61 protein-coding genes and 2 other annotated features (2 of these 63 running past the window's edge) are annotated in these 57671 nt (G+C 41.9%); of the genes, 46 read left to right on the top strand and 15 right to left on the bottom strand.

All coding sequences use genetic code 11. The annotated features are described in order from the left end of the window. The 3 genes in view from IGJ42_RS14150 to IGJ42_RS14140 are tightly spaced (at most 6 nt apart) and all read left to right on the top strand, a layout consistent with a single transcriptional unit that may run on beyond the window. Nucleotides 1-2531 carry the 3' portion of an alpha-mannosidase gene (locus IGJ42_RS14150; protein WP_429946809.1) on the top strand. Its footprint begins 517 nt before the window's first position, so the window shows 2531 of its 3048 coding nt (coding positions 518-3048); the start codon falls outside the window, past its left edge; its stop codon occupies nt 2529-2531. Nucleotides 2532-2537: 6 nt separating this feature from the next. Continuing rightward, entirely contained in the window at nt 2538-4793 is a 2256-nt protein-coding gene (locus IGJ42_RS14145; RefSeq protein WP_429946807.1) for a glycoside hydrolase family 3 N-terminal domain-containing protein, read from the top strand. Then, the gene (locus IGJ42_RS14140) at nt 4790-6175 is read left to right on the top strand and encodes a glycoside hydrolase family 1 protein (RefSeq protein WP_244732468.1); all 1386 of its coding nucleotides are present in this window, start codon (nt 4790-4792) and stop codon (nt 6173-6175) included. Before IGJ42_RS14145 ends, IGJ42_RS14140 begins: the two co-directional genes overlap by 4 nt. A 69-nt stretch (nt 6176-6244) precedes the next feature. Here the strand turns inward: IGJ42_RS14140 and IGJ42_RS14135 are convergent, their stop codons facing one another. Further along, nucleotides 6245-7105 (bottom strand): MurR/RpiR family transcriptional regulator, encoded by an 861-nt coding sequence (locus IGJ42_RS14135; protein WP_008379484.1) that lies wholly within the window; start codon nt 7103-7105, stop codon nt 6245-6247. 216 nt (nt 7106-7321) lie between these two features. Here IGJ42_RS14135 and rpsO point away from each other — a divergent pair, with 216 nt between their 5' ends. From rpsO to celB, 4 genes are all read left to right on the top strand, one after another. After that, nucleotides 7322-7591: a 30S ribosomal protein S15 gene (gene rpsO, locus IGJ42_RS14130; RefSeq protein ID WP_005228072.1), complete on the top strand. Its 270-nt coding sequence runs from the start codon at nt 7322-7324 to the stop codon at nt 7589-7591. A gap of 646 nt (nt 7592-8237) precedes the next feature. Continuing rightward, a complete protein-coding gene (gene pnp, locus IGJ42_RS14125) occupies nt 8238-10355 on the top strand; it encodes a polyribonucleotide nucleotidyltransferase (RefSeq protein WP_008379486.1) in 2118 nt (705 codons plus the stop codon). A 210-nt stretch (nt 10356-10565) separates the two neighbouring features. Beyond that, nucleotides 10566-11966, top strand: coding sequence for a glycoside hydrolase family 1 protein (locus tag IGJ42_RS14120; protein ID WP_429946806.1), 1401 nt, complete (start codon nt 10566-10568; stop codon nt 11964-11966). 2 nt (nt 11967-11968) lie between these two features. Then, nucleotides 11969-13309 carry a PTS cellobiose transporter subunit IIC gene (gene celB / locus IGJ42_RS14115; RefSeq protein WP_034872146.1) on the top strand — a complete coding sequence of 447 codons (1341 nt, stop codon included), beginning with the start codon at nt 11969-11971 and terminating at the stop codon, nt 13307-13309. A gap of 81 nt (nt 13310-13390) precedes the next feature. On the opposite strand, the gene IGJ42_RS14110 is transcribed toward celB, so the two are convergent. The 5 genes from IGJ42_RS14110 to mvk form a co-directional block, all read right to left on the bottom strand. Next, nucleotides 13391-15313: a heavy metal translocating P-type ATPase gene (locus tag IGJ42_RS14110; RefSeq protein ID WP_221928391.1), complete on the bottom strand. Its 1923-nt coding sequence runs from the start codon at nt 15311-15313 to the stop codon at nt 13391-13393. A gap of 294 nt (nt 15314-15607) precedes the next feature. Further along, nucleotides 15608-16648: a type 2 isopentenyl-diphosphate Delta-isomerase gene (fni, locus tag IGJ42_RS14105; RefSeq protein WP_430615768.1), complete on the bottom strand. Its 1041-nt coding sequence runs from the start codon at nt 16646-16648 to the stop codon at nt 15608-15610. Then, entirely contained in the window at nt 16645-17727 is a 1083-nt protein-coding gene (locus tag IGJ42_RS14100) for a phosphomevalonate kinase (protein WP_005233792.1), read from the bottom strand. The genes fni and IGJ42_RS14100 overlap by 4 nt, the downstream gene beginning before the upstream one ends. Before the next feature lie 36 nt (nt 17728-17763). After that, nucleotides 17764-18762, bottom strand: coding sequence for a diphosphomevalonate decarboxylase (gene mvaD / locus IGJ42_RS14095; RefSeq protein WP_087664590.1), 999 nt, complete (start codon nt 18760-18762; stop codon nt 17764-17766). Further along, a complete protein-coding gene (gene mvk / locus IGJ42_RS14090) occupies nt 18755-19687 on the bottom strand; it encodes a mevalonate kinase (RefSeq protein WP_176374300.1) in 933 nt (310 codons plus the stop codon). The genes mvaD and mvk overlap by 8 nt, the downstream gene beginning before the upstream one ends. A 305-nt stretch (nt 19688-19992) precedes the next feature. On the opposite strand from mvk, the gene IGJ42_RS14085 reads away from it, so the two are divergent. Continuing rightward, nucleotides 19993-20637, top strand: a complete 645-nt coding sequence (locus IGJ42_RS14085) for a deoxynucleoside kinase (RefSeq protein WP_429946803.1) — start codon at nt 19993-19995, stop codon at nt 20635-20637. A 90-nt stretch (nt 20638-20727) separates the two neighbouring features. Continuing rightward, nucleotides 20728-21633 carry a magnesium transporter CorA family protein gene (locus IGJ42_RS14080; protein WP_008379505.1) on the top strand — a complete coding sequence of 302 codons (906 nt, stop codon included), beginning with the start codon at nt 20728-20730 and terminating at the stop codon, nt 21631-21633. Here IGJ42_RS14080 and IGJ42_RS14075 read toward each other — a convergent pair. Continuing rightward, nucleotides 21630-22265 (bottom strand): pentapeptide repeat-containing protein, encoded by a 636-nt coding sequence (locus IGJ42_RS14075; RefSeq protein ID WP_429946801.1) that lies wholly within the window; start codon nt 22263-22265, stop codon nt 21630-21632. The genes IGJ42_RS14080 and IGJ42_RS14075 overlap by 4 nt on opposite strands. A 332-nt stretch (nt 22266-22597) precedes the next feature. Here IGJ42_RS14075 and nox point away from each other — a divergent pair, with 332 nt between their 5' ends. The 4 genes from nox to rplT all read left to right on the top strand — a co-directional run bounded on the left by nox (nt 22598) and on the right by rplT (nt 25408). After that, nucleotides 22598-23932 (top strand): H2O-forming NADH oxidase, encoded by a 1335-nt coding sequence (gene nox, locus IGJ42_RS14070; protein ID WP_061053308.1) that lies wholly within the window; start codon nt 22598-22600, stop codon nt 23930-23932. A 99-nt stretch (nt 23933-24031) separates the two neighbouring features. Then, nucleotides 24032-24155: a sequence feature (ribosomal protein L20 leader region), on the top strand. A 47-nt stretch (nt 24156-24202) separates the two neighbouring features. Then, nucleotides 24203-24724, top strand: coding sequence for a translation initiation factor IF-3 (gene infC / locus IGJ42_RS14065; RefSeq protein ID WP_005228103.1), 522 nt, complete (start codon nt 24203-24205; stop codon nt 24722-24724). Between the two features lie 60 nt (nt 24725-24784). Next, entirely contained in the window at nt 24785-24985 is a 201-nt protein-coding gene (gene rpmI / locus IGJ42_RS14060) for a 50S ribosomal protein L35 (protein ID WP_003128650.1), read from the top strand. Nucleotides 24986-25048: 63 nt separating this feature from the next. Then, the gene (gene rplT, locus IGJ42_RS14055) at nt 25049-25408 is read left to right on the top strand and encodes a 50S ribosomal protein L20 (protein ID WP_003128653.1); all 360 of its coding nucleotides are present in this window, start codon (nt 25049-25051) and stop codon (nt 25406-25408) included. A gap of 37 nt (nt 25409-25445) precedes the next feature. Here rplT and IGJ42_RS14050 read toward each other — a convergent pair whose 3' ends face one another. Beyond that, on the bottom strand, nt 25446-26672 hold the full coding sequence (locus IGJ42_RS14050; protein ID WP_428254617.1) for a site-specific integrase: 1227 nt from the start codon (nt 26670-26672) through the stop codon (nt 25446-25448). Nucleotides 26673-26718: 46 nt separating this feature from the next. Next, nucleotides 26719-27321 carry a helix-turn-helix domain-containing protein gene (locus IGJ42_RS14045; RefSeq protein WP_428254619.1) on the bottom strand — a complete coding sequence of 201 codons (603 nt, stop codon included), beginning with the start codon at nt 27319-27321 and terminating at the stop codon, nt 26719-26721. 169 nt (nt 27322-27490) lie between these two features. On the opposite strand from IGJ42_RS14045, the gene IGJ42_RS14040 reads away from it, so the two are divergent. The 22 genes from IGJ42_RS14040 (at nt 27491) to IGJ42_RS13935 (ending at nt 38956) form a co-directional block, all read left to right on the top strand. Continuing rightward, nucleotides 27491-27664 (top strand): hypothetical protein, encoded by a 174-nt coding sequence (locus IGJ42_RS14040; RefSeq protein WP_430615767.1) that lies wholly within the window; start codon nt 27491-27493, stop codon nt 27662-27664. A gap of 63 nt (nt 27665-27727) precedes the next feature. Beyond that, a complete protein-coding gene (locus tag IGJ42_RS14035; RefSeq protein WP_428254623.1) occupies nt 27728-28429 on the top strand; it encodes a BRO-N domain-containing protein in 702 nt (233 codons plus the stop codon). A gap of 12 nt (nt 28430-28441) precedes the next feature. Beyond that, nucleotides 28442-28741 (top strand): hypothetical protein, encoded by a 300-nt coding sequence (locus IGJ42_RS14030; protein ID WP_005233858.1) that lies wholly within the window; start codon nt 28442-28444, stop codon nt 28739-28741. An 81-nt stretch (nt 28742-28822) separates the two neighbouring features. Then, a complete protein-coding gene (locus tag IGJ42_RS14025) occupies nt 28823-29128 on the top strand; it encodes a hypothetical protein (RefSeq protein WP_428254625.1) in 306 nt (101 codons plus the stop codon). A 283-nt stretch (nt 29129-29411) separates the two neighbouring features. Continuing rightward, entirely contained in the window at nt 29412-29651 is a 240-nt protein-coding gene (locus IGJ42_RS14020) for a hypothetical protein (RefSeq protein WP_428254627.1), read from the top strand. Further along, the gene (locus tag IGJ42_RS14015; protein WP_231473440.1) at nt 29644-29892 is read left to right on the top strand and encodes a hypothetical protein; all 249 of its coding nucleotides are present in this window, start codon (nt 29644-29646) and stop codon (nt 29890-29892) included. The genes IGJ42_RS14020 and IGJ42_RS14015 overlap by 8 nt, the downstream gene beginning before the upstream one ends. Next, nucleotides 29882-30682: a replication initiator protein A gene (locus IGJ42_RS14010; protein WP_430615766.1), complete on the top strand. Its 801-nt coding sequence runs from the start codon at nt 29882-29884 to the stop codon at nt 30680-30682. Before IGJ42_RS14015 ends, IGJ42_RS14010 begins: the two co-directional genes overlap by 11 nt. 102 nt (nt 30683-30784) lie before the next feature. Then, entirely contained in the window at nt 30785-31045 is a 261-nt protein-coding gene (locus IGJ42_RS14005; RefSeq protein WP_266166606.1) for a hypothetical protein, read from the top strand. A gap of 21 nt (nt 31046-31066) precedes the next feature. After that, entirely contained in the window at nt 31067-31396 is a 330-nt protein-coding gene (locus IGJ42_RS14000; protein WP_428214840.1) for a hypothetical protein, read from the top strand. Between the two features lie 12 nt (nt 31397-31408). Then, nucleotides 31409-31549, top strand: a complete 141-nt coding sequence (locus IGJ42_RS13995) for a hypothetical protein (protein ID WP_086269381.1) — start codon at nt 31409-31411, stop codon at nt 31547-31549. A gap of 291 nt (nt 31550-31840) precedes the next feature. Next, nucleotides 31841-32299, top strand: coding sequence for a hypothetical protein (locus IGJ42_RS13990; RefSeq protein WP_430615765.1), 459 nt, complete (start codon nt 31841-31843; stop codon nt 32297-32299). Beyond that, a complete protein-coding gene (locus IGJ42_RS13985; RefSeq protein WP_311811497.1) occupies nt 32299-32898 on the top strand; it encodes a hypothetical protein in 600 nt (199 codons plus the stop codon). The genes IGJ42_RS13990 and IGJ42_RS13985 overlap by 1 nt, the downstream gene beginning before the upstream one ends. A 22-nt stretch (nt 32899-32920) precedes the next feature. Next, nucleotides 32921-33193, top strand: a complete 273-nt coding sequence (locus IGJ42_RS13980; RefSeq protein WP_142971708.1) for a hypothetical protein — start codon at nt 32921-32923, stop codon at nt 33191-33193. Then, nucleotides 33177-33461 carry a hypothetical protein gene (locus tag IGJ42_RS13975; RefSeq protein ID WP_430615764.1) on the top strand — a complete coding sequence of 95 codons (285 nt, stop codon included), beginning with the start codon at nt 33177-33179 and terminating at the stop codon, nt 33459-33461. The genes IGJ42_RS13980 and IGJ42_RS13975 overlap by 17 nt, the downstream gene beginning before the upstream one ends. Continuing rightward, nucleotides 33458-34087, top strand: coding sequence for a hypothetical protein (locus tag IGJ42_RS13970; RefSeq protein WP_430615763.1), 630 nt, complete (start codon nt 33458-33460; stop codon nt 34085-34087). The genes IGJ42_RS13975 and IGJ42_RS13970 overlap by 4 nt, the downstream gene beginning before the upstream one ends. A 125-nt stretch (nt 34088-34212) precedes the next feature. Continuing rightward, entirely contained in the window at nt 34213-34578 is a 366-nt protein-coding gene (locus tag IGJ42_RS13965; protein WP_430615762.1) for a hypothetical protein, read from the top strand. A 14-nt stretch (nt 34579-34592) separates the two neighbouring features. Further along, entirely contained in the window at nt 34593-34952 is a 360-nt protein-coding gene (locus tag IGJ42_RS13960; protein ID WP_430615761.1) for a hypothetical protein, read from the top strand. 9 nt (nt 34953-34961) lie between these two features. Further along, nucleotides 34962-37265: a phage tail tape measure protein gene (locus IGJ42_RS13955; protein ID WP_430615760.1), complete on the top strand. Its 2304-nt coding sequence runs from the start codon at nt 34962-34964 to the stop codon at nt 37263-37265. 119 nt (nt 37266-37384) lie between these two features. Beyond that, the gene (locus tag IGJ42_RS13950; protein WP_428254729.1) at nt 37385-37681 is read left to right on the top strand and encodes a hypothetical protein; all 297 of its coding nucleotides are present in this window, start codon (nt 37385-37387) and stop codon (nt 37679-37681) included. A gap of 37 nt (nt 37682-37718) precedes the next feature. Next, complete coding sequence (locus tag IGJ42_RS13945; RefSeq protein WP_430615758.1) at nt 37719-38057, top strand: DUF771 domain-containing protein; 339 nt, start codon at nt 37719-37721, stop codon at nt 38055-38057. Between the two features lie 37 nt (nt 38058-38094). Beyond that, entirely contained in the window at nt 38095-38733 is a 639-nt protein-coding gene (locus IGJ42_RS13940) for a hypothetical protein (RefSeq protein WP_430615757.1), read from the top strand. After that, nucleotides 38720-38956 (top strand): hypothetical protein, encoded by a 237-nt coding sequence (locus IGJ42_RS13935; protein ID WP_325815904.1) that lies wholly within the window; start codon nt 38720-38722, stop codon nt 38954-38956. The genes IGJ42_RS13940 and IGJ42_RS13935 overlap by 14 nt, the downstream gene beginning before the upstream one ends. Before the next feature lie 783 nt (nt 38957-39739). On the opposite strand, the gene IGJ42_RS13930 is transcribed toward IGJ42_RS13935, so the two are convergent. Beyond that, nucleotides 39740-39874 carry a hypothetical protein gene (locus IGJ42_RS13930; RefSeq protein ID WP_303047152.1) on the bottom strand — a complete coding sequence of 45 codons (135 nt, stop codon included), beginning with the start codon at nt 39872-39874 and terminating at the stop codon, nt 39740-39742. 102 nt (nt 39875-39976) lie between these two features. Between IGJ42_RS13930 and IGJ42_RS13925 the strand changes: the two genes are divergently transcribed. After that, complete coding sequence (locus IGJ42_RS13925; protein WP_429946800.1) at nt 39977-41596, top strand: ABC transporter ATP-binding protein; 1620 nt, start codon at nt 39977-39979, stop codon at nt 41594-41596. 24 nt (nt 41597-41620) lie between these two features. Here IGJ42_RS13925 and IGJ42_RS13920 read toward each other — a convergent pair whose 3' ends face one another. Next, complete coding sequence (locus tag IGJ42_RS13920; RefSeq protein ID WP_034872143.1) at nt 41621-42196, bottom strand: helix-turn-helix transcriptional regulator; 576 nt, start codon at nt 42194-42196, stop codon at nt 41621-41623. A 550-nt stretch (nt 42197-42746) separates the two neighbouring features. On the opposite strand from IGJ42_RS13920, the gene IGJ42_RS13915 reads away from it, so the two are divergent. The 6 genes from IGJ42_RS13915 to IGJ42_RS13890 all read left to right on the top strand — a co-directional run bounded on the left by IGJ42_RS13915 (nt 42747) and on the right by IGJ42_RS13890 (nt 48421). After that, the gene (locus IGJ42_RS13915; protein ID WP_005233871.1) at nt 42747-43346 is read left to right on the top strand and encodes an MptD family putative ECF transporter S component; all 600 of its coding nucleotides are present in this window, start codon (nt 42747-42749) and stop codon (nt 43344-43346) included. Further along, nucleotides 43343-44044: an energy-coupling factor transporter transmembrane component T gene (locus tag IGJ42_RS13910; RefSeq protein ID WP_429946798.1), complete on the top strand. Its 702-nt coding sequence runs from the start codon at nt 43343-43345 to the stop codon at nt 44042-44044. Before IGJ42_RS13915 ends, IGJ42_RS13910 begins: the two co-directional genes overlap by 4 nt. After that, nucleotides 44041-45477: an ABC transporter ATP-binding protein gene (locus tag IGJ42_RS13905; protein WP_429946797.1), complete on the top strand. Its 1437-nt coding sequence runs from the start codon at nt 44041-44043 to the stop codon at nt 45475-45477. The genes IGJ42_RS13910 and IGJ42_RS13905 overlap by 4 nt, the downstream gene beginning before the upstream one ends. A gap of 142 nt (nt 45478-45619) precedes the next feature. After that, complete coding sequence (locus tag IGJ42_RS13900) at nt 45620-46327, top strand: response regulator transcription factor (protein ID WP_042890652.1); 708 nt, start codon at nt 45620-45622, stop codon at nt 46325-46327. Beyond that, nucleotides 46317-47675, top strand: a complete 1359-nt coding sequence (locus tag IGJ42_RS13895; protein WP_005233878.1) for a sensor histidine kinase — start codon at nt 46317-46319, stop codon at nt 47673-47675. Before IGJ42_RS13900 ends, IGJ42_RS13895 begins: the two co-directional genes overlap by 11 nt. Nucleotides 47676-47782: 107 nt before the next feature. Then, a complete protein-coding gene (locus IGJ42_RS13890) occupies nt 47783-48421 on the top strand; it encodes a PepSY domain-containing protein (RefSeq protein ID WP_086316576.1) in 639 nt (212 codons plus the stop codon). Nucleotides 48422-48489: 68 nt separating this feature from the next. On the opposite strand, the gene IGJ42_RS13885 is transcribed toward IGJ42_RS13890, so the two are convergent. Beyond that, nucleotides 48490-48660, bottom strand: coding sequence for a hypothetical protein (locus tag IGJ42_RS13885; protein WP_008379536.1), 171 nt, complete (start codon nt 48658-48660; stop codon nt 48490-48492). A 90-nt stretch (nt 48661-48750) separates the two neighbouring features. After that, the gene (locus IGJ42_RS13880; protein WP_008379539.1) at nt 48751-49185 is read right to left on the bottom strand and encodes an acyl-CoA thioesterase; all 435 of its coding nucleotides are present in this window, start codon (nt 49183-49185) and stop codon (nt 48751-48753) included. 189 nt (nt 49186-49374) lie between these two features. Next, nucleotides 49375-49579, top strand: a binding site (T-box leader). A 317-nt stretch (nt 49580-49896) separates the two neighbouring features. On the opposite strand from IGJ42_RS13880, the gene hisS reads away from it, so the two are divergent. The 4 genes from hisS to IGJ42_RS13860 all read left to right on the top strand — a co-directional run bounded on the left by hisS (nt 49897) and on the right by IGJ42_RS13860 (nt 56081). Next, the gene (hisS, locus tag IGJ42_RS13875) at nt 49897-51195 is read left to right on the top strand and encodes a histidine--tRNA ligase (protein ID WP_034872142.1); all 1299 of its coding nucleotides are present in this window, start codon (nt 49897-49899) and stop codon (nt 51193-51195) included. 11 nt (nt 51196-51206) lie between these two features. Continuing rightward, entirely contained in the window at nt 51207-52982 is a 1776-nt protein-coding gene (gene aspS, locus IGJ42_RS13870) for an aspartate--tRNA ligase (RefSeq protein WP_008379543.1), read from the top strand. Nucleotides 52983-53138: 156 nt separating this feature from the next. Then, nucleotides 53139-54014, top strand: coding sequence for a YitT family protein (locus IGJ42_RS13865; protein WP_005233887.1), 876 nt, complete (start codon nt 53139-53141; stop codon nt 54012-54014). A gap of 198 nt (nt 54015-54212) precedes the next feature. After that, entirely contained in the window at nt 54213-56081 is a 1869-nt protein-coding gene (locus IGJ42_RS13860; protein ID WP_430615754.1) for an acyltransferase family protein, read from the top strand. Between the two features lie 78 nt (nt 56082-56159). Here IGJ42_RS13860 and dhaL read toward each other — a convergent pair whose 3' ends face one another. Further along, on the bottom strand, nt 56160-56765 hold the full coding sequence (gene dhaL, locus IGJ42_RS13855) for a dihydroxyacetone kinase subunit DhaL (RefSeq protein ID WP_005233893.1): 606 nt from the start codon (nt 56763-56765) through the stop codon (nt 56160-56162). A gap of 14 nt (nt 56766-56779) precedes the next feature. Beyond that, nucleotides 56780-57671 carry the 3' portion of a dihydroxyacetone kinase subunit DhaK gene (dhaK, locus tag IGJ42_RS13850; RefSeq protein WP_061053301.1) on the bottom strand. Its footprint extends 92 nt past the window's final position, so 892 of the gene's 984 nt are visible here — the last part of the coding sequence; its start codon lies off the right edge, out of view; it ends in the stop codon at nt 56780-56782.

Raw genomic sequence — 57671 nt, 5'->3', positions numbered from 1 at the left:
ACGAAGCATTTTATCAACAAGTCCTTGGTCAAGTCGCCAATGTCTTGGATTTTCGTACGCCCTACTCAGCGGCATTTTATGAAAGTCTCGCAAAAGCCAAGCAACTGCTTGCGTCATGTTACTTACCAGCGCATACACCAAAACAAAAAGTGACGGCTGTCGGCCATACCCACATCGATCTGGCGTGGCTTTGGACGGCACAGCAAGCAATTGAAAAAGGCGAGCGCAGTTTCCAAACGGTCCTGAAATTGATGGAGGAGTATCCAGATTATACGTTTTTTCAAAGCCAACCACAACTATACTATTCCATGAAAACCCACTATCCTGAACTGTACGCAGCAATGAAAGCAAAAATTCGAGAAGGAAGATGGGAAGTTGACGGGGCGATGTGGGTAGAAGCCGATTGCAATTTGACTTCAGGGGAATCACTGGTTCGTCAGATCCTTTATGGCAAACGGTTTATGAAGGAGGAATTTCAAGTCGATAGCCGCATCTTATGGCTACCGGATGTCTTTGGTTATTCAGCCGCCTTGCCGCAAATTTTACGCAAAACAAATACGCCCTACTTTATGACGACGAAGCTGTCATGGAACCAGTTCAATCAAATTCCTTATGATTCCTTCTATTGGCAAGGAATTGATGGCAGCCGCGTTTTGACGCATTTTATTACCACCATCAGTGAAGGATACAGTCCCAGAGATTATTACACGACGTATAATGGATTGCTAGATCCTTACACGATCAAAGGCAGTTTTGAACGTTATCAGCAAAAAGATCAGCACGACGAAATTTTGATTGCCTATGGGTACGGTGACGGTGGCGGAGGCCCGACGAAAGAGATGCTAGAAGTCCAGAAACGGCTGCAAAAGACACTGCCAGATATGCCGACGATTACTGGCAATCATGTGGGGGGCTTTTTTGATCGACTGGCAGATTCTTTTAAGGAAAAATCTGGCCCGGTCTGGTACGGCGAATTGTACTTTGAATACCATCGTGGAACACTGACTTCGATTGGCAAAAACAAGAAGGCCAATCGCCGAGGAGAATTTTTCTTACAGACGATTGAAAAACTTTATAGTATTTGTGCAATCAATCGTTATCCGCAAGCTGAATTAGAACAACTTTGGAAACAGCTGCTATTTAATCAATTCCATGACATTCTGCCGGGAAGCTCGATCAAAGAAGTTTATGATCAGACGGATCAAGAGTATCAACAGCTCTTTGATAAAGGCTGCAAGCTGATCGAAGCTTTGATTCCAGCAATGCAAGCAGCCGAAGCTACGTCATGGCATGTCTTTAATCCGCTGGGACAAGAGCGGACGGGTCTGGTCTATTTAGACGATCAGACAGGGATCAAAGAAGCTTACCTGACTCAGCGGACCTATGATGACCGGCTCTTAGTCAAAATTCCCGCCATGGCTGGATTGAGTAGCAAAAAATTGACCCCTGTCTCAGCTGTGCCTCAATCAAAGCAAGTGGCAATGCGGCTGGAGGAATCGTTTGAAACGGTTGATTTTAAAGTGATTTTTGACGAACACTTTGACATCATCTCTTTATTTGACAAACGGCAGCAGCGAGAGATCGTGCCAAAAGGAGAGCGGTTGAATCAGTTAGTGGCTTACGAAGATCTGCCAATGGATTATGATGCGTGGGACATTGATATTTATTACCAGAAGAAGCCTTATCCTGTGAAGCAAGTTCTCTCAGCTGAGGTTGTTGAGCAAGGGGAGATTCGCGATACCTTGAAGATCAAACGTCAGTTTGAAGATTCTTTTATTACGCAATGGCTGCATTTTTACCATGGCACGGGAAGAATCGATTTTGAAACAGCGGTTGATTGGCAGCAGCATCAATTGCTGCTGAAGGCATTGCTGCCGATTGATGTTAACACATTGGAAGCAACGTTTGATATTCAATTCGGGCAGGTAAAACGGCCTGTGCATCAAAACACGACATGGGACCAAGCACGTTTTGAGAGCTGTGGACAAAAATGGGTAGATCTCTCAGAAGGGAATTATGGGGTTAGTATTTTGACGGATTCGAAATATGGGTTCAATACGGATTATCAAAAAATCGGGCTTTCTTTGATCAAATCGCCGATCGATCCGTATCCTGAAGCGGATCAAGGCCTTCATGAGTTTACCTATTCCTTGTACGCCCACGAAGGAACTTGGCAAGAAGCGCAAACGATGGAAGAAGCATTGGCATTAAATGTTCCCGTTCTGACGGTTCCAAGGGTGTCACAACTATCAGGGGATGCTTTTCTAGCAGTCGACCAAAAGAATGTCTTACTGGATACGGTGAAAAAAGCCGAAGATGAAGAGGCACTGATCGTGCGGTTGTATGAATATCACAATCAAACCACCGCCTGTCAAATGCGCTGCCAGAAAAGAATCAAAAAAGCGGTTTTAACGAATCTTTTGGAAGAAACCGTCGCTGAACTGCCGGTCGAGCCGCTGGATGCCCGAAGCATCACAATCCATTTTCAGCCTTTTGAGATCCAGACCCTCATGCTTTATTTAGAAGACTAAATAGAAATGGAGAAGCATATGATTGAGACACTTTTACGGCAAATGACATTGAAAGAAAAAATCGGCCAGCTGAATCAGCGTCTGTATGGTTGGGAAGTTTACGAAAAAAACAATGGAAAAATTATTTTAACTGAAACCTTTAAAAAAGAAGTAGCTCGTTTTGGCAGTCTTGGCTGGATTTACGGCGTGTTTCGAGCTGATCCTTGGTCAGGTAGAAATCAGCAAACAGGCCTGACGACCACGGAGTCCTATGAGCTATCCCTTATGATTCAAACTTATTTGCAGGAGCACACTCGGCTGGGGATTCCGGCCCTTCTCAGTGAAGAGTGTCCTCACGGGCACCAAGGTTTAGAAGCGACGACGTTTCCGGTCAATTTTAGTGTTGGTTCTAGTTGGAATCCAGAGCTGTATCAAGCGGCCCAAACTATCACTGCTCAAGAGATTCGGGCAAAAGGAGCCCATGTTGGCTTGGTTTCCGCATTGGACATTGCTAGAGATCCGCGTTGGGGGCGAACTGAAGAATGTTTCAGTGAAGATCCGTTTTTAACCAGCAGCTTTACCAAAGCGGCCGTCAGAGGATTACAAGGATCAAAAACAACGATAGAAAAGCAGAACGTTTTAGCGGTATTGAAGCACTTTGCTGCCCAAGGTGCAGGAATTGGGGGACACAATGCAGGGCCAGTGGCAATCGGTGATCGGGAATTCCGCGAGATCCATCTGCCACCAATGAAAGCAGGGATTGCTGCTGGGGCCTTGGGGTGTATGGCTGCATACAATGATCTAGACGGTATCCCATGCCATGCCAATGCTTATTTGCTGCAAGATGTTTTACGAGAAGAAAGTGGCTTTACGGGAATTGTGATGGCCGATGGGTGTGGGCTGGATCGGATTGCTGACTGGCTGGGGAGCCACCCACAAGCGGCCGCCAAATCCTTGACCAGCGGTGTGGATGTTAGTTTATGGGATGAAGTTTTCCCAGTGTTAGAAGAAGCTGTCCTTGAGGGGCTACTTGCGGAAACGGCGATCGATGATGCAGTCCGTCGTGTGCTTCTTTTGAAAGAAAAACTTGGCTTGTTTAAAGAAGCAACGCCCCGTGTTTCATTGCCCCGTAAAGAAAAGGCGCAACAAGTTGCCTTGAAATTGGCGGAGGAATCGATTGTTTTACTAGAGAACAATGGTATTTTGCCTTTGAAGAAAACGCGACAAAAGATTGCCGTCATCGGTCCTCACGTTAAACAGCTCTATCATCAGCTAGGGGATTATACGCCATTCAAGGAAGAAACAACATGTACGACCCTTTGGGAAGGTTTGACCAGTTTAAGTACGCATCAAGCTAACTTCTTCTACGAGAAAGGCTGCGAAATCTCTAGTGGCACACTGGCTCAACGAAGGCAAGCCTGTCAGATTGCAGAAAAAGCGGATGTCGTCTTAGTGACGATCGGCGGCTCCAGTGCCCGTGATTTCACAACGGATTTTGACAAAAACGGTGCCGCCTTAAGGGGATCTCAGGAAATGACCAGTGGAGAAAATATCGACTTGGCTACCCTCGATTTGCCGCAATGCCAGTTGGATTTACTGTTTGCGTTGAAGAAGAGTAAAAAGCCGCTGATTGGGATCGTGATTTCCGGTCGACCGCATTGCTTAGCTCCTTTGCAAGACTTGTTCGATGGGGTGCTTTACGCTGGCTATCCCGGCCAATATGGAGGGGAAGCGATTGCTCGGATTCTTTTTGGTGAAACGGTACCTAGTGGGAAATTAGCAGTTTCTATTCCTGATACAGTTGGACAACTGCCTGTCTGTTATAATTATCGAAACACAGCGTTTCAAAAAGACTACCTCGATCAAAAAGGCGCACCAGTATATTCTTTTGGTTATGGTCTTAGTTATGCCTCTTTTATTTGCAGCTCGGTTTCGGCTGAATATGCAGGGGAAGGCATTATCGTCAGTGGCACACTTGAAAATCATTCTACTGTGTCTGGTAAAGAAGTGGTCCAATGCTATCTAAAAGAGTATACAAAAGCATATGTGCCGAGGAAAAAAGTCTTATGCGGCTTTCAAAAAGTATGGGTGCCTAGTCAAGGACAAGCAACTTTTCAACTCGTGATCGGTGAAGCATCATTGCAGCAGCTGGCAATTTCCTTGGAAGAAACAACATCGTTTTGTCTGGAAGTCGAAACAGCAGGTCAGCAGTATCGATTTGTATTTCAACGGTCCAACCCTGACCGCACGTGGCAGGTAATTCAGAAAGGAGCAAAAGAATGATTCAATTTCCAAAAAACTTTTTATGGGGAGCGGCCGCGTCAGCACCGCAAACCGAGGGGGCCGCAGTGGTTGACGGCAAAAGTCCCTCTACATGGGACAAATGGTTTGAGTTGGAGCCGTCACGCTTTTACGATGGTGTCGGACCAAGCGACACCTCAAATACCTACTATCAATACCGGGAAGACGTAGCAAACATGAAGGCCATGAACTTGAATTCCTATCGGACATCGATTGCATGGACCCGCTTATTACCAGATGGAAAAACATTGAATCAGACGGCAGTCCGGTTTTATCGGGCATATTTTCAGGAAATGCTGGATCAAGGCATCGAACCGATCATTAATTTGTTTCATTTTGACATGCCTTGGTGGCTGATGGAAAAAGGAGGTTGGGAGGCGCGGGAATCCGTGGACCATTTTGCATTTTATGCAAAAACTGCTTTTGAACAATTTGGCGATTTAGTGAAAAAATGGGCGACCTTTAATGAACCATTGGTGCATATTGAATGTGGGTATTACGGAGATGCTCATTGGCCGCAAGTGCGTGATTTCAAGCGGGCAATTCAAGTTGGTTATCATACCTTGTTAGCCCATGCGAAGGCAGTTGCTGAGTTTCGTAAAATCGCACTTCCTGATGGAGAAATCTGTATCATCTTGAATTTGTCACCTGTTTATCCAAAAAGTCAAGAAGCGGCTGATCGAGAAGCCGCTGAATGGGCAGATCTCTTGTATATTCGCAGTTTTTTGGACTGTGTCGTTTATGGACAATTTCCAGAAAAGCTAACGAGCTTATTCAAGGAGCATCAATTGTCCCCTGAATATGAAGCAACAGATGCGGAAATTTTTCGTGAAAATACCGTAGATTTTATTGGTTGCAATTATTATCAACCGTTGCGGATCCAAGCACCACTTCCGCAGAAGGCAGCATCCGGTCCCTTTGAGCCACGTCAGTTATTTCGTGGGTACGATTGGCCAGAGAAAAAAATCAATCCTCATCGCGGCTGGGAAATCTATCCAGAAGGGATTTACGATATCGCGATGCGTCTAAAGAATGACTATCAAAACATGCCATGGTTTGTTTCCGAAAATGGCATGGGGGTATCTGAGGAAGAACGGTTCATGGACGCCACGGGGCAGGTCAATGATACGTATCGGATCGCCTTTGTTGAAGACCATTTGCGTCAGCTGCATCATGCAATCGAAGACGGGTCTCCTTGTTTCGGTTACCATATGTGGACCTTTATGGATTGCTGGAGCTGGTTGAATGCATATAAAAACCGTTATGGGTTTTATCGAGTGGATTTGAAAAATGACTTCAAGCGTTATCCCAAAGCGTCCAGTTTTTGGTTGGCAGAAGTAGCTGCCAAGAATGCCCTTGATTGATCAAAGTGTCCTTAGAAGAAAAAATACCGCAGGAAAACTTTCCTGCGGACTTCTTTGGCTATGAATATTTTATAAATACTTCTCACGAAAATCGGCAATGGCTTGGCGTGAGGCATAGATATTGCGTGCCAGCTTTTCATTCTTGCTTAAAAAGACATAGAAAAGGACATCGACCGCCAATAGGTGGGCGATAATCGAATTCGTAGCAGCACTACGTTGGTTGGCTTCTTTGGAACGGGACACTTGCAGGGGAACATCCGCCAACTTTGTTAACGGATTACTGCCAAATCGGGTGAGTGACAGAATCGGGACGCCAAGATTTTTAACGATTTCTGCTAAGTGAACCATCTCAGGCGTGTGTCCACTGTTGGAAATGACCCAGAGGAGACTTTTTTTCTCGTTTTTGACGAGTTGCGGCAACAAGAGATTGTAGTCATTTTCAAACACGACGATTTTGCCTAAACGGGTCCATTTTTGTTGGATATCTTGTGCGATCAATGAAGAAGCACCGATCCCGCAGACAAAGATTCGCTCACGAGTCGCGATCAGTTCAGCGGCAGCCAACATCAGCTGTTCTTCTAACAATTGGGCCGTCTCATTCATAGTCACCTGTGCATTGTGGCTTAATTTAGATGTGATGGCATGAAAGGGCTCATTTAATTCAACATCGGCATAGCCCAAGTTTTCATTGGCATTTTGGCGCAAGCCGGATTCCGCAGATAATTGTATTTTTAAATCTGTCAAACTAGCAAAGCCGGTTTTTTTCGCAAAGCGTACGACAGTCGGCGCACTGATCCCAGTGGCTTCTGCTAATTGACTCGCAGTCATCGACGGCACTTTTTCAGGATTGGCCTCCATGAATGCGAAGAGTTTCTTCTCAGAAAGCGATAATTCATTTTTCATGCTCTCGATTCGGGAAAGAACGCTCATCCTTACACTTCCTTTAGATAGAGTAGTATCCTAAGTATAACATAAGTTTTGGAGGAGCTTTCAAAAGAAACGAAAAGAATAGGTAGATAAACTTGCTTTTTTCCTTAGAATCAAGTAAAGTAATTACGTGTGAAAAGCACAGTACCTGTTACTTGGTTTAACGAATCACCAACGTTTTACTCAGTCGCAGGGGAAAAAGAAAAAGAGGTGAAAAACATGGCAATTTCAAAAGAACGCAAAAACGAAATCATCAACAAATTTGCACGTCATGAAGGAGATACTGGTTCTCCAGAAGTTCAAATCGCTGTTTTAACAGAAGAAATCAACCATTTGAACGAACATGCACGTATGCACAAAAAAGACCACCATTCATACCGTGGGTTGATGAAAAAAGTTGGACATCGTCGTAACTTATTAGCTTACCTACGTCAAAAAGACGTACAACGTTACCGCGAATTAATCCAAGCTTTAGGATTACGTCGTTAATCAAACAAAGAAAAGTGAGGTTCAACCCGAATCTCACTTTTTTGCTATGAATCACTGCGACTGGGCGGCGCAAGCCGCACAGAGCAGATGATGAATAGTACTAGGCGAGGGAAACGAGCGTAGTGACCAAGCAGCGGAATCACTGCGACTGAGCGGCGCAAGCCGCACAGAGCAGATGATGAATAGTACTAGGCGAGGGAAACGAGCGTAGTGACCAAGCAGCGGAATCACTGCGACTGAGCGGCGCAAGCCGCACAGAGCAGATGATGAAACCTACTAGGCGAGAGCAGCGAGCGTAGTGACCAAGCAGCGGAATCACTGCGACTGGGCGGCGCAAGCTGTACAGAGCAGATGATGAAACCTACTAGGCGAGAGCAGCGAGCGTAGTGACCAAGCAGCGGAATCACTGCGACTGCAGTGTCGGCTAAAACAGCTGATGCAGTCTGACAGGTGATCTCGAGCCATCTAAAAAGTGAAACACCGAAAGAGCGGCCTTTTGACTGGTGAATCAAAAAGCGCAGCTAAAAAGAATTTTGGGTCCTTGTAAGCAGCATCCTACTAACCAAATGAAAGCAGCGGAACGACATTCCGATTTTTTCATTTGTTTAGTAGTGACTTGCTGGGATCCGATGAAAAGGAGCAGAACATGACAGAAAAACAAGTATTCAAAACAACTTGGGGCGGCCGCCCATTAGAAGTAGAAGTTGGCCAATTAGCCAAACAAGCAAACGGAGCTGTATTGGTTCGTTATGGCGATACGGTTGTCCTAAGTGCAGCGGTTGCATCTAAGGAAGCAAAAGATACCGACTTTTTCCCATTAACAATCAATTACGAAGAAAAAATGTATGCCGTAGGGAAAGTACCTGGTGGCTTTATCAAACGGGAAGGACGTCCAAGTACGGAAGCAACCTTGACTGCCCGCTTGATCGATCGTCCGATCCGTCCAATGTTTGCGGAAGGTTTCCGTAACGAAGTACAAGTAACAAACATCGTAATGAGTGTTGAGCAAGATTGTACGCCAGCAATGGCGGCAATGTTAGGTTCTTCTTTAGCATTGTCTATTTCAGATATCCCGTTTGACGGACCGATCGCTGGTGTTGATGTTGGTCGGGTCAATGGTGAGTACGTCTTGAATCCAACAGTAGAACAAGCAGAACAAACTGATATCGAATTGACAGTAGCTGGAACGAAAAAAGCCATCAACATGGTTGAATCAGGCGCGAAGGAAGTTTCTGAAGAAGACATGTTAGGTGCGTTATTATTCGGTTTTGATGCTATCCAAGAATTGGTTGCCTTCCAAGAAGAAGTTGTCGCAGCTGTGGGCAAACCAAAAATGGAAGTCAAATTGTTACAAGTAGATGCTGACTTGAAAAAAGAAATTTTCGACGGCTACTACCAAACAATGAAAACTGCTGTTATGACTGAAGAAAAATTGGCTCGTGAAGACGAGATCGATAAAGTCAAAGACACAGTGAAAGAAGTGTATGCAGAAAAATTTGCTGGACATGAAGAGGAAGCACAATTCTTGAAAGAAGTGAAACAAATCGCGGAAGATCTTGAAAAAGATGTGGTTCGCGAATTGATTACTATCGACAAGATTCGTCCGGATGGTCGTCAATTAGACGAAATCCGTCCACTGGCATCAGAAGTTGGCTTATTGCCACGTGTTCATGGTTCTGGTCTATTTACTCGGGGACAAACCCAAGCATTGTCCGCTTGTACGTTAGCACCTTTAGGAGAACACCAAATCATTGATGGATTAGGGGTTGAAGAATCAAAACGATTCATCCACCATTACAACTTCCCTCAATTTTCTGTTGGTTCGACTGGTCGTGCCGGCTCACCAGGACGTCGTGAAATCGGTCATGGTGCATTAGGCGAACGTGCCTTAGCACAAGTGATTCCTGATGAAACAGACTTCCCTTACACAATCCGTCTCGTTGCAGAAGTATTAGAATCAAATGGTTCTTCTTCTCAAGCAAGTATCTGTGCAGGAACCTTAGCATTGATGGATGCAGGGGTGCCAATCAAAGCACCAGTTGCAGGTATCGCAATGGGACTTGTATCTGATGGTGAAAACTACACGATCTTAACTGATATTCAAGGCTTAGAAGATCACCTTGGCGATATGGACTTTAAAGTTGCTGGAACCAAAGATGGGATCACTGCGTTACAAATGGATATCAAGATTCAAGGAATCACTGAACAAATCTTGACAGAAGCATTAGATCAAGCGAAAAAAGCACGGATGGAAATCTTAAATGAATTGACATCAACATTGGCTGCTCCTCGTGAAGAGTTAAGCCAATACGCACCGAAGATCGAAATGATCCAAATCGATCCTGCGAAGATCAAAGATGTAATCGGTAAAGGCGGCGACACCATCAATGGCATCATTGATGAAACTGGCGTGAAAATCGATATTGATCAAGACGGAAAAGTTTCGATTGCTTCTGCTGATGCAGAAATGATCCAAAAAGCTATCAAGATCATTGAAGAATTGACGAAAGAAGTAAAAGTTGGCGAAGTGTACCTTGGGAAAGTTGTCCGTGTTGAAAAATTCGGCGCGTTTGTCAACTTAATCAAAGGCAAAGACGGCTTAGTTCACATTTCACAACTTGCGAACGAACGGGTCAACAAAGTAGAAGACGTTGTCAAAGAAGGCGACGAAATCTTAGTGAAGGTCACAGAAATCGACAAACAAGGCCGTGTGAACCTTTCAAGAAAAGCACTATTGAACGAAGATAAAGCAGAGCAAAAATAAGCTGCTACTTCTAAATCATAAGCAAAGTCTAGGAAACTGGACTTTGCTTTTTTTGTGTCTAAGTAGCACATCTTCAAAAGGGTCTTACTTGACAGGAGTTATTTTTTGCGTTACCGCGAAAAATAAGAGATAATTCAGAATATTGTCTTTGCCATGCAAGCAATAATTCTAAGATGTTAAACGCATCTTATTTAGGATAAGGAGTACGATATGAAACAAACATTTCCAACTGATTTTTTATGGGGAGCATCGATTTCCGCTCACCAAACCGAAGGAGCGTATCAAACCGATGGCAAGGGACTGAGTGTCCAAGATACTCGTCCAAGAGACAACCACAAGATCGCGGATTTTACTGTGGCTGTCGACCATTACCACCAGTACAAAGAGGATATCGCCTTGTTAGCAGAAATGGGGATCAAAATTTTCCGCTTTTCGATCGCTTGGTCGCGAATTTTTCCAGAAGGGCGCGGTACTATTAATCAAAAAGGCTTGGATCATTACAGCGATGTCATTGATGAATTGCTGAAACACGGCATTCAGCCCTTTGTAACGTTGAACCATTTTGACTTGCCGCAAGCATTGGAAGACGAAGGCGGCTGGACAAAACGCAGCACCGTTGAGGCATTTGCCGCATACGCCAAAACGCTGTTTACAGCCTATGGGGATCGAGTGACGCACTGGCTGACGATCAATGAACCAAATATCATGCTGCTGGTGGATCAAAAAATATTAGGGAAAAAGATTCCATTATCAGAAAAATACCAGCAATTTCATCACCTGATGATCGCTGAAAAATATGCTTTCGAAGCGTGTCATGAAATCGTACCGAATGGCAAAATCGGACCGGCCCCAAATATTTCCTTGGTCTATGCGGCGACTAGTCGACCAGAAGACAACCAAGCAGCGTTGTATTTCAACAGTGTCCGGAACTGGGCGTACCTTGATTTCGCCTGCTTCGGTCGTTACAATACGGTCTTTCAAGATTATTTGAACCAAAATGGGCTCACGATTGACTTTGGTCCGGAGGATAAGGCGTTGATGGAACGGGTTAAGCCTGACTTTGTCGCGATGAACTTCTACACCACAGTGACAGTGGAGCAGCCGACGGAAGCTGGGGACATGAAGAACGGTATCAGCGATCAGCAAAGTGAAGACATTATGGAGCGTGGTTTTTACAAAGGGTTCACCAATACGTTCTTGAAGAAAAATGCCTTCAATTGGACCATCGATCCCTTGGGGCTGAAAACGACGTTGCAAACACTTTATGATCGTTACCACTTACCGATCATCATTACCGAAAACGGCTTAGGGGCCGAAGACCATCTAGAAGCAGATGGCACGGTTCATGATCCGTACCGCATCGACTATTTATCGCAGCATATCAGCCAATGCTTAGCCGCGATCAATGCTGGGGTGGATCTGATCGGATACAGTCCGTGGTCTGCCATTGATTTGATCAGTGTACATGAGGGGATTCGAAAACGGTATGGCTTCATTTACGTGGATCGCAATGATGCACAGGAAAAAGAACAAAAACGAGTGAGAAAAGACAGCTTTTATTGGTATCAAAAGCTGATTGAAGAAGGGGCGATCCCTTCGTTGGAGGAGTAACGATGACAAGTGTTTTTACCTTTTTAGAAACGCGTTTGATGCCGCCTTTGAATAAGTTGGCGAATTTACGCTTTATTCGCGCAATCATGCAAGCAGGGATCATTACGGTCCCTTTTACGATCGTCGGATCGATTTTTTTAATCATCAATAATTTACCACAAATCATTCCACCACTGGCTGGCTTTTTTGAACAAACGATTTTACGATTTTCACCACTTTATAGTGTCGTAACTACCATGTCTGTTGGCTCGATTGCTGTTTTTTATTGTTTAGCAACAGGGTATTATTTAACTGAGATTTATCATAAAGAAGAGCATTTGACTATGAGCAGTTTTGTAGGGGCGTTATTAAGTTTGTTTGCCTTTTTAATGACGATCGTCCAAGTCGATATCACAGATGGTGCGGCACAATTGCTGCAGTCAGAAAGCGAAACCGCCATTGTTTATAATGGGGTCGCTTTAGGCGGTTGGATCACTCGCTTCAGTGGAGTAGGGATCTTCATCGGGATTATCACTGCAGTACTTGCTACGTCAGTCTATCGTTTTTGTGTAAAAAGAAAGATCACCATCCAGATGCCTGAAGGAGTTCCCGATGGAGTCAGCAAAGCATTTGCGTCATTGATCCCAGCGATTTTGATTGCCTTTTTGATGGTGGCGATCAATGGAGTACTGGCGGTTTTCCACACGGATCTTCACGGATTGCTATCCAAACCATTTGAATTCGTGAAGGAGTTGACGGGTTCTTGGTTAGGAATCATCGTGATTATGCTCCTTATCCACCTCTTATGGGCAGTGGGGGTTCATGGGACGGCAGTTATTAAAAATAGTTTCATCAATCCCATCCTATTGGTGGCTCTAACTGAAAATATCGATGGTGCCAATAATATTTTTGCTGGGGATTTTGTGAACATGTATATTTTTATGGGCGGCGCAGGAAGTACACTTGGATTGGTTTTATTGATGCTGTTTGTGGCAAAATCACAACAGCTCAAAGTCTTAGGAAAAGCAGCGATCTTACCGGGGCTTTTTAACATCAATGAACCAGTGATCTTCGGGGCACCGATCGTCTACAATCCGTATTTGATCATCCCCTTTATCGTAACACCTTTGATCAACGTGACGATTGCTTACTTTGCTAGCTCGTTTGGCTTTGTCGATAAAGTCATTACGGGAATTCCCTGGATTTCACCGGTGGGCATAGGGGCGTTTTTAGGAACCGGCGGTGATTTCCGAGCCATCCTGATCGCTTTGATCAACTTAGGGGTTTCCATTCTCTGCTATTATCCATTCTTTAAGATGTACGATGGCAAACTCTACACGGAACAACTTGCCAATCAAGCATAAGTAGAAAAAACAGCAAAACGCCCGTTGATGGACTTCTAGTGAAGTGCCAACAATGGGCGTTTTTGCTAGTGCAGATAGTGGTCACGTATGCAAAGACTGTTGATACAAGACACAATCATCGCAATCTTTGCGGGTTGGTTTGGCTTGCTGAGGTGTTTCTTTGTGTAATGGCAAAAGCATACGCAATCCGTTTAAGATAACTAAGATCGTGCTTCCTTCATGACCCACGACCCCTAGAGGTAGCGTGAGAAATTCAAGGAAGTTTGAAGCGATCAGCAACAAGATGACACTGATAGAAAAGACGATGTTTTGTTTGATGATCCGCTGTAATTTCTTAGCCAAACGGTGACTGTCGACCAAGCGCAGCAAATCATTTTTCATCAAGACGATGTCCGCCACATCCATTGCGACGTCGGTTCCTTCGCCCATAGCGATCCCTACACTTGCGGTCGCTAAGGCGGGGGCATCATTGATCCCATCACCGACCATCGCATTGATTTGGTAGGTTTCTTTCATTTCTTTGATCCGAGTGGTTTTCTCATCAGGCAGGCAATCACTTTCGTAGTCAGACAAGCCGATTTCTGCGGCGATCACTTTAGCAGTACCTAAATGATCACCCGTCAGCATCGTCGTGTGAATTCCTTGCTTATTGAAGTAGGCAAGACTCTCACGAGCTTCAGGACGGGGCTGATCCAATAGTGCTAAATACCCTGCTAATACACGGTCTCGATTGATATAAATCAAGGTTTTTCCGGCTGCTTTCAATTCTTGGATGCGGGTTTGCTCACTGGCAGCAACAGAGGTTAAATCGACTTCTTTTCCAATCGTCCAATGGGCAGCTTGGTAAGTGGCGGCTAGACCGATCCCCGCTTGTTCTTCCACGGCTAATTCCAATGGCTTTTCATCGTGAAAATACGCCAAGATCGCTTCAGCCAATGGGTGATTTGATTGTTTTTCCATCCCGACGATCAGTTGGGGAATAAAGGGTTCATCCAGCAACAGATGAACATCAGTGACAGCAGGTTTGCCTCGAGTCAGCGTTCCGGTTTTGTCAAAAGCGATCGCTTTGACATTGGCAAAGGCATCCAAGGCTTGTCCGCCTTTGCATAAAACGCCCAAACGAGCAGCGTGAGAAATGGCTGCTAACGTCGCAGGAGTAGCAGAGGCGACTAAGGCACAAGGGGATGCCACTACTAGTAAGACCATGCCACGATAAAAACTTTCTTGGAACCCCCAATTCGTGAAAAACGTACACAAAACGATCATTAGTGGGACGGCGATCAGGACGATCGGCACATAGATCCGTTCGATTTTTTCGATCAGGGTCGCCGTTTGACTTGGCATTTGCTGCGCTTCTTCCACCAATTGAATGATTTTTGCAAAGCGGGTGTTTTCACTCGTTTGAGTAACTTCAATGTACAATGGCTGCCCAAGGTTGATGGTTCCCCCAAAGACTTCACTGCCTAAACGTTTCTCGACAGGAATGGATTCGCCACTGATGGCCGCCTCATCGACACTGCTGGTTCCTTGGATCACGATACCGTCGATCGGGATCGCACTGCCTTTTGCCACCATAATCGTATCTTTTAACTGAAGGGCTTCTACTGGTACTTCGACGAGCTCCCCAGATTCAATCATTTTTAAGGCAGTCGTTGGTTGCAGTGCCATTAATGAACTAATTTCTCGCGTACTTTTGTTGGTCGTATATTCCTCAAGGGCACCGCTCAAACAAAAGATAAAGGTCAGCATCGCCCCTTCAAACCAATGGCCAATGATACAGGCACCAATGGCGGCTAACGCCATCAGTAGATCGACGTTCAACCGTTTGTCGTGCACCAATTCTTGCGTGCCTTCCCAGGTTTGTTTCCAACCCCCGGCAAGAATCGCTAATAGATAAGGGACAAAGCTATAAGGAATGGAAAAAGATGCCATAAGAAAGCCAGTTGCCATCAATAGCAAACAAGCAATCGTTGAAAAAACAGCCGACGATTCGGATTTACTCATAAGAAACGCCTCCTTTTGAATGTAGTCTAGGAATGAAAAAACCGATCCTTTTCTCAAGAAACAATCGATTGTTCCTCCCTCAACTTGAGCATAGCACATTCGAAAACAAGATGGTAAAAAAACAACGTACCTGATAATGAAAGTGATTATCAAGTAGCGATTAAATAACGCTACTATCCAAATGATAAATGGAAACTCACTATTATAGAAAAAAGAACACAAAAAAAGCAGCACAATAAAAAACGAATTGTACTGCTTTTACTTATTTGATGTGGTAGTCAGCGATTGGATCTCTCAACGCAAACTATACTTTGCTAAGGGAATTTGACGTGCTTCACACCACTCTTTGACAGCGCCAGAAAAAATCAGCTGAACCTTGGTGAGGTCTTTAGTGCTTGTCTGTCCTGCCATTGTGTAGAGCATCTGCAGCTGTTCCTTCCATGATTGTAAGGTGACGATGGTTTCTTCTTTGCCTTTTGACAAAAGCAGCACGAGGATCGTGGCGGATAGTCCTACACTATCCGCACCAAGGCAAAGTGCTTTGAAGATATCGTAAGCATCCCGAACGCCGCCTGAAGCGATGCGGGTAAAGGGCTGTTGGATCTCATTTGCTTCCAGCAAGGAAATCACGGTGGATTGACCAAAGGTGTCTAAATACGCCAATTCACGTTTTTTTCGACGAGCATTTTCGATTTGAGTAAAACTTGTGCCGCCGCTGCCAGCAACATCAATCGTTTGTACGCCGATCGCCAGTAACTGCTGAATCGTTTCACGGGACATCCCAAAGCCGACTTCTTTGACGACAACAGGAACGGCAACGGAAGCAATCGTTTTTTCCAATAAGGACAGCCATTGGCTAAATTGACGATCGCCTTCGGGCATCACTAATTCTTGTGGTGCATTAAGATGGATCTGCAAGGCGTCGGCGCCAAACAGTTCTACTGCCCGTTGTGCATTTTCAATGGGACTGCCCGCACCAATATTGGCTAATAAGAAGCCGTCAGGATTGGCTTTGCGGACGATGCGGAAAGAATCGGCGACACTTGGGTCTTTTAAGGCAGCCGAAACGGAGCCGGTTGCCATCATCAAATCACAGGCTTGCGCGATCTCTGCTAACTCTTGATTGATTTTTAAGGTTTTTTCACTGCCGCCTGTCATGGCATTGATGAAAAAAGGGCTGGAAAATGAGCGGTCAAAGACAGTCGTCGTAATTGCCACATCAGCCACGTCAATTTGCGGAAAGGACTGGTGGACCAAGCGAACTGCATCAAAATCGTTGCTGTGTTCTTTATGGAACGCTTTTGCTAAGGAAACATGTTCATCTTTTCGATTCATGATAGGTCCTCCCGGTAATGGTAAACATGCAGCGGCAAGGGGGTGATCTCGGCTTTTTCCCACGCACTCATCAATGGTAAAATACCGGTTTTCTGGTCAACGATCACGATGCCGCAATCGCCACCGCCGGCACCGGAAGATTTGGCTGCACCACAATAATTTTCTGCTAGATCACAAAGCTTTTTAAGTGCGGGGGTTTCAATCGGTACACCAGTTAGTGCGGACAACTCCCGCAGGAGCTTTCGATTTTCCGTGATCATTTTTTTGATCGTGCGACTGTCTTCATTTAAGAAGCCGTCGATCAATCGATTGACGCAGTCTTTGCTGGCTGCTAAAAAGGCAGCATAGGCGTTTTCTTTTTCTTCTTTGGATTGATAGACTTGATCCACTAAATCAGAGGTGGAGGCAGGAGAGCCTGTCCAACCAATCAATAGTCGAAGCGATTTCGGAACCGTCAAGGGACGGATCGATAATCCTGGCCAATCGAAAGCGATCAATTCTGTTAAGGTATGGTCCTTTTGTTTGGCTAAGACCCAGTCGTGATCGAAGGTTGAAAAAGCGATCCAGCCGCCATAACAAGAGGCCGCAATATCACCGCACGACCCATTGCCTTGAACAGCGAGATGGGCAAGAGCCGCAATTTTGAATTGGGTCAACCGATCCATTTCCATTTGATAGTACAGATTCAATGCTTTGACCGTGGCAACAGTCACGGCACCGCTGGAACCGAGGCCATATTTGCGACCATTCGAGTTATCCAGTTCACTGGTCACTTTTAAATCGTAAAAGGAAAGGGGGATGCCTTTTTCTTGGGCATATTTTTCCGTCAGACGAATGGCTGCCAAAATATAGTGGAAAGGATTATCCCGATGGTCTAAGACTAATTCGCCTTTGCGACGCGTCCAGCGAATCGGCAGGTCGCTGTATTGGGCAGACTGGATGCTGCCGTTTTTACGGGCCTCTTCCACATTGACTGTAATAAATTGGTCAACGGCAACGATGATTGCAGGATGACCAGGTTCGACAACGGCGTATTCACCAGCAATAAATAGTTTTCCGGGAACGGATAGTTCAATCATTTCGACACTCCTAATCGATGGCTTCTTAATGGCTTCTTAGTTGATGGCAGAAGATTCTTCCACCGGTAAAAAGGCTAATCCTTTACCCGCGTGAGCAGTTACTAATTGTTCTGAGGCAAAGTGAGCACTTAATTCACGTAAAATCGTTTGTTCTTCTTGTTTTTGGCATAAAACTTTGACATTGGGACCAGCATCCATCGTGAAATAGCAAGCCAATCCTTTTTTTCGCAGCATTCGGACACATTCCATGGCTCGTAAAGATTCAGAAGACCAATAAGTAAAAGGTGGTTCGGCGGCTAAGGTCGTTCCATGCATTTTCAAGGCGTTGGCCTCGGTCGTTTCACCTAAAGCAGTAAAGTCTTTCTCGGCAATCGCTTGTTTCATTTTCACGAGATCAGTTGCGGTGGCAGTAAGCCAACCCGGATAAAAACTCGAGGTTTCAACGGTTCGACGCATCCCCTCACGACTGGAAACTTCTTTGGCTTGTGCGTTGATCAAAATAAAGATCATACTCAATTCTTCTTCCCAGCCATTCGACGGCACTTGCGTGGCAAAAGAAGTCTCATCGGTGCCTTGATGCCATTCAGCAAAGCCGCCGTAGATACTCCGACACGCCGAACCAGAACCGCGACGGGCCAAACGGGATAACTCTTGCTCCGACAAGTTTAAGTCCAGTGCTTCACTACAGGCACCCGCCAATGCCGCTAATCCACTGGCAGAAGAGGCAAGTCCGGCAGCGGTTGGAACAAAATTTTGACTTTCCACCGTGGCATACCACGGGCAGTCCGCTTTTTTTCGTACCAGATCCAAAAAGTCCGCAACTTTTTTTGTGGCAGCGTCTGTTTGAACCACGCCATCCAATGTAAAGCGATCTTGCGTAAAATCGGGTGAAAAAGCCACCGTTGTTTCTGTGTAAAAAGCATCGAGGGTCAGGGACAAACTATTGTTCATCGGTAAAATGAAAGTTTCATCTTGTTTTCCCCAATACTTGATCAATGCGATATTCGTGTAGGCGCGAGCCTTTCCCTTATACATGTTCATAAACTCCTAATCCTTGTATCCATGCCGCACGAGCGCCATTGGACAATAAAATACGGCTGATGTTCTCAGCCTGTTCCTTCGTTTTGGTTAGTGCGATCATACAGCCGCCCCGGCCCCCGCCGGTCAGCTTTGCCCCGTAAGCACCGTGTGCCAACGCTAAGGAAACCAACTGATCCAGTTGCTGATTGCTGACCCCTAGCTGCTGCAGGGCCTGATGGGCGTTGTTCATGCTTTCACCTAATACTTCTAATTGATTGGCTATGATGGCCTCTTTAGCTTTTTTGGTTTCGATCCCTAAACGCTGGATTGCTTGACTAGCCAGCTGCTTGCTGGTTTCAAAAAGATGGGCGACACTTTTGACTGCTTCTCTCGTTTGCCCTTTGATTCCAGTATCAGCGACGAGCAAATAACCGTCGATCGTGAGGGGAAACGAAGTGATGGGATGCCCTTTGATAAAGTAAATGGCATCTGTCCCACTGGCTGCCGCAGCATCGATCCCGCTAGGATTGCCATGAGCGATTTTTTCAGAAAAGTTGACATAGGTCATCAATTCTTCTTTTGTAAAGTCTTTTTTGATCCAATCAAAAAAAGCGCGAGTCAGTGCAACAGCGACCGCCGCGCTAGAACCCATTCCCCGTTCAGAAGGGATAGTGCTGACGATGGAGGTTGCAAAAGGACCCGTGTGGAAGTCTTGTTGCAGACGATGCAGCAAGTCTTTGACATTTTTTAAGTGGTTGGGGACTTCTTCAAGCAGACCGTGATAGTAACTTGAAATCAAGGTGTTTGTTTCATTTGCTGTGATCTCGACTTGTACTTTTGCTCCCGCAAAAGGGAAAGCAATTGCTGGTTCACCGTAAACAACTGAATGTTCACCCATTAAGATGATTTTTCCTGTAGCTATGCCAGTACCAATTGACATTATTTTCCTCATTTCTCTAGGGAGCTTACCCCACATGATTCATTTATCGTTTGTCAGTCAATTGTAACTATCTCCTGACAAAAACACAATTTAATTAAAGATCCTTTCCTATTTTACTAGAAGAAGGCTCTTTCGTTAAGCATTCCGTATGAGATTTCAAAAAAAAGCAAAAATCTTTAAACTTTTATTGAAAAAATTCTTGATCTGTGCTTCAAAAGTTTCAGTTGACGGCACAAGATATAGTGTTGTATAGTTGATATCGCAAATGCAACATACAATATTTAGTGATGAGTGAGTTGGGGGATATGAGCGTGATCGTATTAGCAGGAACGATTGGTGCCGGTAAATCAAGTTTGACCGCATTGATCGCCAATCATTTTGGCAGTCAAGCCTTTTATGAATCGATCGATGACAATGAAGTATTACCATTATTTTATGCAGATCCAAATAAATATGCGTTTTTACTGCAAATCTATTTCTTAAATAAACGATTTGAAAGTATCAAGCAAGCCATGAAAGACGACAATAACGTCCTGGACCGTTCCATTTATGAGGATTCACTGTTGTTCCATTTAAATGCGGACCTTGGGCGAGCGACCGATACCGAGGTCAAAGTCTATGATGAATTGTTAGCCAATATGTTAGAAGAGCTGCCGTATGCAGCTCACAAAAAGCATCCAGATCTTTTGGTGCATATTCGCGTTTCTTTTGAAACGATGCTCAAGCGTATTGAAAAACGTGGGCGGGAATATGAGCAGTTGACCTTTGATCCTTCGTTATACGACTATTACAAAGAGTTGAACAAACGCTACGATCAATGGTACGAAGAGTACAATGAGAGTCCAAAGATCCAGATCGATGGCGATCAATTCAATTTTGTCGAAGACCCGCAAGCGGCACAGGCCGTTTTAACGATGGTGGAAGAGGCCTTGAAAGACGCCCGTAAATAAGTAATAGCCGATACAGCCAGGAAAGTCCTTTGATTGGGCTTCTGGCTGTTTTCTTTTATAATAGAAGAAAGCAAGAGTGGAGGATGGATTGTGGAAAACAAACATGTCTTTTATGACGGAAACTATGAATGGATTCAAGTCGACCAACAAGACGCAAAAAGCGTGATGGCACTGCAAAAACAATATCATTTGTCTGACGAGATGCTTACGTACTCTTTAGATAAAAACGAACGCGCGCGGGTCGAATATGATGCCGAAGAGGAAGCATTGCTGCTGGTTTTCAATGTACCTCAGCAAGAAAAGCGTGAAAATCATTTTGAGACCAGCCCGATGACGTTTATTTTAAAAAGGAAGCAACTCTTTACTTTTGCATCCCACAATACCCGTTATGTGATTCCAATGATGGAGCGCTTGATCCTGCAAAACCCGCTGCAAACGCCCATTCATTTTTTGTTTCAAAGCTTGTTCTTGATTTCTGGCACGTTTTTTCCGTTAGTCGAAGAAGTCAATAGTGAGCGGATTCGCTTGAATCAGCGACTACGGGAAAAAACAACCAATAAAAACTTACTGCAAATGTCTGATTTGGAAGTTGGACTGGTTTTTTTAGTGTCTGCCACGAAACAAAATGCGGTCCTCTTGGAGCAAATCAAAGCATTATCCATTTATCGTTTGATGGATGATGATGAGCGGGAACAACTGGATGATGCCTTGATCGAAGCCAAACAGGCAGTGGAAATGACCCAACTGGCATTCCAAATTTTGGAACAATTATCTGGTACCTACAATAATCTTTTAAACAATAACTTGAATGATACCATGAAGTTTTTGACCGTTTGGTCCCTCTTATTGACTGTGCCTTCCATCGTCACCAGTTTCTTTGGCATGAATGTTCCGCTGCCTTTTACCAATAGTATTTTCGGTTGGGGTATTGCCTTGTTGATCAGTTTAGTGTTATCCGTCTGGATGTTGATTGCTTTATGGCGCAGAATTCGTTAGTCGATCACCAAACCTAGACCGGCGGCGATGACCAAGGCTTGTTCTTGATCGACTGTTAGTCCTCGCAAGTGTTCAAAGGACAACGCGATCTTTTGAAATTGATTGGTCCGAAAATCTAAAGTTGCTAATTTTGTGTGAAACCAGTTGCTATTGTTCAACTGGTTTTCTTGTAGCGTCAAGTGTTTCCAATCCATCTCATAAAACTCACTGTCGTTTAGTTGGCACTGACGAAACAGCATCGTCCGTAAATTGGTATTGCTAAAAGAAGCAAAGTTTGCCACGCAATCTTCAAAGGTACAGTCACGGAAATAGCTTTCCGCAAAATTCGTACCAGTCAATTTACACTGTTTAAAGTGAACGCGATGAAAGCTGGCACCAAAACATTCCAGATTAGAAAAATCGCAGTTCTCAAAGAGGACATTTTGACATTCCCATTGACTCAAGCGTGTTTTTTGCATCGTCACTTTCTTGAAATGACATTGCTTCAAGATAAGGTTTTTGCAAGTATCATAGCTATAATCACCGTCTTCGAACAACCCACCTTCGAAAAGCAGTTCTTCTTCTAAATAAAAATCCTGTGGCTCTAATGCCGACAATAAGGGCGGTAGTGGCAATACGATTTTTTTCTTCATCAAGATCCCATCCTGTATGTTTTTCTCTCAGTATAACACGGCGAATCGATGCCGCGATAGTTACGAAAAAGCGGTGGGGTATTGTGAAATTTATTCAATCGGTTTGCAGAATGCTTTTATAACAAGGAAAACCTTTGATTTTTAATACATATTTTTTCACAATCTTTTTACTTGCAAGACGAAAATAATTTTGATATAGAAACTTAATCCGCTGAAAGTGACGTATATCAACGAAAAACTGTCACAAATTTTTAAAATCGCGAAAAAGTTGATAGTTTTCAAATTCACAAGCGAGCTATAATGACAATGTAAACAAAAGGAGGAAATTTTCCATGACAAAAACAGTTATTATCGGTGCAAACCACGCGGGGATTGCTGCTGCCAATACACTATTAGATAACTACAAAGACCAAGAGGTCGTAATGATCGACCGTAATACAAACTTAAGCTACCTAGGTTGTGGGACTGCTTTATGGGTTGGACGTCAAATCGATTCATACGAAGGCTTGTTCTATACAAAACGTGAAGATTTTGAAGCAAAAGGTGCAAAAATTCATATGGAAACAGTGGTTGACCATATCGATTTTGAGAAAAAAGAAGTGCACGCTGTAACCAATGACGGTGAAACGATCGTTGAATCTTATGACAAAGTTGTCATCGCAACTGGTTCTGTGCCAATTTCACCAAAAGTACCTGGACGTGATTTGAAAAACATCCATTTCTTGAAAAAATTCCAAGATGGACAAACGGTTGATAAAGAGTTAGCCTCAGAAGACGTGAAAAACGTTGCCGTTATCGGTGCTGGTTACATCGGTGTTGAAATTGCTGAAGCAGCAAAACGCCGTGGTAAAAATGTGTTGCTTTTTGATGCAGCGACACGGGCATTGCCAAACTACTACGACAAATGGTTCACAGAAGATATGGACAAAAACTTAGCTGACAATGGTATTGAATTGCATTTCGGTGAATTAGCACGTGAATACAAAGGAACAGAGAAAGTAGAAGCAGTTGTAACAGACAACGGCGAATACCCAGTTGATCTAGTGATCAATGCGATCGGTTTCTTACCAAACAATGAGCTAGGCAAAGATCATTTGGAATTGTTTGCTAACGGCGCGTACTTAGTGGACCGCCATCAACGGACAAGCGATGCAGATGTTTACGCAGTCGGTGACTGTGCAACGGTGTACTCAAATGCTTTGCAACAAACCACTTATATCGCATTAGCAACGAATGCCGTACGTTCAGGGATCGTCGCTGCCCATAATATCGGCGGAACTTCTTTAGAATCAACAGGTGTTCAAGGATCAAACGGGATTTCGATCTTCGGCTACAACATGGTTTCAACTGGCTTGTCAGTCGAAGCTGCCGAACGTAATGGCATGAAAGTGAAATACTCTGATTACGAAGATACCCAAAAACCAGGCTTCATGAAAGAAAATGCGACGGTTAAAATCCGCATCGTCTATGAAGAAGAATCACGCCGCATCGTTGGTGCACAAATGGCATCACGAACATCTGAAATCGCAATGGGCATCCACATGTTCTCACTAGCGATCGAAGAAGGCGTAACGATCGACAAGATGAAGCTATTAGATATCTTCTTCTTGCCTCACTTCAATCAACCATACAACTACATCACGATGGCTGCGTTGAAAGCAGAATAAGAAACACGAAAGTCGGAGCGTATGCTCCGGCTTTTTTTTGAAACAATCATGAAAACTGTTGACAATAAGAGGAAAAAGCAGTATACTATAAAAGTTGAGAAATAAAAGCAGAAGCACCCGCTTCTCGCCTGAGTGAAGATATCGCTGGGCAGAATAGGATTCCTACCATTTATTTGTGTGGAGTACGTGCGGGTTCGTGAAGAACTCGTTTTTTTATTGTCTGATTTCGAATCGACAAGCTTTTCTTTCTCTCAAAAAACTCGGAGGTGAATGACCATAGCAAAGGATATGATGGTAAACGACGGCATTCGTGCACGTGAATTGCGTTTGATTGATCAAAACGGCGAACAACTTGGTGTAAAGAGTAAAGCTGAAGCATTGCAAATTGCAGAACGAGCAAACCTTGATGTGGTATTGGTGGCACCAAATGCTAAGCCGCCAGTAGCAAGAATTATGGATTACGGGAAATTCCGCTTTGAGCAACAGAAAAAAGACCGTGAAGCTCGTAAGAAACAAAAAGTAATCAACATTAAAGAGGTTCGTTTAAGTCCAACGATCGACGTCAATGATTTCAACACAAAATTGCGTAATGCACGTAAATTCCTTGAAAAAGGGGACAAAGTGAAAGCTTCGATCCGTTTCAAAGGCCGTGCCATTACCCATAAAGAAATTGGTCAGAAAGTGTTAGATCGTTTGGCGGAAGAAACTGCTGATTTGGCAACTGTTGAGCAAAAGCCAAAAATGGATGGCCGCAGTATGTTCTTAGTATTAGCACCAAAAAACGATAAATAATGACTAACTGAGTTTCAGTTTAAAGTCAGATAACGAAAGATTTTGAGGAGGAAATTAGTTATGCCAAAACAAAAAACACACCGCGGATTAGCAAAACGCGTAAAACGCACTGGCGGCGGCGGATTGAAACGCTTCCGTGCCTTTACCAGTCACCGTTTCCACGGCAAAACAAAAAAACAACGTCGTCAATTGCGTAAAGCTTCAATGGTTTCAGCTGGCGATTACAAACGTATCCGTCAACAACTAGCACGCATGAAATAATTGCGTAACCCAAGCTTCACGTATACAAACAATTATCGATTTTCATATTAGGAGGAATTATACATGGCACGTGTTAAAGGTGGAACAGTAACTCGTAAACGTCGTAAAAAAGTGCTTAAATTAGCAAAAGGTTACTACGGTTCTAAACACACTCTATTTAAAACAGCAAAAGAACAAGTAATGAATTCATACAACTACGCATACCGCGATCGTCGTCAAAAGAAACGCGACTTCCGCAAATTGTGGATCGCTCGTATCAACGCAGCGGCTCGTATGAATGGTTTAAGCTACTCAAAATTGATGCACGGCTTGAAATTAGCTGAAATCGACATCAACCGCAAAATGTTAGCTGACTTGGCTGTAAACGATGCAACAGCATTTACTGCATTAGCTGACCAAGCAAAAGACGCTTTAAACAAATAATCTAACTAACGTTGTTATGCCAACGTTTACCCCGCCTTTATTGAGCGGGGTTTTTATTTTGACCCAGAGATTGACCCAGACTTTTCCCATTCCTCATAAACTCACCAAAAATATCTGCAGTTTCTTCTTTGCCTTCTTTAGTGACATGAGTGTAAACATTCATAGTTGTTTTTATATTGCTATGCCCCAGACGTGCTTGCACTTGCTTCATACTTGCACCTGCTTCAAATAATAGCGATGCATGAGTATGACGGAATCCGTGCGGCGTTATCTGTTGCAGTGATTTGTTTTTACGATAAAGGGTATCGAGCCATGTTTGTGGTGTTCTTGGATTCATCAAGCCGTTATCCTCGTCTTTTGCAAATACTAGCTGTTCAACAGTTGGAATCAACGCCAGCATATTAATGTGTTCTTTCTGCTTTTTACGCCATTCTTTCAAGAGGCCAGCAGTATAGGAGTCTATACTAATCGTTCTAACCCCTGCTTTTGTCTTGGGTTTTTGGATTAAGGCAGTTCCATTTTTGCCAACAGCAAGCGTTTTGCTAACTGTGAGTGTCTGATGATTGAAGTCGATATCTCGCCATGTTAGAGACAATGCCTCGCCTTTACGTAACCCTGTATAAGCAAGGAGTGAGAAGAATACAAAACGTTTAAAAGGATAATTTTCCTTGAGTTCCTTTAGCAACGATAGCAGTTCTTGACGATTGCAAAAGTTAATCACGTCTGATTCATCACCTTCTATACTTTCTGCAGGAGTAGGGAGAATTATTTTTTGCATAGGGTTAGATGGGATTTCTCCTATTGATTCAGCATACTTAAAAATCATTCCTGCATAGTTGATATAGCGATCGTAGCGATTCGGATTATCTTTGCACCAAGCATTTGCCTGTTTTTGGCAAGCTGTTACAGTGATCGCTTTAATGTTGTAAGATCCTAATGCAGGCAGAATATGCTTGTCAAAGATGATCCTCGTGTTCCAATAGGTGCTCTCTTTGACTTTTGTTTTATACACCAGATTAAACCAATCCTCGAATACTTCCTTGTATGCTCGATTTGATGAGCGTTGTTTAATTCCATTCTCAGCCACATCGATGTCTAACCTAGCATAGGCTAGCTTGGCTTCCTTTAGTGATGTGAAGCCTCGCCTTGTTGTTTCTCTTTGTTTCCCAGTAACGGGATCAATTCCTAAATATTTTTTGAACATGTAGGCGGTTGAACCGTCTTTTTTTGTATACTTTTTAATTGGATTTGGCTTTGTTGCCATTATATTTTTCCTCCCAGTACCTAGCGTGGGGCGCTGGTATGTAGGATCACTCCTGATTAGATAGAAAATCTAGAAAATCATTGAGCTGCTTCTTTTTATCTTCTGGAAGTTTGCGATATTTTTCTAAGAGATTTGAATCTTCATTAGTGATTAATATAGACTTGTAAGCATCGTTAGTATTAATAGCAATTCTGTGGACAGAAGAACCAGAAGGATCATCCTGTGTACTACTCAAAGTTTTTTTAGATGGTACGTATACAATTTGAGGGCTGTCAACGTGTTCGCCTTCCTCACTGTCAAAAAAACCAGATAAAAATTGTGTGATTTTATTATCAATTGACTTCTGAGGAGCATCTTTTGTCAAACCAAAAAAATATAATAATTGCTTTAGTGGCTCGTACTGCACATCAACATCTGAAAAAGTTTTATCTGAGTCTCCATATAATAAAAAATTGATTGTTACGCCACCTATCGAAGCTATTTTTTTTAATCTAGTATTGTTAGGTAAATTCTTGCCCGTCTCCCAATTGCTAACAGTTCCACTTCTCGCTTTTGAATCAATTTTTGCAGCGAACTCACTCATGCTTAATCCTTGATTTTGTCTTATAGATTTAATTCTTTGACCTACTTCTTGGGGGTTTACTTTCATTCTTTTGCCTCCTTTCTTAAAAAATACTTTAACTTAGTATAGAATTTTTTGGAAAGAAATGCAAAGAAATGTTTGATTTTTTCTTGATAGTATGATATTTTTATTTTGCACTAAGAAATGCAAAGAAAAGGAGGAGCCTATGAAAAACAGAATCGCTGGATATCGTTGAATGCTAGGTTATACTCAAGCCTCTATTGCTAAAGAGTTTGGTATTTCTAAGCAAAGTTGGTTTTTAAAAGAGAAGGGGACAATCGCTTTTTCAGACGATGAAAAAATTAAATTTCAACAGATGTTGAAAGAAATTTTCCCTATTATAACAATTGACGAGATTTTTTTTAATTAAAACGCAAAGAAATGCAAAGATGCGGTCGGTACTTCATGAAAATTTATAAGGGAGGGTTAAGCGATGCAGGATTTAGTTTTAGCACAAGAGGAGTTATTTCAAGGTATTCAGTGCGATTTGTGGATGGATAAAGATAGAAATCCATTTATGACCATTCAGCAACTAGCAAATGCCTTAGGATACAAGAGCAAGTCTGGGATTGAAAATATAATCTCAAGAAATTCATATTTGAGAGAAAAGGAATTCTCAGGTACCCACAAATTGGGGGTACTTGGATCAGCTGGAGGAACTCAGGAAACAATCGTCTTCACAAAAGACGGCATTATGGAAATTGCCTTTCTCTCTAATAAACCAAAAGCTCGTGAATTCAGAGCGTGGGCACGGAAAATCCTCACTGCTTTTATGGATGGTCAAATCGTTTGGAAGGAAAAGAGAACAGTAGGAAAGCAAATCCGTTTGTCTATGACGGATGCAATCCGTGATGCAGGGTTTTCACCACATTTCTATAAGCATTTCACTAATCTGTGCTATAAGTCAGCAATTGGATTTAATGCTACTCAAATCCGCAAAGCTCGAGGAGTTGAGAAAGGCAACAATATTTTAGATTTTTTGACTATTGAAGAGCACGAGGCAGTTAATAAAAGAGAGCAACAAATCACCACTTTGATCGGGTTAGGAATGGATTATGAGCAGATAAAGGCGATTCTTGCTAATGGTGGGGTAATTTATCAAACAACGCTTAAAATGCCAGCAACGGCTCACTAGGGGGTGATTTACATGGCGAAGTTAAGTATTGATGAATTAGATCTATCACCTTCTTTACGTGAGGTTATACGCAAAACAGCAGCAGAAGAAGGGGAAAAACAAGCATTGTTATTCATAGAGGAATACAGAAAGAAACTAATGTTTCCTAGATTTATGAATTTCAAACAAGCAGCTAGTTATATGAACACGAGTTACAACACATTAAAATACAATTTTATTCTTAAAGCGGGTCTAAAGGTTATTTTAATAGATGGCTATGAAAAAATTGATCAACGAGATGCAGATGCATTTCTTGAGAAACACAAAAAATAATCCTAGCGTGGGGCGCAGGAAGTCGCAATGATACTTAGTCAAATGATCAGTCGCAAATGGTTTGATATAGGAGGAATAACAATGGAAATTACACAAAATCAAGCAATCGAGAAATTTTTAAGCGAGGTTATTTCAAAAGAAGCAGCAAAAGAGTTGGCAAATATCGAAGGGCAAAATTTAACTGATGTTTATAATTCCTTGCACGAACAAATGGAGTGTCAAGGATTGGTACCTGAAGAGCCAACGGTTACCTCTGTTGTGAAAAGTTTGAACGAACTTGCAACCGCAGAAATAGAGGGAAACCTAACCCTGAATGAGTATCAAGATATTTTATATCGTGAAATTGATTTGTTGGCTATGTTGTTAGGAATTGAATGGGATGCTTGAGGCAATAAATCAAATTGATACCTACCTGGTGAAACGCAAATTGAAAGAAGTGCATCAGATGCACAAATAGGGTCGTTCAATTAATGAACGAATTGGCGTTTTTCCATTTAATGGAAGAATTATGGTCATAAGAATGAGAGGTTTAATGAATAATTGGAGAAAAGAAAAAAAAGCCTTTGCTGTCAAAAATTCTTGGCGGAATTCAGCAAATGGCTATACGTAGGTACTATACCTATATTCTTTTCTCTAGTATATCACAATTAGAGAATGGAGCGCACTAAATATGGAAAATATTTTAGGAATTGAAAATTTAGCTACTGATGCATTTAATGTTGACTATGCTTTGAAGGGGTTGAAAGCTTTTTTTGACAATCAATTTTCGATGCGAGAATCTATTACCCCAGAAGATTTAAACATGGCAAATGCATTGCTAGTATCTATTTTAGAGCTATCAGGAAGACATGCGGCTGATGCGGAGGGTTACGCGATCAACTTGGAACAAGGAGGATCTAACAATGAATGAAAAGAAGTTACTGGCCAGTTCTAAGAACCTTGCAGCAAGAGTAAATGATTTAAAAATCATCGAGCGTCTTATCGAGAATATCGAATATTCACGAGTAACTGAAGATACATTTTCTTTAAACAAACAATTGGGAACTGGAGTGCTTGACGAAATAGGTGAGGCCTTAGAAAGTATCCGAGGGCAAATACAAGCTGTCTCTGATGCGCTCTATCCACACAAGGAGGGCGCAAATGAAGTATGAAAATGTCTATACAGTAGCGGAAGAAAACTCACACCGATTCTATCAATTGCCCAAAGAGCTTTTTGTTAACGAATCTTATAAAGAATTATCACTGAATGCTAAAGTCATCTATTCAATGTTGCTAGATCGAAAAGAGTTATCCAGAAAAAACAATTGGGTTGATGAATTCGGTCAAATATTTCTGCTATTTACAAGAGAAAATATCATGGAAATTCTTAATATATCAAAGCCTACTGCAGTGAAGGCCTTTAAAGAATTGGCTGAATTCAAACTTATCATCGAGGAGAGACAAGGGCTAAATAAACCGAACAAAATATTTGTATGTCGTATTAAATACGGAGGTTCAAATTTTGAACTTCAAGAAGTTGAAAGTTTTAACCCTAATGATACTGAGATTAATAATACTGAAAAAAACAATAACCTTGACGGCCACAAGGATAACTCTTTTTCCGAGAAAAAAGAGCCCACGACTACTTATTTCATTCATGATTATAAATCTATAATTAAAGGCTTGAACTTTAAAGATGAACAAGCCGAACAAGTCATTAATGTAATTGTTGGATATTCTGAAAAATATCGCGATACTCTACAGAAGTTCCATCCCAGAATAAGTTATAAACAACTTACGAAGATAGAAGTAATGATCAGATATATGGATTATTTAGAAACATGGGATTGGAGAGAATTAATCGATCGATATTTTGAAGAGGAAAACTATGGTGATGGAAATATTAATAGATTCTTTTCTGGCACCGAGGAAATGGGGGTAATAGCAGGAATGATACTTTAGAAAGGGGTGTATAGTACATTGTCCAGACAATATTAAGACAATGTCCAGACAAGTAACTCAGAAAAATTATTATTCAATAAAGAAACGAATGGAGTGAACTTTATGAGAACTAACAAGAGGGAAAGAACGTATCCAATTTTACTAGCTTATGAAAAAGGATCACAATATGCAGTTTGGTGTCCATATTGTTTTAAATGGCATTTTCATGGAAAAAAAGATGGACATAGGGTAGCCCATTGCACTAACCCACATTCACCGTTTAAAAAAACTGGTTATATTATCAAGCTGGCTACAAGAAACGATTTGGATTTCAAAAGTCATAATCTCTATCCAAATGACTATCCAATGTTTGAGGAAAATTAAAAAAATGAGTGGAGGCATGTAATGGAAGAACTTACGATTATTGAACAATCGGTACTTGAATTAATCCCAAGGGGGTTTGAAAGGAAAATCAAAGTACCAGATATATGCTCTATTATTGATCTGGACGAACGAGACGTAAAAGCAGTTATTCAAATGCTGCGAGCAAAAGGAGTGCCTATTGTTTCTGTCAGAGGATACGAAGGAGGCATGTTTATCGCTACCAACGAAGCTGAACGGACTATTGGCCTTAAAGCGTTCAGGAACCAATTTAAGAGTATGGAACAAACAATCACGAATATCGAACAAGCAGATCTAAATAACTGGCAAGAATCATTAAAAATTGCAAAATAAGGAGAATGAACAATGAGTATGGATAAAGTATATATTGATAAACAAACAAAAAAAGTGGGTGTCGAGTTACCTAAATATGGGGAAATCATCCTGATCGTAAAAGATGGTCAAGTAGTCAGATATGAGACGAAAACAACAAATAAATTAGAGTGAAAAAAGTGTTTTAAAAGCTGATATATCAACGTTTTATAAAGGTTTTATCGCTCAAATATGGTATAATAAAGACAACTTAATAATAATATCTGATTAGGAAGAACCAACGGATATGAGACGAAAAAAGCCAGTAATATGGCAGACGTCTCGTGTCCGTTTTTTATTATTAGTTGTCCTTTGAAAACTGTATACTGCGGTTGCTGAAAAAGCCGTCCTAGATGATGACAATCCCAAGCTAGACCAACGATCAAAACCGCAACATAATAGAATACTGTTTTTTAGGAGGGAAGCATGGATAGTGAATACAATTTAAACCGCTATTTGAACATAGAGGCTTATATCAGAAAGCTGGAAGAAGAAAAACGATTAATCAGGCAAGAGCTTTATTGCCAAAGCCTATGCACAGGAATTGCCTATGATGAAATTGCTATCCATGCAAAAGCTCCCAAGATTGATTATTTAGTAGCAGATAACGTAGAAGCGTGTATGCTCATTGACAAGCGGATAGAGCGGTGGAAGTTTAGGCACAAGCATTTTATGCACTTCTTAGATGAATTGCCTGTAGCTGAACGTGAGAGCCTTTTAAAAGGGGTTGAAAGCCCATCGTTGAAACAGAAAGCACTCGATGAAATATACGAGATAGAAACAGCTATGGCGTTCAGATATGAATGGGAAGTGCCGCAAGAAAAAGTTGAGCTAACAGACGATTTATTTTCGAATATTGCACTAATGGCGGAGGTGTTTGGATAGTGGTTTATGATTATGACATTCGCCCAAAATGGATACTCACTCAATGGAAGGCCTTTGTGGTAAATAGAAATCATTTGAAAGAGGGAAATACAGCAGGATATGCTCGTTTGCTATTTACTGCTTTAAAAGAGCTGCCAAAAGAAGATGTTTTAATTCTTTCTGAGAAGTATTACGAAACTGAACAAGGTGCCAACTTTAGTTATATGCATAACGGTTATCGAACTTATATACCTATAACAGATAAGGTATTGGCTGACCGAAGAGGAATATCTGTTCTTGAATATCGAAAAATCAGGAGCAAGTCAGAGGCGAAATTACAGACTATTATCAACCGATTGAGAAAAGAGTTTATCGAGATTGATGCTGACGAACTAGAGGAATACATTCTAGGCGTAGGAACTATTTATTTGAAAGATTATCAAATTATCGAGGGAAAGCGTGCGGATCCAGATTCTTATGTCTTCACGCAAGATAGATCCAAAGCGAAAAGATTCAAACAGGACTCTACACAGGGGAATCAGCTGAAGATGTACCTTCGATTAAAGAAAATGGAACCTCGAGACGAGTATATAAAGTTTATTGATATATGGTTTGACTGATTAAGCAGAAAGGAAAGTGTAAATGACTATTGTAGAGATTATGAAGACACGCAAAATCAAACAGAAGCATTTGTGTGAAGTCACAGGGCTAAGTCCTGAACAAGTGGAGAATGCTCTAAATGAGGATCGGGATGGAGTGTTAGCTGATAAGAAGAAGTTGGTTTTGCTTAAAGGCATTTGTACCGCTGAGTTTAAACGCAAAGCAATGCTCACCTTGGTAACAAAGAACACAAATGGGTTAGATCCTGATACTCGTAAGAAAGTAGAGGAGTTGGCAAATGAAAACAGAAGATGATTTCTTTAGCTATAGAGAATGGAAGAAATACCTTGAAGAACAACAAATGAAGCAAGAGTTGGAAGAAAACCCAGATGCTATTAAAAAGCTATCGTTAGTCGAATTAAATAAGCTGATCGAGGAAGACAGTACAAATGAAATTGCCATCGAGCGCCGCAGAGATTTGTTGGCTCAATATAAGAAAGAACGAGTAACACAGATCAAAGAACCTAAGAAAACAGTAGTAAGTAAACTCAAAGAAAAAATCAAAGGAGCGAATCAAGAATGACAGTAGAGTACACAGTAACCACACCAGAGGTAAAAGAATTAAAAGAGATCGATATCAATATCAATGAGTTGGAGAAAGAGCTAGATAGTCTGGTTGAAAAGAGAGACAAGAAAGCTTCAGCAAAAGGTAAGTATAGTCTAGAAACATTCAAGGCTAACAAAGAAGCAAATAAGGATATTGAGGATCTTGAGAAGGTGATTGCCGAGGCGTACCAAGAGCGCGGGGAGATTACCAATAGTATCTATCTGAATTATATCAATCAGTTGAAAAATGAAACAAACCGAAAAGAAGCAGCGCTATTGTCTGAAGCAAAAGAACTATTTGACAACAAAGGATTCGCTGAAGTAACTGCTTTATTGGGAACAGAAACTACTAGACTGTTTCAATTAAATGATCAGTTAATCAAATCGCATAACAGCTCAATGAAACAACTTGTAGATGTATTGGGCATTAAGAACAAAAACATATTGGATAATGTTAAACGAGAATACTACAAAGGAGGATGGGGCTACGCCTCAGTGGTGGGTTCTTATTTCCATGATGTTAAACGATCAGTGAGTGATTACTTAGATGAAATCATTAGACTGAATGGCATGCCAAATAATAAATTTGAAATTAAAAAATAAATTAAATGATTAACGGTGTGGGATTGATTTATCCCCCCGTTATTTTTATAAAAAATAAATCGGTTAGGAATCGGGGATGGAACTCCGAAAAACACACAGGACCATACACGGGAGGGGGGCAAACATTGAAAAAGAAAACAAAAGAAGCACGAATAGCGGCTGAGAAAGAAAGACTTACAACATTGATGGACGGAGTACCCAGTAGTAGCGCTGAAGTAGTCAAAGGTTTGATTGAGCGAGTTTCATTTATGAATGTTACTTTGTCAGAACTCGAAGAAGACATCAATAAAAATGGGTCCATTGAACTTTTCAAGAATGGCAGTCAAGAATTTTACAAAGAATCGGCTTCAGTCAAGACATATAACACGATGATCAATAGATATACTGCCGCAGTTAAAGAATTGCTTAGATTGGTAGTCGAGAATGATAAAACAAAAATAGGAAGTCCAGAAGTAGACGAATTTATGAACTTTCTAACAACCAGAGAATGATTGGGGGATGAAAAATGGATAGATTAGAATATTTGAGGGATAAGGCGGATAACATTTGGTATCAACACACAGTAAAAACAGACTTGGGAAACTCTTTTGATTCAATTTTAAATTACAAAGAATTACTTCGAAAGTTAAAAGCGATCGAGCGAGAATTAAGACTGATTCAGAAGAAGAACAGTTCTAATCGAGAGTATATTAAAAGCTATTTTTCTTTGCTTTCTAAAAGAATGGAAATTTGTGAGTTCCTAATAAATGAATTTCAGGAAAGCAATGAAGTAGATGGTGTGAAATACGATAAATTAATGCAAGAAATGAAGAATAGGCAAGACGAATTTCTTGCGATCAGAAGACAGAAAATGCAAAGGAGATGAGAGTAAAATATGGCAGGAAGTGTAAGAGAAACCGATGTTGTCTTGAATTTCAAGACAAATGGAGAAGTCAATTACTCTAAAACGATCAAGGGAATCAATCGTGAAATGAACTTAGCAGTAACTGAATTCAATAACCAGATGTCTGCTATGGATAAAAATGCGACTGCAACTGAGAAGTTGACAGTTACCAAAAAGAAATTAGAAACCCAGTTGACGCTTGCTGAAAAGCGTACTCAACTTTTGCGGGAACAATATGAAAAATCGGTTGAAGAAACCGGCAAGTACTCAGCAGAATCTGAAAAACTCTATAAGAAAATGCTTGAATCCGAAACTGGACAAAACAAATTAAAAGCCGCCTTGGATGAAACAAATGAAGCATTAAAAGAACAAGGTGATGTATCTATTGATACAGCCAAAAAGTTACAAAAAATCGAAGAAGCTGGCGAAAAGGTTGCGGGCGTTGGCAAGAAAATGACTGTAGGCGTTACAGCGCCGATTATGGCAGTTGGAGCAGCTGGTTTAGCCGCATTTTCAGAAGTTGATGAAGCTATGGACACTATTATACAAAAGACAGGCGCAACAGGCGATGTTGCTGATCGTTTGTCTACCTCGTTTGAAAACGTTGGCTCAAATACTCACTTAGAACTACAAACAGTCGGAGAAGCAATTGGTGAAGTCAATACTCAATTTGGATTCATGGACAAAAAACTTGAAGATTCAACAGACTACCTATTGAAATATGCCGATATCAATAATACGGATGTCTCGCAAGCAGCAATTTATGCTAGACAATCAATCGAAGCTTATGAACTATCCTACGATGATTTAAACGATGTATTGGATGTTACTACCAAAACTTCCCAGAACACTGGCCAATCAGTTGATGACCTTATGAAGAAGGCGATTGATGGTGCACCTCAAATCAAACAATTAGGATTGAGTTTCGATGAAGGGGTGACCTTAATTGGTAAATTTGAGCAAGCTGGGGTTGATTCAAGCACAATGTTAAGCAAGATGTCTAAAGCTTCAGTTGTTTACGCCAAAGACAATCTATCGCTACAAGACGGATTAAAGGGAACAATCGATTCGATTCTAAATGCCAAAGACGAAACAGAAGCCTTGAGAATTGCTAATGAAGTATTTGGAAAAGGTTCAGATAAAATGGTTGACGCAATCAAACGAGGAACGTTCACCTTGGATGATTTAGCAAAAGTAGCAAAAGAAAGCGGCGGTGCAGTGGCTGATACATTTGCAGAAACGGAAGATCCTATTGACGCTGCTAATCGTGCGATGAACAATGCAAAATTCGCTTTAGCAGACGTAGGTGAATCCGTCCAAATCAGCTTATTACCTTTCTTTGAAATGGCGATCGATGCTTTGAAGAGTTTTAAAGGCTGGTGGGATTCTCTCGATCAAGGTACTAAGAACTGGATTATTACACTCACTGGTATAGCTGCAGTAATCGGACCTGCTTTGGTTGTTATAGGAACGCTTATGAGTTCCGTTACTAAGATCACCGCTGGGGTTAAAGATCTGGCCACTGTGTGGAGTGGGCTAGGCAAATTATTCGGATTATCTGGTGGATGGTTTGCCGTAGCTGTAATAGCGATAGCCGCATTAGTCGCTGGGCTAGTTTGGGCTTATAACAATGTTGAATGGTTTAGGAACGGTGTGAATGCATTCTTCCAAGGTGTTTCTGATATAGCGGTAGAAGTATTTAATTTTATGGGCGGATACATTAGCAATATTTTTGGAGGAATCATTCAAAATTTCCAAAACTTTTTCGATGCTGGTAAGAGAATTTTCACCGGATTTATAGATTTTATAACCGGAATATTTACAGGTGATTGGGAACGAGCTTGGAACGGCGTTGTAAACATTTTCGGTGGTATCTTTGATATGATTGCTGCTATGGCTAAAGCACCACTAAACACAATGATTGGATTGATCAATGCATTTCTTGGTGGACTAAACAACATTAAAATTCCAAAATGGGTTCCTGGTGTTGGCGGAAAAGGGTTTAGTATATCCACGATTCCTTATTTAGCAGAAGGCGGACATGTATTAAATGGACAAGCAATTGTCGGTGAAGCTGGACCAGAATTACTTTCAAACAAAAATGGTAAAACGACTGTTACACCTTTATCTGATGAAGAAAAACGCAAAGGTATTGGCGGCAAAGTACAGCCTTCTAAAGTGGAACAACATATCCACATTGGCAATGTCGATGCGAATAACCCAAGTGAATTAAATAAAATGAACCGTAAATTTTACCGTGCAAGCAAACAAGCACTTGCCGGTGTGGGAGGTTAAATACAAGGCACCTAGCTTATCGGCTGGGTGTCTTTTTTTTTGCAAATAAAGTTTGAATTACGTATGTGTAAAGAGGTATTATGTAATTGAGAAAGTAAAGAAATACAAGGAGGAACCGAATGGATAGATCGGCAATTTTAAGAGCATTGGAAAATGGTGATTTCGATGGAATTAGCCACGAATATGAGCCGCGTAAAGGCTATAGTAAAAATGAAGTTTTTCAAACAAAGATGGTAGTTAAAGGGAGCTGTATAGAAGTTACTACAGAGTACAAAAATAAATTCTTTGACAACAAAGAGAATGTTAGTAACGAGCATAACAACGTAAAGGTATTAACTGGGAATTCGGCAGTTGACTTTATAGTAAGAAGACCATTCTATTTTAAAAAGGTTAGACCAGAATTGTTTCTAGAATAATATATTACAGTCATTCGATCAGAAAGAGGGAGCTTTTATGCAACAATTTTTAGAAGCGAAAATACTTGTACCAGAAGATTATGTAATCATTTCTAAGGTTGAGTATGAAGAGTTGCTTCGAGCGGATAGTTTAGGTCGGTGGATGACGTTAAAAGAAGTGCTTGATCGCATAAATAGAAAATATGATTGGTTTAGTCAGAAAGTTTTAAAAAATCCTAGATATAGAAATAGAATCGACATTTCAAAATCATCTGAAGGGTTTGTGTATTACCCGGGGGAGGGCAATGACAAGTATCTTTTTTTGAAATCAAAAACATTAGAATTTTTAGAAGAAAATTTTGCGGATATCCTGAAAGAAAAAAGTTGGTTAGATTAAATGAATCATATAAATATTTGTAGCGAGGATGTTAACTTTGAAGAAAAACATGAAAAACTTTCTATTTGGGATGATAGGCGGCATATTTGTTGTGATATTTTTTGTTATTGATTATAAAATAGATGGTAGAGCTATTGAATGGATAAGCGCAGGGTCTACATTAGCTGCAGTTTTTGTTTCTCTTTGGTTAGCGAGGGATAAGAAGTCAAACAAAAATATTACTGGTAATTTTTTTAATACTATATTTAATTTTCCCAATATTATGGTCTATGACCCGAATGTGGGTGAGGGGGTATATACTAACTATAAATACTTAGATCTTAATACGAAAATTAGACTATATAATCCATCTGATTATTACAAATCTCTTTATGATTTAAGAATAAATTTTATTGATTCAAATGGGAAAATTTATAATGGTAGTAAATACGGAATAGAGTTTGAAAAAAATGAATGTTTGTTTATCAGCTTATCTCCTGGAGAAACAAAAATTTTAGATTTAAAAACAGATACAAATTTTTCAACATTTGAGAAAATAGATACTACAATACCTTTAAAAATATTCTTTTCTGGGTTAAATGAAAATGGTGAGGAGATAAAAATTTATTGTAATAATTATTTAGAATATCTTAATAGAGAAAAAAATAATGGAGGAAACAGCAATGAGGTTATATAAAGAGTTTGACGATTTTTTTTCAGAGTATCAGGAAAAAATAAAAGAGACAGTAGCTACTCCGGAACAAGTATGTGTCTTTACCTTAGTTAATTATAAAGAGTCTAAGAATAAGTCAGATATAAAAAGATCAGCTAAATGGGTAAAAGATATAGAAAGTAACTTAAAGAAATTTGATTTGTGGAAATATGTAAATGAAACAGAACTTAATAACAATTTAAAGTAAGCGCCCCACGCGCAATGAGAATTATTGACCCACACATTGACCCACAAACACTTAACACGTTTTAAAATACAATGAAATGGTTTGGCGGTGCTATGTAGTTTTGCAAATATATTGAGAATGGATAATGCCCTATGACAAGCATTTATAATCCCTGTACACCTTTTATTAATTAAATTCAACCAATTTGTGACGATTTTCTAATCAATAATTTCTATTACGTTGAAATAATGATAAAATAAAGAAGAAGAGTATTAGGCGCACTTCCCCAAGTTTTCACCGCCTAACTACTCTTCTTAAAGTATTGCACGCAATTACTAATTTATAGCATAAACTAAATTACTGCAAGTAATATGAATATATTTATGTACAAGCTCGCCTTAGCAAGTCATTTGTTTACCAAGGAAATTGATTGTTATTAAGCGCTCGTTGCAAGGCTGTGACTAATATACCAGTTATGGTATATTAAACATAAATTTTATATGTTCGCCAAATAGTAGTATGTATTTAATATCGAAGCTGTAATATTGAATTCTTCACAAAGAATCTTTTACTCTATGACTTGTCGATTTGAAAAACTATTCGAATTTTTTTTAACTTTTTAATGCTTATATAATAAAAAAATCCGCCCAATAATTGAGCGGACGTTTGCCCCACGCTAGATGAAGAATTTTGACCCAGATTTGACCCAGAATAAATTTAAATTGAGTCAAGTTCTAGTAAATTACTATGTTTTAAAAACTTGTTTTGTCAGCTTGTTTTGAATACTATTGAATCCTGTTAAAGCTATTTTCTAGCTGACCAAGCAAAAGACGCTTTAAACAAATAATCAATCGTTGGCAACAACGTTAGCCCCGCTCTTTGAGCGGGGTTTTTTTGTTTTTCTCGATGACCGAGGAATGGTTTCTCACTATCTTTCATACGGTTCTTTCCATTAAGCGAAAAATAGATTATACTTTTGAAAGCGGTTATTTTATTTATCTCACGACTTTTTCACGAACACTGCAGCAAAAGGAGCTTACGATGGCGATTGATTTATGGCGGCATTTTAAAAAAGGATTGACGGTATATATTGGGATTGGAATTGCGGTCTCATTTTTGAGTGCTGCGAATGTCTTTTATTTTCAAAAATTACTCGATTCATTTGGCAAGACATTTGATTGGTCAGTTGTTTTTATCTATGGGTTAACGCTTGTACTGGTACCGCTCTTGTCCTATCTCGAGCAGAAACCAAAAACAAAATTGCACAACAGCATGTATTTCTATCTCAAAGAACAAGCTTTAGTAAAAATCAGCAAGATTGCCTATTCCGAATACTTACAAATCGGCTCTGGAGCACTCTTACAGAAAACCGAAGCAGGAGCAGCGGCTGGCAGAAATATCCATTTGAATTTTTATGGACGCTTGTTTAAAGAATTGCTTCCCGAAACACTGTTTAACTTAGCTTTTATTGCTATGATCGATAAAAGGTTGATTCCAGCGATCCTTGTGGGCTATCTAGTGGTGTTTATCGTGACCAATTTGCTTTTGAAAGTTTTACGCTCTCTCAAAGAACGTGCGCTAGTTTCAGAAGAAGCCATGAACAGCACCTTTATCCGCGGATTAACGGAAATGGTCACGTTTCGGATCAATAAACGGTTTGAAAAAGAGATCGCACAATATAAAAATATGTCTGCTGACACAACAGAACGTTTGACGAAAATGACGATGATCCATGAGTTTTTCTTTGGTTTTTTTGCAGTTTTAGTCGCATTGATCAAAGTAGCAATTGTGGTATTGGCATTCACAAATCAGATTACAGTCAGCTTGGGCGGTTTAGCAGCACTGATTATTTATGTGGATCGAATCTATACGCCTGTTGCAATATTTAACGTGATTTTTGTTCAATACAGCTTAGATAAAGTTGCCTTTGCACGGTTAAATGAATTTTTTTATCTGCCAGAGGACAAAGCATTAACACAAGGAGATCCATTGTCTGAGACCATCAACTATATCACAGTTAAGGATCTATCCGTCATACTTCAAGAAAAGAAAATCTTAACCGATAGCACACTGGAGCTGAAGCGGGGAGCGATTTATGGGTTAGTAGGAGAAAGCGGCGCAGGAAAATCAACGCTGATCAAAACGATTTTAGGCTTGTATCAGCCGACGACCGGTGCAGTTCTGATCAATCACAAAAATTTGGCTGCTTACAACTTAAATGATTACTATCAGCATGTCTTTTATCTATCGCAAGATGCGCCAATATTCCAAGGAACGCTGAAAGAAAATATCATTTTTGATAAGGAAATCGCAGACGAGGAAATCATAGCGGTATTAGAAAAATGTCAATTAGGCGCATTCTATCAGGCACTCAAGGGAGGACTGTCTGCTGAAATTGGAGAAAAAGGAGCCAACCTTTCTGGTGGGGAAAAACAGCGGATCGCTTTTGCCCGATTGTTTTTCACAAACGCAGAAGTCATTGTCCTTGATGAAGCCACCTCTGCTTTAGACGAAACAACAGAAGAAAAGCTTTTTGCAGCGATCAAAGACCAATTGAAAAATAAACTAGTCATTATGATCACCCATCGCCCGAAAAATTTGATTTATGCGGATGAGATCATTGAATTGAAAAAAACACAGGTTGAAGCGGCTTCATCATAAAAGCAGCTTCAACCTGTGTTTTGATCAGCGCATCAGTAAATGCGGCAGTGTACTAAGCCATGCAAGCATGCCGACAATCAAGGCAAAGACCAAGACGATGACTGTTTTTGAGAGGAAATCTTTTTTGATGTCCCGCTTTTTCCTAATGGCATCGAGGTCTTGATTTTCCATGAAGGCAACGATCTCTTTATACGTTTTGATATTTTGGGTTTTCTTGATTTTTTCGATCTTCAATGCGGCATACATGGAGACGAGCCAAAAACATAGAGGCGGGGCAATCCACCAGTGTCCTGGTAAAAAGAGAGCAGGCCCAACAGATAATGCGGCCAACAATGTAAAGACCAACATTATTTTCGTGTAGTGATCCATTGCTGTTTTCTCAATCGTTTCTTTCATTTGTTCAACATCCCCTTTGACTAATTCATCTAAAGAAACATCAAATAGAACACTGAGCAATAATAAGTTGTGAACATCAGGATAACTTTTTTCATTCTCCCAATTTGAGATCGTTTGTCGGGAGACATAGAGTTTTTCTGCCAGCCCTTCCTGAGAGAGACTTAATCGTTCCCGATGTTTTTTTATTTGTTTGCTTAAGTTCATTTTATCCGCTCCTTCTACCATTAGTGTAGGACAATGTCTGCGTTCTAACGATCAAATGTCTTTGACAATGCCTTGAAATCAAGTGTCAAAATGTTTTTACAGTTGGGTTTATGCTTTTTACACAGCAGTACAGCGTCGATTTTCTTCAACGAATAAGCGACAGTCAGCTTTCTTATTGTTTTTTTTTAGAAGCACCTGCTGGTTTCTTAATAAAGAAAATGATGAAGAGCATGTGCTGATTTTTAATGTTTGTCTTTATCTATTATTCATTAATTTCGCAAAGATGGGAAGAGGAGAAAACAACTAAGCGTGTGAAAGCATCATTTTTCCATTAGTGGATCTTTAAAGGTCCCTGTGTGTTGAAATGGAGCCATTCAGAAGTCACGTCTGTTTGTTGGTTCTGTTCTAGAAGAAAATCGACTGTTGATAAGCATATCTCCCCATAAAAACGTCTGCTTTGTGCTATACTGAGGCTTTGTAAAAATAAGTTTGTACAAGCAAGCAGCAACGGTTTTTTCATTGATTGCTTGCAAGAAGGAGCGTATACGCAGTGAAAAAACTAAAGGTTCAAGATTTAATTGCAGTGGGGATCTATACAGCGATCTATTTTCTTTTAATGAGCGTCTGTCTATTGATTTTGCGTTTTGTGATCCCAGGTTTTCATAATTTATTTATTCCAGCAGTCACCGCTTTGTTTTCTGGCATTATCTATCTGATTTTATTGAATAAAGTACCGAAATTTGGCGCAATCACCATTATGGGTACCGTGGTAGGGCTCTTTTTTTTGATTTCAGGACATTTTCCATTGGCCTTTTTGCCCAATATGATTTGTGCCTTAACAGCTGATTTGATTCAATACAAAACAAAGCTCAAAGAGAACGTTCGCGTACTGGCGAGTTATATCGTCTTTAGTTTTGGCTTGATGGGCCCGATCTTGCCCCTGTGGTTTATGAAAAATGCCTACATCGATTCATTAGTGGCTCGCGGAAAAGATGAAACCTACATTGCCGGTGTGTTTGCTCATACCTCCAATGTGATGTTGGGGCTTTGTGCATTGGCCGTTTTGATTGGTGCGGTGGCTGGTTTAGGCATTGGTAGCCGCTTGATGGAAAAACATTTTCAACCAACGATCCAATCGCATAAAGGGTGAGGAATGTGTCGAAAACAAGGTTTGATCCCCGCAGCAAATTGGCGGTGATTCTCTTTGCTAGTTTTACTATGATGGTGTCCATTAGCTGGATCGATGAGTTTGTCTTTGTCACGTTCTTGCTGCTGCTATTTTTAGTCAGCGGCTTTTGGAAAAAAGGCCTGCTGTTCTATGGCGTGTTTGTCTTGCTGACACTGGCAGATAGTTTTTTGTTTCGCCAAGGAAACCACCTACTCATCGTGTTGCTGGATTTCTTTTCCGTCGGTTATCGCCGCTTATTGCCAACGATCATGGCGGCGGCTTTTGCCATTAGTGGGACGAAGAACAGTGAGTGGATGGCGGCGTTGCAAAAAATGCACGTGCCCAATGTATTATTAGTCCCGTTGGCAGTCTTATTTCGTTTTTTCCCCACACTGGTACAAGATTTCAAAAGTATTCGCCAAGCGATGCGCTTTCGCGGCATCTCGCTGTCCGCAGGATCGATCTTGCTTCATCCGCTGCAAAGTGCGGAGTATTTTTTGATCCCATTACTGATGTCGGCTGAAAAGACCGCAACCGAACTGTCGGCTACGGCCCTCGTTCGCGGGCTAGCATCAGAAAATCCCCATACCACCGTCCACGAACTGAAGCTGCGCTGGTGGGATGGCTTGGTCTTTTTAGCATTAGGCGGCTTTATCGTGAAAAGGATGTGGCTTGGATGATCAGATTAGAACAAGTGTCAGTGAAGCGAGAAAATCGAACCGTATTATCTGAGCTCTCTTTGATGGTCGCAGCTGGGGAAGTCATCGTTTTGTGCGGCGCTAGTGGCAGCGGCAAATCGACCCTGCTCAATGTTTTGAATGGCTTGATCCCTGAGCTGTATCCTGCCGAAGTGCAAGGGAAGATCCGTGTCGGAGAAACAGACTTGCCAGTTGCCGATTTCTCCCATTATGCCCAGACGATTGGCGTCGTCTTTCAAAACCCCAGGACGCAATTTTTCACCACGGATGTCTATTCGGAGTTGGCTTTTTCGATGGAAAATGCGGGCGTCGCCCCAGAAAACATTCGGCAGCGAATCACCGAAGTAGCCCAGCAGTTTTCCCTAACCCCGTTGCTTGATGCTAGTGTCTTTGACCTATCTGGTGGGGAGAAGCAGCTGATTGCCCTCGCGGCAGCCACGATGTTGCCCCATGATGTGTTCCTATTGGATGAGCCTTCCAGTAATTTGGATCAAGAAGCGATCCAAAAGTTGACTCAAGGATTGGCTTCTTTAAAACAACAAGGGAAAACCATTGTGATTGCCGAACACCGCTTGGCGTATTTGGCGCCACTGGCAGATCGCTTCTGTCTATTAGAAGCAGGACGATTGCGGGCGTCTTATCCAGCAGCTCAGCTTTTGTCACTGCCCGAGGAGGCAATTCACGAGTTGGGATTGCGAAAAGTAGGCGAGGCGGCATTGGAAACTCAGCACTGCCGAGAATCTTTGCCAGAAAAGTCTGGATTAAGGGCAACGCATCTGCAGATCAAGCAATCGAAACGCTCAGCAAACAGCAGAAATTGGGCGCTTAACTTGCCTGAACTACAATTGCCGACGAAGCAAGCTGTGGGGATCGTTGGACCAAATGGTGCTGGCAAAAGTACGTTGGTGCAAGTCCTGTCAGGATTGAAAAAATGCCCAGAAGCAGTATTTGCCATCAATGGACAAAAGCGGACCCAAAAGCAGCTGCTGCAGGAAAGCTTTCTTGTGATGCAGGATGTCAACTTGCAACTGTTTTTTGAAACGGTGGAAAAAGAGTTGCTGATCAAAGCCCAAAACCCAGCTCGCTTTGAAGAAATTGTCTCATTGTTGCACTTAACACCACTCCTTGCCCGACATCCGCAAAGCTTGTCGGGTGGGGAAAAACAACGAGTTGCCATCGGCAGTGCCCTGCTTTCTGGTAAACGCTTGTTGTTTTTCGATGAACCAACGAGTGGGTTAGATTTGCAGCAAATGGAAGAAGTCGCAAAACTGTTGCGAATAGTTGCCAAAGAAGTTGATTTATTAGCCGTGATCAGTCATGATCGTGAGTTTTTAGCTGAAACATGTCCTTACATGATTCAACTCGAAAAAGGAGAACTTGTTGGCACGTATCAGCTGGCAAAAAATATGGAATAACTGAAAGACGGAGTGAACCTTGGTTCATGCCGTCTTTTTTTGGTCGAACATGAAAAAATCTTCATGTTTTTTTTCTTTCAATCAGTTAGGAAGTTTTGAAAAAATCCGTTATGATAGAAGCAAAACCAGAGGAGGAGCGCATATGACTTTGAAGATCTTGCTAGTAGAAGACGAAGAAAGTTTAGCCAGTTTTATCCAGACCGAATTGACTTTTGAGGGATATGACACGGTCTGGGCCAAAGATGGGCAAGAGGCATTGACCTTGTTCAATCAGCAAGCAAATGCTTTTGATCTGATTTTATTGGATTGGATGCTGCCAATCTATGATGGCATCACAGTGGCGCGGCGGATACGCAAAGAAAGCGACATCCCGATTTTGATGATGACCGCCAGAAATCAAACCGCCGATGTGGTGACGGGGCTTGATGTTGGGTTAGATGATTATTTAACGAAACCTTTTGAAATCGAAGAACTGTTTGCCAGAATTCGCGTGATCGAGCGGCGGCTGCAAAGAGAAGCCAAACAACAAAAGAACCAGCAAAACCAATTAGTGGCGGGGGAGTTGATGATGGACATCGCCAAGCACTTGGTTCAGGTTGCCGGTGAAACCATTGAGTTGACGCCCAAAGAGTTTGGGATTTTATATGAATTAATGAAAGAGCCGGAAGTCGTCAAAACCAGAGATGACCTATTGAATGAGATTTGGGGTTATGAATACGACGGTCAAACGAATGTTGTAGATGTCTATATCCGTACACTGCGGAACAAGCTGGATGTTTGCGGCAAAGGCAAAATGATCGCAACCGTTCGAGGATTAGGCTATGTCTTGAGGACCGACCATGAAGAATAAGTCAGTCAACCAACGTAGAAAAACAGCCCAGTTTCAATTGACGAGCCGCTTTTCCTTGATACTCTTTGGTCTGCTGATTCTCTTCAATCTGCTGTTTATTTTATTATCCGTAGGTTATTTGTTTGAACATATCGAAAATCGTGCCAGCAACATTCTTGAAGCCATCGAAAAAGGCGAGGCATCAGGGGATACCTGGGACACTCTCGTCAATGCCTATGTTTCGGCAGATGAAGAAGACGCCCTGCAAGTGATCTTAGCCGATGGCAGTGTCGTTTCATCAGAAGATGCGGAAGAGATTTTTGCCGATATCAATCAAGGACGAGTGATGCCATTTCTCGAAGACATCGTTTTTACAGAGGATGGCATCTATTACACGAAAACCCAAGAAGTCGATGGGGATCAGGTGACGATCGCTATCAATGGGGAGGATAGTGTGGAATTAGCCTATGGTCTCTTTATGATCAGCAGTTTCTTGAATCTGATCGCTGTTGTGATTGGCAGCCTGCTGATTTATTGGAGTGTCGGGAAATGGAGTCAGAAACTTACCGGCATGGCGCAAGAAATTGCTGCCATTGAACAAAGCCGACAAGGAGAATTGTCAGTGTCTGAAGAACCCATCGAGATTCGTTCGGTGGCCTTGGCTTTCAATAAATTGTTGAAAGAACAGCGTGAGACGATCGAACGGGAAAAACGATTCGTTGCCGATGCTTCCCATGAGCTGCGCACACCTTTGGCTGCGATTCGCGGACATGTCCAATTGATCCAGCGGCGTGGAACCAAACATCCCGAAGTCATTCCTTCCTCGATGGCATTTATTGACAAAGAGTCGAAGCGTTTGGAAACATTGAGCAATCAATTGCTAGACCTAGAAAAAAATCAATCCCAAGAAGAAATGACCCTTGTTAATGTTTCCCAGATCGTCCGAGAAGAGTGTGAAAAACAAGCGACGATCGTTCCGCAATCGATTGAATATTTTGTGGAGAACCAATGTATGAAGCGAGGACATAAACGTGACTTCCAGCAAATCATCCAAAACCTGTTAGAAAATGCCGCGAAGTATTCGCCTGTTGATCAGCCGATTCATGTGACCTTGACACAAGAGCAAAGGCAGTTGTCTTTAACCGTCGCCGATTTTGGCATTGGGATTCCCGATGACAAGAAAGCCTTGATTTTTGAACGGTTCTATCGGGTAGAAGATTCTCGTTCTAGCCAGATTGCCGGTTCAGGCATTGGGCTTTCACTGGTAAAACAGCTGGCAGACAAATATCATGCCAAAATCACCGTGATAGACAATCAACCGCAAGGCAGTATCTTTAAACTTGCCTTTCCAAATGAAAGAGAAAGATGAAGATTTTTTTAGATTTTCTTCAAGCAATTTTGATTCTTTTTCTTTGGGAACTTGTTATTCTAAATATATAGAAAAAAGGAATACACAAACAATTGGAGGAATGAAACATGAAAAAAACAACTATTTTATTCGGAATTGCCGCATTAGGATTATTGGCAGGATGTACACAAAACAACACGGGAAATTCAGAACCTGCGCAAAACAGCAGCTCAAGCACAGCAGTTGCCTCATCGAGTGAAACAACGTCGTCACAAGCAACAGACAGCTCTTCAAGCAGTGCAGCGATCGCCAATGGCGGCTTACCTACGGTGACCGTAGAAGAAGCGATCCAAATATTCCAAGACAAATACCCAGATGCAGCGATCACTTCGATTGATTTGGATACTTCTTTTGGCAATTACTTCTACCAAGTAGAAGGCGTGGATGACACGAATGAGTTTGAATTAAAGATCGATGCAGAAACCAAAGAAACTTCTGAAGAAAGAACGGAAAAATTGGATACCGATGAACAAAACGGTGTCAAAAAAGATGCCGATCAATTGGACCTAACCAACTTGCTTTCATTGGAAGAAATTTCTGATATCGCCGTGAAAGAAGCTGGCGGTGGTCAAGCAACAGATTGGTCCTTAGACAAAGAAATGAATGTAACCTATTGGGAAGTCAAAGTAGAAGATGGCAACAAACAAACAGATGTGAAAATCAATGCCCAAACAGGTGAAGTACTTGAAACAGAATTGGATGACTAATCCTTTTACGCAGTAAAAAAGATAAGCCGCTATCGTCTATGCGCAAAAGACGATAACGGCTTATTTCTTTACGTATGCTGTTTGACTTCAGTTAACGGTTTGACGCGACCACCAATTTTATCTGCAAATGCTTCGGACTGCTTCCGATCTTCAAAGACCCATAACTTGTCTGGAATTTTTTCACGAGTGCGACGACCATCTTTGCCAATGTAACCATGCAAAACTTTAATCACGTACATCGCCATCATCCTTCCCTGAAATTACTTTTGATTATACGAAAGCCGTTTCAAAAAGCAAGGATTTTGACTTAAATAAGTGATCAGAATTGATTATTCTCCTGACAGGGCAGCATAATCAGCAAATCGTTGATGGATTTCAGGAAAACTACGCTTCAGCTGCACGATGCGATTGGTCTCTTTTGCTAAAAAACAATGCTTTGAAGTCCCTGTCGTAGCCAACTGACCATCGCTAGTTTTGTAGATCTCATAGCGAAAATCCAAACGCGTGCCCGTATATTTGTCGACCAAAACATCGATTCGCACCTCATCTTCGTAACGAATCATCGTTTTGTATTGCGCACTGACTTCCAGCACAGGAACGATCAAGCCAGCTTCTTCGATGGTATGATATGGTAAATCCAAAAACGCCAGTAATTCCACGCGGGCCTCTTCAAACCAGCGGATATAATTGGCGTGATGGATGATCGCCATTTGATCGGTCTCATAGTAGTGTGGTTGACGGATATAGCCTGAATATAAAGACATAAAAACAGCTCCTTTCATAGAAACAAAACCTTCGTTATTCAGCATAACGCAAAAAGAAAGAAAAGCAAACAGAAGGAGAACTTCTTTGCGTTGATCACTAGAGAAAACGCTACTGGAAAGCAGCGGAGTGAAAAAGACAGTGAAACACCTTGACTTTTTCATAGCTTTCTTGTAGTTTATAGATAATATCAAAAATCAGTGAAGGATCGAGTACTTTATTCTATTCCTTAAAAGAGAAAACTGCCCCGGCTGAAAGCAGTTTAGGACGTGTAAAGGAAAGACAATCTGGAGATGAACAGAAGAAAAGCTGTTCCGTGACCGAGCGTTAATCGAGAGGAGAAGAACATTTCTCGAATTTAGGTGGTACCGCGTGTAATCAAAACTCGCCCTTGTATAAAAAAACAAGGGCGAGTTTTTTGCTGTGAATCACTATGATTGGCTTGCGGAGCAAGACAGAATAGATGATGAACAGTACTAGGCGACCACAGGGAGCGTAGTAACCATACTAGGAATCACTGGGATTGTCTTTTGGAGCAAGACAGAATAGATGATGACCAGCAGCAACCAACCACTAAAAGCGCAATAACCCAAAAGCCAAACACGAGAACAACCCACCCACATCAATGAGTAACAAGCAATAGGTGAATAAGCAAACAAGCAATGAAAGCAAAGAACATGGGCAACCATGAAACAAATAGGAGGATGCATACGATGAGTTACCAACGTCCAAAAGGAACCAACGATATTTTGCCAGGAGAATCCGAAAAATGGCAATTTGTGGAAGAAACAGCACGTTTAGTGTTTCGCGATTACCAATTCAACGAGATTCGGACACCGATTTTTGAGCACTTTGAAGTGATTGCCCGCAGTGTCGGTGACACAACGGATATCGTTTCAAAAGAAATGTATGATTTTTACGATAAAGGAGAGCGGCATGTGACGTTGCGTCCAGAAGGCACCGCACCGATCGCTCGTTCTTATGTCGAAAACAAACTATTCGGACCAGAACATACGAAGCCTTATAAAGTGTTTTACATGGGACCAATGTTCCGTTATGAACGTCCGCAAAAAGGCCGTTTGCGTCAATTCCACCAAATCGGTGTCGAAGTTTTCGGTTCAGCAAATCCAGCGACCGATGTTGAGACAATGGCGATGGCAATGGATTTTTATCGTCAATTAGGACTTAGTCAATTGCGCTTGGTCATCAATTCATTAGGTGACAAAGAGACACGCCAAAACTATCGTCAAGCGTTGATCGATTATCTAGCGCCCCATGAAGCGGAGCTTAGTGAGGATTCAAAACGCCGCTTGCATGAGAATCCTTTGCGGGTTCTTGACAGCAAAGACAAGCGAGACCAAAAATTTGTGGCAGATGCGCCATCGATCTTAGACTACTTAACGCCAGATGCCAAGGCACATTTTGAAACCGTAACGAGTATGCTGGATGCGTTGGAGATCCCTTATGAGGTCGATTCGAATATGGTGCGTGGTCTGGATTATTATACCCACACGATTTTTGAGATCATGAGTGATGCACCAAAAATGGGGGCGCAAGCCACCATCTGTGCCGGCGGTCGTTACAATCATTTAGTGGAAGAGCTAGGTGGACCAGAAACACCTGGTTTTGGTTTTGCTTTGGGGATCGAACGTTTATTGATCACTATGGAAGCCGAAGAAGTTGTGATTCCTGCTTTGAATGAGTTAGATGCGTATGTGGTTGGTCTGGGACAAGAAACCAATTTAGAAGCGCTGAAAGTCGTGCAAGCGATTCGTAATTTCGGCTTTTCTGCCGATCGTGATTTCATGGATCGTAAAGCCAAAGCCCAGTTCAAATCTGCTGATAAACAAGGGGCACGGTTGGTTCTGACTCTAGGCGAAACAGAATTAGCAGAACAAGTGATCAATATCAAATCCATGGCAAGCCGTGAAGAAAAACAATTTCCGTTAGCGGATCTTTATGCCCGCTTCGATGAGATCTACGATGAAATGACAACCAAAATGTTTGAGTGAGGAGAAAAAGAATGACAAAACGTACAGTATATTGCGGGTTAGTAAATGAGACCCATTTAAACCAGACAGTGACACTAAAAGGCTGGGTGCAAAAGCGCCGTGACTTAGGTGGCGTGATTTTTATTGACTTACGCGACCGGGAAGGGATCGTGCAAATCGTCTTCAATCCTGAGGTTTCGAAAGAAGCCTGGGAAATCGCGGACAAATGCCGCAGCGAATATGTATTAGAAGTAACGGGTCAAGTCATCAATCGTGCACCAGAAGCCATCAATCCGAAAATGGTGACAGGTGCCTATGAAGTGATGATCAGCGAAATCACGATTTTAAACACTGCAAAAACACCAGCCTTTTTGATTGAAGATGATCAAACCGTTGGCGACGAGATTCGCATGAAATACCGTTATTTAGACTTGCGTCGTCCAAAAATGACGAACAACATCGTGATGCGGGCGAAAACGACGCAAGTGATCCGCAATTTCTTAGACACGAACGAGTTCTTGGATATCGAAACACCTTATCTAGGAAAATCAACACCAGAGGGCGCGCGGGATTATTTGGTTCCTTCACGGATCTATCCAGGTCATTTCTATGCGTTGCCGCAATCACCACAAATTTTTAAACAGTTATTGATGGGCGCCGGCTTCGATCGCTACTATCAAATCGTACGTTGCTTCCGTGACGAAGATTTGCGGGGCGACCGTCAACCAGAATTTACCCAAGTCGATATCGAAACCTCTTTCTTGACGGCAGAAGAAATCCAAACCTATACGGAAGAGCTATTGGCAAAAGTGATGCGAGAAGTCAAAGGCATCGAAGTTACCTTGCCATTCCCACGGATGACCTATGATGAGGCAATGGGACGCTACGGCAGTGACAAACCAGATACACGGTTTGACATGGAGCTTATCGACTTATCAGAAGTTGTGAAAGACGTTGATTTTAAAGTCTTCCAAATGGCTCTTGAAAAAGGCGGCGTTGTGAAAGTCTTGAATGCCAAAGGGGCTGCAGACAAATACTCAAGAAAAGACATGGACAATCTAGGCCATTACGCTGGCCAATTTGGTGCCAAAGGATTGGCATGGGTCAAAGTTGAAGAAGATGGATTGAAAGGACCTATCGCTAAATTCTTGACGGAAGCAACCGACGCGATTATTGCAGCAGCCAATGCGGAAGTTGGCGATATTCTGATGTTTGGTGCCGATTCCTTTGAGATCGTTTCAGCGACGTTAGGTGCGATCCGTAATAAATTAGGAAAAGAATTAGGCTTGATCGACGAGAGCAAATTCAACTTCCTATGGGTTACTGACTGGCCGCAATTTGAATACGATGAAGAAGCAGGTCGCTATGTTTCTGCTCACCATCCGTTCACATTGCCAAAAGAAAGCGATCTGCCGTTGTTAACGACAGACCCTTCAAAAGTCTATGCGCAAGCTTACGATATCGTGCTAAACGGTTACGAGCTAGGTGGCGGATCATTGCGTATCCATACACGGGAAGTGCAAGAGCAAATGTTTGAAGCGCTAGGCTTCTCACGTCGCGAGATGCAAAATCAATTTGGCTTCTTATTGGATGCTTTGGATTATGGTTTCCCACCACATGGCGGCATCGCCCTTGGGTTAGACCGATTAGTCATGCTCTTGGCTGGTGAAGAAAACATTCGCGAAGTCATTGCCTTCCCTAAAAATGGGAAAGCGGCTGATCCAATGTCACAAGCGCCAAGTACCGTTTCGCCAATGCAACTGTTTGACTTGAGCATTGATGTAACAACGGTTGAAGAAAACGAATAAGCGTTAAACCCATGATGAAATGAGTGATGAAATAGAAATTGGTGAATGAATGAAAAAAGTTCATGAGAATTCACCCATTTCTTTCATTGCTCGTTTCTTTTTTTATGTGCTGAAGTATAATAAAGGCAAATCAAAAAAGTGAGGCTATGAAATGCAATGACTCCTCTGTTTAAATGGCTCCCTCATCCGGAATATGCCAACAAACTTTCATTCTCGATCGTGTACGCACTGCTGGCATCGATTGCGGTCAATTTTTTCTATCAGCCGGGCAATATTTATTCCAGCGGCATTACCGGTGTCGCTCAGATCATTACTACGATCTCAAGAGAATGGATCGGGTTTTATATCCCCTTATCCCTTGCGCTATTATTGTTGAATGTGCCATTATTTTTTCTTGGCTGGTTTAAGATCGGCCACAAATTTACGATCTTTACTGGAATCACTGTTTTATTGACATCCTTATTCGTGCAAATTTTGCCAGAAGAAACCGTCACGACGGACCCGATGATCTGTGCGATTTTCGGTGGTGCCATCAATGGAGTGGGGATCGGCTATGCCTTGAAGAATGGTCTTTCTTCCGGAGGGCTGGATTTTGTCAGCATTGCCATCCGCAAACGGACAGGGAAGACGATCGGCTCGATATCGATTTTCTTTAACATTGTTATTTTGTTCGCCGCCGGAATCTTGTTTGGCTGGCAATATGCGTTGTATAGTGCAATCGCGATTTTTGTCAGTGGAAAAGTGACGGATGCGGTCTTTACGAAGCAAAAGAAAATGCAGGTGACGATCATCACTCGCAACCCAGAAGAAGTCATTCAAACGATCCAAAAACATATGCGGCGAGGCATTACCATCATCAATGAAGCCGAAGGAGCCTACAAGCATGACAAACAAACGGTTTTGCTGACGGTAGTCACACGCTTTGAACTGCCGATGCTGCGCAGTGCTATGAAAGAAGCCGATCCAAAAGCCTTTGTTAGTATTGCGGAAAATGTCCAGATTTTGGGTCGGTTTTATGAAGAAGAACTGTAAAAAAGGAGTTGAAAAAAGTATTTCTTTATAGAAGTACTTTTTTTTCGCCAAAAATTAATTTTTTTGAAATATAGCAGATGTTGCTAGCTTTATATGGGGGATTTCTGGTAAATTATGAGAGTATGGAATCAATAGCGTTCATGCTGAAATTGTTTTTTTATGAAACAATTGGATCAATTAGAGAAAAGTGGTTGAAAAATGAATAAACGTTTAAGCACAAGCCGCTATATTACCGGGTTTGACGGCATTCGAACCTTGGCAGTCATCGGCGTTATTTTATATCATTTACTACCTACTCATATGCGAGGCGGGTATTTAGGAGTTCCAGTATTCTTTGTCATATCAGGTTATTTAATCACTGACTTGCTGAGGCAAGAGTGGGATCAAAACGGCAAAATCAAAGTCAAAGATTTTTATGTTCGGCGGATGAAACGGCTCTATCCAGGAATGGTGGTGATGCTGCTTATCTCAGCAGCGTATATCACTTTGTTCCAGCGAAACCTGCTGAATAATTTGCGCGGGGTTTTTGTTAGCTCGCTGCTGTATTACAACAACTGGTGGCAGATCAATCATGGGTTATCCTATTTTGATCGGTTCGGCAATGAATCCCCCTTTACCCATCTGTGGTCACTGGCTGTGGAGGGACAGAACTATCTGATTTGGCCTTTAGTGTTTATTTTGTTGATGAAAATCGGCAAGCAGAGGCATCGCGCCTTTAAATTTACTGCCGCAGTCACGATTTTATCGGCAATTCTGTTAGCGGTCCTTTACACACCAGGCGCTGATCCGACACGGGTCTATTATGGAACAGATACGCGGCTCTTTTCGATCTGGATGGGGAGTGCCTTAGCATTCATTTGGCCAAGTACCCACTTGAAGAAAGAGATACCGCAAAAAGCCAAACGGGTCTTAAATATCTCTGGTTTTGCTTCCTTGGCTGGTCTGATCGCAGCGTTCTTTTTCTTAGATGATCATTTGACCTTTGTCTATTATGGCGGCATGTTCTTGATCAGTATCCTATGTACGATTCTTGTGGCAGTCACCGCTCATCCCGGAGCCAGTTTGAATCGTGTATTGAGTAATCCGATTTTCAGTTATATCGGCAAGCGCAGTTATGGGATCTATTTGTATCAATTTCCAGTGATGATTTTTTACGAAGCAAAAGTGGGAAATATCGGTGAGAACGTGCTGATGCACACGTTAGTGGAACTATTCTTGATCTTGTTTATCAGTGAATTGTCCTATCGGTTTATCGAAAACCCAATGCGTAAATTCCAGTACAAAGATACATTCAGAACGGTCCGCGGTTGGTTCAGTAAACCAATTTTTAGTTGGAAAAAACCGTGGTTAGTGCCCAGCTTACTCATTACCCTCGTTGCTTTGTTTGGCGTCGTGACTGCACCGACGAATTATGTCGATGCCCAGCAGCAGCAGTTGAAAGACAACATTGCGGCCAATAAAAAAGCGGCAGAGCAATCGCAAAAGAACGCGAATGCTGAAGGAAATGAAGCGGATGATGAGGCGAACACGAGTGAAGATGAAAAAAATATCATGGAAAAGTATGATTTAACAGCAGCCCAAGTGAAAAAAGCGGAATCTCTTGAAATCACGGCTTTTGGTGATTCTGTGATGCTGGATGCAACGGCTGACTTGAAAGAAGTCTTTACCCAAGCGGTAGTTGATGGGGATGTTGGGCGCCAGCTGTATGCGAGCCCTGAATTGATCAAAGACTTGAAAGAAAAAAATCTTTTGCGGGATACCGTCCTTGTGGGGCTAGGGACGAATGGTTCCTTTACAGAAGCCCAATTTGACAGCTTTATGAACGAGATCGGTGATCGCAAAGTCTACTGGATCAATGTACGGGTACCGACACAGCGTTGGCAAAATGAAGTCAATCGGATGTTGGAGCGCATGGCGGAAAAATACGACAATATGACCTTGATCGATTGGTATGATTTGAGTAATGACCAAGAGTCCTGGTTCTATGAAGATCGGGTCCATCCAAATCCAGATGGCATGGATCAATACGTGAAGCTAGTTGCCCAAACGATTTTACAAGATGAATAAACAAGAAAAAGACAAACCTTATGCAATCATAAGGTTTGTCTTTTGTCTTAAACGGTATTTTGTAAGAGCATCGTTTTTTTAATCCTTTTCTATCACCGTTAACAAAGACTCAAATAAAATCGCACTAGAAGCCGATCCGGGATCGATATGACCGATGGCACGTTCACCAACATAAGAGGCACGGCCTTTTTTAGCCACTAGTTCTTTGGTATGCTCTTTCGCTGCTTCGATCGTGTCTTTGGTCAATTCACCTTTTTTCAAGGCTTCTGCGACAGGTTGCCACACATCGACCATCGTTTTGTCTTCAAACTCAGCTTTTCCCCGCATTTTGATGCCGGTCAAGCCTTCTTCAACGATCGTACCTAATTGTTCAAAGGAGTCGATTGTTTCTAGTTCCTTCGTTGCTTTGGTCATATTCATAAACGCCGAACCATAAAGGGGACCCGAAGCTCCGCCGACTTTTGAGATCATTGCCATCGAGAAGACTTTAAAGGTATCACTGATCGTCGTTGGCTGTTGTTTGGCATAAGCTTCTTGATAAGCGGCTACGCCGCGTGCCATATTGTTGCCATGGTCACCGTCGCCGATCGGTGTATCTAAATCGCTTAAATAGGCCTTGTTTGCTTCGATTTCTTTCGTGAAGGTATCTAACCATGCTTGCACCGTTTCTGTTGTCAATTGCATCTCTATTCGCTCCTTTACCAGGCTATTGTTGTGACGGCTTCATTTAACGCATCGGTGTGATCCGTTTCGCTGAAGTCGATCAAGGTCAGTGAAAGTCCCTGCATATCGATGGAAGTCATGAAATTGCCGACTTTATGGAAGGAGACAGGGATGTCTTTTTCTGCGAGTAATTTCGCGACATCATTGGCAAAAACGAATAACTCCATTTGCGGCGTACCACCCATACCGTTGATCAAGACACCGACTTTTTCTGGGGTCTTTTCATAATCCGCCAAGATTTTTTCCACCAACTCTTTTGCTAGTTCACGTGAGGGTTTCAGTTTTTCTCGACGGTAACCAGGTTCGCCGTGGATACCCACGCCATACTCGATCTCATCATCGGCTAAGTCAAAACCTGGTTTCCCAACTTCAGGAACTGTTGCCGCTTTTAATGCGACCCCAATGGTTTTGATCGATGCAACCAAGGCATCGCCCAGTGTTTTTAATTCACTTAAGCTGGCACCACTACGTGCAGCTGCGCCTAAAATCTTGTGGACTAAGACCGTACCGGCAACTCCTCGTTTCCCAGCAGTATAGGTGCTATTTTCAACAGCGATATCATCATCAACGACCACGATCTCCGTTGTGATCTCTTCCATTTCTGCCATATCTTTGGCCATCTCAAAGTTCAAGATATCGCCAGTATAGTTTTTGACGATCAACAAGACGCCTTGTCCTTGATCAGAATCTTGGATAGCCGTCAAAATCTGGTCGGGGGTCGGGGAGGTGAAGACATCGCCTAAAACGGCGGCGCTAAGCATCCCATCACCGACAAAGCCAGCATGGGCCGGCTCATGTCCGCTCCCACCGCCAGAAACAAGACCGACTTGTTCTTTTTGATTATTCTTAGCGATCACCCGTGAGTCG

This window comes from Enterococcus sp. DIV1067f (genome assembly GCF_050543505.1).
Classification (GTDB): Bacteria; Bacillota; Bacilli; order Lactobacillales; family Enterococcaceae; genus Enterococcus_D; species Enterococcus_D entomosocium.
Note: the sequence above shows the minus strand (reverse complement) of the source record. Positions and strands in the feature narration are given on the sequence as shown.

Bases quoted from the DNA above. Each gene is read 5' to 3' on its own strand.
- IGJ42_RS14145 (WP_429946807.1), top strand. From the start codon at position 2,538: ATGGAGAAGCATATGATTGAGACACTTTTACGGCAAATGACATTGAAA.
- IGJ42_RS14140 (WP_244732468.1), top strand. From the start codon at position 4,790: ATGATTCAATTTCCAAAAAACTTTTTATGGGGAGCGGCCGCGTCAGCA.
- IGJ42_RS14135 (WP_008379484.1), bottom strand. From the start codon at position 7,105: ATGAGCGTTCTTTCCCGAATCGAGAGCATGAAAAATGAATTATCGCTT.
- rpsO (WP_005228072.1), top strand. From the start codon at position 7,322: ATGGCAATTTCAAAAGAACGCAAAAACGAAATCATCAACAAATTTGCA.
- pnp (WP_008379486.1), top strand. From the start codon at position 8,238: ATGACAGAAAAACAAGTATTCAAAACAACTTGGGGCGGCCGCCCATTA.
- IGJ42_RS14120 (WP_429946806.1), top strand. From the start codon at position 10,566: ATGAAACAAACATTTCCAACTGATTTTTTATGGGGAGCATCGATTTCC.
- celB (WP_034872146.1), top strand. From the start codon at position 11,969: ATGACAAGTGTTTTTACCTTTTTAGAAACGCGTTTGATGCCGCCTTTG.
- IGJ42_RS14110 (WP_221928391.1), bottom strand. From the start codon at position 15,313: ATGAGTAAATCCGAATCGTCGGCTGTTTTTTCAACGATTGCTTGTTTG.
- fni (WP_430615768.1), bottom strand. From the start codon at position 16,648: ATGAATCGAAAAGATGAACATGTTTCCTTAGCAAAAGCGTTCCATAAA.
- IGJ42_RS14100 (WP_005233792.1), bottom strand. From the start codon at position 17,727: ATGATTGAACTATCCGTTCCCGGAAAACTATTTATTGCTGGTGAATAC.
- mvaD (WP_087664590.1), bottom strand. From the start codon at position 18,762: ATGTATAAGGGAAAGGCTCGCGCCTACACGAATATCGCATTGATCAAG.
- mvk (WP_176374300.1), bottom strand. From the start codon at position 19,687: ATGTCAATTGGTACTGGCATAGCTACAGGAAAAATCATCTTAATGGGT.
- IGJ42_RS14085 (WP_429946803.1), top strand. From the start codon at position 19,993: ATGAGCGTGATCGTATTAGCAGGAACGATTGGTGCCGGTAAATCAAGT.
- IGJ42_RS14075 (WP_429946801.1), bottom strand. From the start codon at position 22,265: ATGAAGAAAAAAATCGTATTGCCACTACCGCCCTTATTGTCGGCATTA.
- nox (WP_061053308.1), top strand. From the start codon at position 22,598: ATGACAAAAACAGTTATTATCGGTGCAAACCACGCGGGGATTGCTGCT.
- infC (WP_005228103.1), top strand. From the start codon at position 24,203: ATGACCATAGCAAAGGATATGATGGTAAACGACGGCATTCGTGCACGT.
- rpmI (WP_003128650.1), top strand. From the start codon at position 24,785: ATGCCAAAACAAAAAACACACCGCGGATTAGCAAAACGCGTAAAACGC.
- rplT (WP_003128653.1), top strand. From the start codon at position 25,049: ATGGCACGTGTTAAAGGTGGAACAGTAACTCGTAAACGTCGTAAAAAA.
- IGJ42_RS14050 (WP_428254617.1), bottom strand. From the start codon at position 26,672: ATGGCAACAAAGCCAAATCCAATTAAAAAGTATACAAAAAAAGACGGT.
- IGJ42_RS14045 (WP_428254619.1), bottom strand. From the start codon at position 27,321: ATGAAAGTAAACCCCCAAGAAGTAGGTCAAAGAATTAAATCTATAAGA.
- IGJ42_RS14040 (WP_430615767.1), top strand. From the start codon at position 27,491: ATGCTAGGTTATACTCAAGCCTCTATTGCTAAAGAGTTTGGTATTTCT.
- IGJ42_RS14035 (WP_428254623.1), top strand. From the start codon at position 27,728: ATGCAGGATTTAGTTTTAGCACAAGAGGAGTTATTTCAAGGTATTCAG.
- IGJ42_RS14030 (WP_005233858.1), top strand. From the start codon at position 28,442: ATGGCGAAGTTAAGTATTGATGAATTAGATCTATCACCTTCTTTACGT.
- IGJ42_RS14025 (WP_428254625.1), top strand. From the start codon at position 28,823: ATGGAAATTACACAAAATCAAGCAATCGAGAAATTTTTAAGCGAGGTT.
- IGJ42_RS14020 (WP_428254627.1), top strand. From the start codon at position 29,412: ATGGAAAATATTTTAGGAATTGAAAATTTAGCTACTGATGCATTTAAT.
- IGJ42_RS14015 (WP_231473440.1), top strand. From the start codon at position 29,644: ATGAATGAAAAGAAGTTACTGGCCAGTTCTAAGAACCTTGCAGCAAGA.
- IGJ42_RS14010 (WP_430615766.1), top strand. From the start codon at position 29,882: ATGAAGTATGAAAATGTCTATACAGTAGCGGAAGAAAACTCACACCGA.
- IGJ42_RS14005 (WP_266166606.1), top strand. From the start codon at position 30,785: ATGAGAACTAACAAGAGGGAAAGAACGTATCCAATTTTACTAGCTTAT.
- IGJ42_RS14000 (WP_428214840.1), top strand. From the start codon at position 31,067: ATGGAAGAACTTACGATTATTGAACAATCGGTACTTGAATTAATCCCA.
- IGJ42_RS13995 (WP_086269381.1), top strand. From the start codon at position 31,409: ATGAGTATGGATAAAGTATATATTGATAAACAAACAAAAAAAGTGGGT.
- IGJ42_RS13990 (WP_430615765.1), top strand. From the start codon at position 31,841: ATGGATAGTGAATACAATTTAAACCGCTATTTGAACATAGAGGCTTAT.
- IGJ42_RS13980 (WP_142971708.1), top strand. From the start codon at position 32,921: ATGACTATTGTAGAGATTATGAAGACACGCAAAATCAAACAGAAGCAT.
- IGJ42_RS13975 (WP_430615764.1), top strand. From the start codon at position 33,177: ATGAAAACAGAAGATGATTTCTTTAGCTATAGAGAATGGAAGAAATAC.
- IGJ42_RS13970 (WP_430615763.1), top strand. From the start codon at position 33,458: ATGACAGTAGAGTACACAGTAACCACACCAGAGGTAAAAGAATTAAAA.
- IGJ42_RS13960 (WP_430615761.1), top strand. From the start codon at position 34,593: ATGGATAGATTAGAATATTTGAGGGATAAGGCGGATAACATTTGGTAT.
- IGJ42_RS13955 (WP_430615760.1), top strand. From the start codon at position 34,962: ATGGCAGGAAGTGTAAGAGAAACCGATGTTGTCTTGAATTTCAAGACA.
- IGJ42_RS13950 (WP_428254729.1), top strand. From the start codon at position 37,385: ATGGATAGATCGGCAATTTTAAGAGCATTGGAAAATGGTGATTTCGAT.
- IGJ42_RS13945 (WP_430615758.1), top strand. From the start codon at position 37,719: ATGCAACAATTTTTAGAAGCGAAAATACTTGTACCAGAAGATTATGTA.
- IGJ42_RS13935 (WP_325815904.1), top strand. From the start codon at position 38,720: ATGAGGTTATATAAAGAGTTTGACGATTTTTTTTCAGAGTATCAGGAA.
- IGJ42_RS13930 (WP_303047152.1), bottom strand. From the start codon at position 39,874: ATGAAAGATAGTGAGAAACCATTCCTCGGTCATCGAGAAAAACAAAAA.
- IGJ42_RS13925 (WP_429946800.1), top strand. From the start codon at position 39,977: ATGGCGATTGATTTATGGCGGCATTTTAAAAAAGGATTGACGGTATAT.
- IGJ42_RS13920 (WP_034872143.1), bottom strand. From the start codon at position 42,196: ATGAACTTAAGCAAACAAATAAAAAAACATCGGGAACGATTAAGTCTC.
- IGJ42_RS13905 (WP_429946797.1), top strand. From the start codon at position 44,041: ATGATCAGATTAGAACAAGTGTCAGTGAAGCGAGAAAATCGAACCGTA.
- IGJ42_RS13900 (WP_042890652.1), top strand. From the start codon at position 45,620: ATGACTTTGAAGATCTTGCTAGTAGAAGACGAAGAAAGTTTAGCCAGT.
- IGJ42_RS13895 (WP_005233878.1), top strand. From the start codon at position 46,317: ATGAAGAATAAGTCAGTCAACCAACGTAGAAAAACAGCCCAGTTTCAA.
- IGJ42_RS13890 (WP_086316576.1), top strand. From the start codon at position 47,783: ATGAAAAAAACAACTATTTTATTCGGAATTGCCGCATTAGGATTATTG.
- IGJ42_RS13885 (WP_008379536.1), bottom strand. From the start codon at position 48,660: ATGTACGTGATTAAAGTTTTGCATGGTTACATTGGCAAAGATGGTCGT.
- IGJ42_RS13880 (WP_008379539.1), bottom strand. From the start codon at position 49,185: ATGTCTTTATATTCAGGCTATATCCGTCAACCACACTACTATGAGACC.
- hisS (WP_034872142.1), top strand. From the start codon at position 49,897: ATGAGTTACCAACGTCCAAAAGGAACCAACGATATTTTGCCAGGAGAA.
- aspS (WP_008379543.1), top strand. From the start codon at position 51,207: ATGACAAAACGTACAGTATATTGCGGGTTAGTAAATGAGACCCATTTA.
- IGJ42_RS13865 (WP_005233887.1), top strand. From the start codon at position 53,139: ATGACTCCTCTGTTTAAATGGCTCCCTCATCCGGAATATGCCAACAAA.
- IGJ42_RS13860 (WP_430615754.1), top strand. From the start codon at position 54,213: ATGAATAAACGTTTAAGCACAAGCCGCTATATTACCGGGTTTGACGGC.
- dhaL (WP_005233893.1), bottom strand. From the start codon at position 56,765: ATGCAATTGACAACAGAAACGGTGCAAGCATGGTTAGATACCTTCACG.